The sequence below is a fragment of the Plantimonas leprariae genome, assembly GCF_008802405.1.
Taxonomy (GTDB): domain Bacteria; phylum Pseudomonadota; class Alphaproteobacteria; order Rhizobiales; family Rhizobiaceae; genus Plantimonas; species Plantimonas leprariae.
On record NZ_VZDO01000015.1, the window covers coordinates 1 to 57671 of the forward strand.

General features: G+C 67.8%; 48 protein-coding genes (1 of these 48 running past the window's edge). 27 read left to right on the forward strand and 21 right to left on the reverse strand.

Features of this window, described 5'->3' with window-relative positions; all coding sequences use genetic code 11:
* Positions 1-72: 72 nt before the first annotated feature.
* From F6X38_RS17005 to F6X38_RS17025, 5 genes are read left to right on the forward strand one after another with little or no spacing between them, the layout of a single operon-like run.
* Positions 73-1044 (forward strand): Gfo/Idh/MocA family oxidoreductase, encoded by a 972-nt coding sequence (locus F6X38_RS17005; RefSeq protein WP_150971719.1) that lies wholly within the window; start codon positions 73-75, stop codon positions 1042-1044.
* On the forward strand, positions 1041-1646 hold the full coding sequence (locus F6X38_RS17010; RefSeq protein WP_281353077.1) for an acyltransferase: 606 nt from the start codon (positions 1041-1043) through the stop codon (positions 1644-1646). The genes F6X38_RS17005 and F6X38_RS17010 overlap by 4 nt, the downstream gene beginning before the upstream one ends.
* Positions 1646-2797: a DegT/DnrJ/EryC1/StrS family aminotransferase gene (locus F6X38_RS17015; protein WP_150971721.1), complete on the forward strand. Its 1152-nt coding sequence runs from the start codon at positions 1646-1648 to the stop codon at positions 2795-2797. Before F6X38_RS17010 ends, F6X38_RS17015 begins: the two co-directional genes overlap by 1 nt.
* Entirely contained in the window at positions 2794-3912 is a 1119-nt protein-coding gene (locus F6X38_RS17020; protein WP_161992808.1) for a glycosyltransferase family 4 protein, read from the forward strand. Before F6X38_RS17015 ends, F6X38_RS17020 begins: the two co-directional genes overlap by 4 nt.
* The gene (locus tag F6X38_RS17025) at positions 3899-5116 is read left to right on the forward strand and encodes a glycosyltransferase (protein WP_161992809.1); all 1218 of its coding nucleotides are present in this window, start codon (positions 3899-3901) and stop codon (positions 5114-5116) included. The genes F6X38_RS17020 and F6X38_RS17025 overlap by 14 nt, the downstream gene beginning before the upstream one ends.
* A 7-nt stretch (positions 5117-5123) precedes the next feature.
* Here F6X38_RS17025 and F6X38_RS17030 read toward each other — a convergent pair whose 3' ends face one another.
* The 8 genes from F6X38_RS17030 to F6X38_RS17065 all read right to left on the reverse strand — a co-directional run bounded on the left by F6X38_RS17030 (position 5124) and on the right by F6X38_RS17065 (position 16460).
* On the reverse strand, positions 5124-6725 hold the full coding sequence (locus F6X38_RS17030) for an ABC transporter ATP-binding protein (RefSeq protein ID WP_150971727.1): 1602 nt from the start codon (positions 6723-6725) through the stop codon (positions 5124-5126).
* 11 nt (positions 6726-6736) lie between these two features.
* Positions 6737-7924, reverse strand: a complete 1188-nt coding sequence (locus tag F6X38_RS17035; protein ID WP_150971729.1) for an ABC transporter permease — start codon at positions 7922-7924, stop codon at positions 6737-6739.
* The gene (locus F6X38_RS17040; RefSeq protein WP_150971731.1) at positions 7924-8931 is read right to left on the reverse strand and encodes an ABC transporter permease; all 1008 of its coding nucleotides are present in this window, start codon (positions 8929-8931) and stop codon (positions 7924-7926) included. Before F6X38_RS17040 ends, F6X38_RS17035 begins: the two co-directional genes overlap by 1 nt.
* Positions 8932-9001: 70 nt before the next feature.
* Positions 9002-11056 carry an ABC transporter substrate-binding protein gene (locus F6X38_RS17045; protein WP_150971733.1) on the reverse strand — a complete coding sequence of 685 codons (2055 nt, stop codon included), beginning with the start codon at positions 11054-11056 and terminating at the stop codon, positions 9002-9004.
* A gap of 76 nt (positions 11057-11132) precedes the next feature.
* Positions 11133-12620, reverse strand: a complete 1488-nt coding sequence (melA, locus tag F6X38_RS17050; protein WP_150971734.1) for an alpha-glucosidase/alpha-galactosidase — start codon at positions 12618-12620, stop codon at positions 11133-11135.
* Between the two features lie 159 nt (positions 12621-12779).
* Positions 12780-13685 carry a helix-turn-helix transcriptional regulator gene (locus tag F6X38_RS17055; protein ID WP_150971736.1) on the reverse strand — a complete coding sequence of 302 codons (906 nt, stop codon included), beginning with the start codon at positions 13683-13685 and terminating at the stop codon, positions 12780-12782.
* Positions 13686-13703: 18 nt separating this feature from the next.
* Positions 13704-15074, reverse strand: coding sequence for an alpha-glucosidase/alpha-galactosidase (gene melA, locus F6X38_RS17060; RefSeq protein ID WP_150971738.1), 1371 nt, complete (start codon positions 15072-15074; stop codon positions 13704-13706).
* A 141-nt stretch (positions 15075-15215) separates the two neighbouring features.
* Positions 15216-16460, reverse strand: a complete 1245-nt coding sequence (locus F6X38_RS17065) for an NAD(P)/FAD-dependent oxidoreductase (protein ID WP_150971740.1) — start codon at positions 16458-16460, stop codon at positions 15216-15218.
* A 255-nt stretch (positions 16461-16715) separates the two neighbouring features.
* Between F6X38_RS17065 and F6X38_RS17070 the strand changes: the two genes are divergently transcribed.
* Complete coding sequence (locus F6X38_RS17070) at positions 16716-17738, forward strand: polysaccharide pyruvyl transferase family protein (RefSeq protein ID WP_150971742.1); 1023 nt, start codon at positions 16716-16718, stop codon at positions 17736-17738.
* A 108-nt stretch (positions 17739-17846) separates the two neighbouring features.
* On the opposite strand, the gene F6X38_RS17075 is transcribed toward F6X38_RS17070, so the two are convergent.
* The gene (locus tag F6X38_RS17075; RefSeq protein ID WP_150971744.1) at positions 17847-19355 is read right to left on the reverse strand and encodes a lipopolysaccharide biosynthesis protein; all 1509 of its coding nucleotides are present in this window, start codon (positions 19353-19355) and stop codon (positions 17847-17849) included.
* A gap of 604 nt (positions 19356-19959) precedes the next feature.
* Between F6X38_RS17075 and F6X38_RS17080 the strand changes: the two genes are divergently transcribed.
* From F6X38_RS17080 to fhuB, 9 genes are all read left to right on the forward strand, one after another.
* Positions 19960-21732 (forward strand): type I secretion system permease/ATPase, encoded by a 1773-nt coding sequence (locus F6X38_RS17080; RefSeq protein ID WP_150971746.1) that lies wholly within the window; start codon positions 19960-19962, stop codon positions 21730-21732.
* A complete protein-coding gene (locus tag F6X38_RS17085) occupies positions 21732-23042 on the forward strand; it encodes an HlyD family type I secretion periplasmic adaptor subunit (RefSeq protein WP_150971748.1) in 1311 nt (436 codons plus the stop codon). The genes F6X38_RS17080 and F6X38_RS17085 overlap by 1 nt, the downstream gene beginning before the upstream one ends.
* A 459-nt stretch (positions 23043-23501) precedes the next feature.
* Positions 23502-24392, forward strand: a complete 891-nt coding sequence (locus tag F6X38_RS17090; protein ID WP_150971750.1) for a rhizobiocin — start codon at positions 23502-23504, stop codon at positions 24390-24392.
* A gap of 322 nt (positions 24393-24714) precedes the next feature.
* Positions 24715-26466 (forward strand): type I secretion system permease/ATPase, encoded by a 1752-nt coding sequence (locus F6X38_RS17095; RefSeq protein ID WP_246191402.1) that lies wholly within the window; start codon positions 24715-24717, stop codon positions 26464-26466.
* Complete coding sequence (locus F6X38_RS17100) at positions 26463-27809, forward strand: HlyD family type I secretion periplasmic adaptor subunit (protein ID WP_150971752.1); 1347 nt, start codon at positions 26463-26465, stop codon at positions 27807-27809. Before F6X38_RS17095 ends, F6X38_RS17100 begins: the two co-directional genes overlap by 4 nt.
* Positions 27810-28032: 223 nt before the next feature.
* Positions 28033-30231, forward strand: coding sequence for a TonB-dependent siderophore receptor (locus tag F6X38_RS17105; RefSeq protein ID WP_150971754.1), 2199 nt, complete (start codon positions 28033-28035; stop codon positions 30229-30231).
* The gene (locus F6X38_RS17110; RefSeq protein ID WP_246191403.1) at positions 30228-31034 is read left to right on the forward strand and encodes an ABC transporter ATP-binding protein; all 807 of its coding nucleotides are present in this window, start codon (positions 30228-30230) and stop codon (positions 31032-31034) included. Before F6X38_RS17105 ends, F6X38_RS17110 begins: the two co-directional genes overlap by 4 nt.
* Positions 31031-31915 carry an ABC transporter substrate-binding protein gene (locus F6X38_RS17115; RefSeq protein ID WP_150971756.1) on the forward strand — a complete coding sequence of 295 codons (885 nt, stop codon included), beginning with the start codon at positions 31031-31033 and terminating at the stop codon, positions 31913-31915. The genes F6X38_RS17110 and F6X38_RS17115 overlap by 4 nt, the downstream gene beginning before the upstream one ends.
* The gene (fhuB, locus tag F6X38_RS17120; RefSeq protein ID WP_150971758.1) at positions 31912-33873 is read left to right on the forward strand and encodes a Fe(3+)-hydroxamate ABC transporter permease FhuB; all 1962 of its coding nucleotides are present in this window, start codon (positions 31912-31914) and stop codon (positions 33871-33873) included. Before F6X38_RS17115 ends, fhuB begins: the two co-directional genes overlap by 4 nt.
* A gap of 7 nt (positions 33874-33880) precedes the next feature.
* On the opposite strand, the gene F6X38_RS17125 is transcribed toward fhuB, so the two are convergent.
* The gene (locus tag F6X38_RS17125; protein WP_150971760.1) at positions 33881-35017 is read right to left on the reverse strand and encodes a glycoside hydrolase 5 family protein; all 1137 of its coding nucleotides are present in this window, start codon (positions 35015-35017) and stop codon (positions 33881-33883) included.
* Positions 35018-35208: 191 nt separating this feature from the next.
* On the opposite strand from F6X38_RS17125, the gene arfA reads away from it, so the two are divergent.
* The 6 genes from arfA (at position 35209) to F6X38_RS17155 (ending at position 41699) form a co-directional block, all read left to right on the forward strand.
* The gene (gene arfA, locus F6X38_RS17130; RefSeq protein ID WP_150971762.1) at positions 35209-36729 is read left to right on the forward strand and encodes an arabinosylfuranosidase ArfA; all 1521 of its coding nucleotides are present in this window, start codon (positions 35209-35211) and stop codon (positions 36727-36729) included.
* Positions 36726-37850, forward strand: a complete 1125-nt coding sequence (locus tag F6X38_RS17135) for an ABC transporter ATP-binding protein (RefSeq protein WP_150971764.1) — start codon at positions 36726-36728, stop codon at positions 37848-37850. The genes arfA and F6X38_RS17135 overlap by 4 nt, the downstream gene beginning before the upstream one ends.
* Positions 37851-37888: 38 nt before the next feature.
* The gene (locus F6X38_RS17140) at positions 37889-39172 is read left to right on the forward strand and encodes an ABC transporter substrate-binding protein (RefSeq protein WP_150971766.1); all 1284 of its coding nucleotides are present in this window, start codon (positions 37889-37891) and stop codon (positions 39170-39172) included.
* Positions 39173-39254: 82 nt separating this feature from the next.
* The gene (locus F6X38_RS17145) at positions 39255-40136 is read left to right on the forward strand and encodes a carbohydrate ABC transporter permease (protein WP_150971768.1); all 882 of its coding nucleotides are present in this window, start codon (positions 39255-39257) and stop codon (positions 40134-40136) included.
* Positions 40133-40960: a carbohydrate ABC transporter permease gene (locus F6X38_RS17150; protein ID WP_150971770.1), complete on the forward strand. Its 828-nt coding sequence runs from the start codon at positions 40133-40135 to the stop codon at positions 40958-40960. The genes F6X38_RS17145 and F6X38_RS17150 overlap by 4 nt, the downstream gene beginning before the upstream one ends.
* A 4-nt stretch (positions 40961-40964) precedes the next feature.
* Entirely contained in the window at positions 40965-41699 is a 735-nt protein-coding gene (locus F6X38_RS17155; protein WP_150971771.1) for a FadR/GntR family transcriptional regulator, read from the forward strand.
* On the opposite strand, the gene F6X38_RS17160 is transcribed toward F6X38_RS17155, so the two are convergent.
* The 6 genes from F6X38_RS17160 to F6X38_RS17185 all read right to left on the reverse strand — a co-directional run bounded on the left by F6X38_RS17160 (position 41684) and on the right by F6X38_RS17185 (position 47072).
* On the reverse strand, positions 41684-42409 hold the full coding sequence (locus F6X38_RS17160; RefSeq protein ID WP_150971773.1) for an SDR family oxidoreductase: 726 nt from the start codon (positions 42407-42409) through the stop codon (positions 41684-41686). The two genes, F6X38_RS17155 and F6X38_RS17160, sit on opposite strands and share 16 nt — an antisense overlap.
* Positions 42410-42437: 28 nt before the next feature.
* Positions 42438-43502, reverse strand: a complete 1065-nt coding sequence (locus tag F6X38_RS17165; protein ID WP_150971775.1) for an ABC transporter ATP-binding protein — start codon at positions 43500-43502, stop codon at positions 42438-42440.
* A 40-nt stretch (positions 43503-43542) separates the two neighbouring features.
* Positions 43543-43785, reverse strand: coding sequence for a DUF2160 family membrane protein (locus F6X38_RS17170; protein ID WP_150971777.1), 243 nt, complete (start codon positions 43783-43785; stop codon positions 43543-43545).
* Between the two features lie 4 nt (positions 43786-43789).
* Positions 43790-44626, reverse strand: a complete 837-nt coding sequence (locus F6X38_RS17175) for a carbohydrate ABC transporter permease (protein ID WP_150971779.1) — start codon at positions 44624-44626, stop codon at positions 43790-43792.
* Positions 44626-45507 (reverse strand): carbohydrate ABC transporter permease, encoded by an 882-nt coding sequence (locus F6X38_RS17180; RefSeq protein WP_150971781.1) that lies wholly within the window; start codon positions 45505-45507, stop codon positions 44626-44628. The genes F6X38_RS17175 and F6X38_RS17180 overlap by 1 nt, the downstream gene beginning before the upstream one ends.
* Before the next feature lie 131 nt (positions 45508-45638).
* Complete coding sequence (locus F6X38_RS17185) at positions 45639-47072, reverse strand: extracellular solute-binding protein (protein ID WP_150971783.1); 1434 nt, start codon at positions 47070-47072, stop codon at positions 45639-45641.
* 368 nt (positions 47073-47440) lie between these two features.
* Between F6X38_RS17185 and F6X38_RS17190 the strand changes: the two genes are divergently transcribed.
* The 5 genes from F6X38_RS17190 (at position 47441) to F6X38_RS17210 (ending at position 52353) form a co-directional block, all read left to right on the forward strand.
* On the forward strand, positions 47441-48325 hold the full coding sequence (locus F6X38_RS17190) for a sugar phosphate isomerase/epimerase family protein (RefSeq protein WP_150971785.1): 885 nt from the start codon (positions 47441-47443) through the stop codon (positions 48323-48325).
* A gap of 17 nt (positions 48326-48342) precedes the next feature.
* A complete protein-coding gene (locus F6X38_RS17195) occupies positions 48343-49605 on the forward strand; it encodes an ROK family transcriptional regulator (protein ID WP_150971787.1) in 1263 nt (420 codons plus the stop codon).
* Positions 49606-49772: 167 nt separating this feature from the next.
* On the forward strand, positions 49773-50756 hold the full coding sequence (locus F6X38_RS17200; protein WP_202618011.1) for a tagatose kinase: 984 nt from the start codon (positions 49773-49775) through the stop codon (positions 50754-50756).
* A 49-nt stretch (positions 50757-50805) separates the two neighbouring features.
* The gene (locus tag F6X38_RS17205; RefSeq protein ID WP_150971789.1) at positions 50806-51534 is read left to right on the forward strand and encodes an SDR family oxidoreductase; all 729 of its coding nucleotides are present in this window, start codon (positions 50806-50808) and stop codon (positions 51532-51534) included.
* Positions 51535-51579: 45 nt separating this feature from the next.
* Complete coding sequence (locus tag F6X38_RS17210) at positions 51580-52353, forward strand: SDR family NAD(P)-dependent oxidoreductase (protein ID WP_150971791.1); 774 nt, start codon at positions 51580-51582, stop codon at positions 52351-52353.
* Positions 52354-52364: 11 nt separating this feature from the next.
* On the opposite strand, the gene F6X38_RS17215 is transcribed toward F6X38_RS17210, so the two are convergent.
* The 5 genes from F6X38_RS17215 to F6X38_RS17235 all read right to left on the reverse strand — a co-directional run bounded on the left by F6X38_RS17215 (position 52365) and on the right by F6X38_RS17235 (position 57487).
* Positions 52365-53102 carry an ABC transporter ATP-binding protein gene (locus F6X38_RS17215; RefSeq protein ID WP_150971793.1) on the reverse strand — a complete coding sequence of 246 codons (738 nt, stop codon included), beginning with the start codon at positions 53100-53102 and terminating at the stop codon, positions 52365-52367.
* Positions 53099-53941 carry an ABC transporter ATP-binding protein gene (locus F6X38_RS17220; RefSeq protein WP_150971795.1) on the reverse strand — a complete coding sequence of 281 codons (843 nt, stop codon included), beginning with the start codon at positions 53939-53941 and terminating at the stop codon, positions 53099-53101. Before F6X38_RS17220 ends, F6X38_RS17215 begins: the two co-directional genes overlap by 4 nt.
* Complete coding sequence (locus F6X38_RS17225) at positions 53928-54752, reverse strand: ABC transporter permease (protein ID WP_161992811.1); 825 nt, start codon at positions 54750-54752, stop codon at positions 53928-53930. The genes F6X38_RS17220 and F6X38_RS17225 overlap by 14 nt, the downstream gene beginning before the upstream one ends.
* 77 nt (positions 54753-54829) lie before the next feature.
* Positions 54830-55858, reverse strand: a complete 1029-nt coding sequence (locus F6X38_RS17230) for an ABC transporter permease (RefSeq protein WP_150971799.1) — start codon at positions 55856-55858, stop codon at positions 54830-54832.
* Between the two features lie 15 nt (positions 55859-55873).
* A complete protein-coding gene (locus F6X38_RS17235) occupies positions 55874-57487 on the reverse strand; it encodes an ABC transporter substrate-binding protein (RefSeq protein ID WP_150971801.1) in 1614 nt (537 codons plus the stop codon).
* Positions 57488-57588: 101 nt separating this feature from the next.
* On the opposite strand from F6X38_RS17235, the gene F6X38_RS17240 reads away from it, so the two are divergent.
* Positions 57589-57671, forward strand: partial view of a FadR/GntR family transcriptional regulator gene (locus F6X38_RS17240; protein WP_425482879.1) — the 5' end (the start) only. 649 nt of this gene lie beyond the right edge of the window; the window shows 83 of its 732 coding nt (coding positions 1-83); its start codon is at positions 57589-57591; its stop codon lies off the right edge, out of view.

The window sequence follows — 57671 nt, forward strand, 5'->3', positions numbered from 1 at the left end:
GGCGAAGCTGGTGATCGATACGCGCAATGCCTGCGAGCGGGCCGGCGTCGCGGCCGAGAACGTGGTGAAGGCATGAGCGAGACGACCCGGACGACCAGCGCGAACCCTTCGGCTTTCGCGCTTATCGGCGCAGCCGGCTACATCGCCCCGCGGCATATGAAGGCGATCAAGGCCGTGGGCGGCGATCTCAAGGTGGCCTTCGACCCGAACGATTCCGTTGGCGTCATCGACAGCCATTTCCCGATGGCGCATTTCTTCACCGAGTTCGAGCGCTTCGACCGTCACGTCGACAAGTTGCGCCGCCGCGGGCAGACGATCGACTACGTCAGCATCTGCTCGCCGAACTATCTGCACGACGCGCATATCCGCTTCGGGCTGCGGGCCGGATCCGACGTGATCTGCGAGAAGCCGCTCGTCCTCAACCCCTGGAACATCGACGGTCTGGCGGAGATCGAGCGGGACACGGGCCGTCGCATCAACACGATCCTGCAGCTGCGGCTGCATCCGGCCATCCGCGCGCTGAAGGAGAAGGTCGCCGCCAGCGACAAGCGCCATGCGGTGGATCTCACCTACATCACCTCGCGCGGCCGCTGGTACCATGCCTCCTGGAAGGGCGAGGAGCAGAAGTCGGGCGGGGTCGCCACCAACATCGGCGTCCACTTCTTCGACATGCTCGCCTATGTCTTCGGGCCGCTGCAGTCGCAGTCCGCCCATCTGCGCGAGCCGGAGCGCGCCGGCGGCTACCTGAGCTACGAGAAGGCCGACATCCGGTGGTTCCTGTCGGTGGATCGGGAGGATTTGCCGGAGAGCGTCAGCGGACAGAAGACCACCTACCGTTCGATCACGATGGACGGGGAGGAAGTCGAGTTCTCGGAAGGTTTCACCGACCTTCACAGCGATTCCTACAGCCAGATCCTCAAAGGCGAAGGGTACGGTCTCGACGACGTCCGCTTCTCGATCGAGGTCGTGTCCGCGTTCCGCAACATGTCCATCACGCGTTCGGGCGAGATCCATCCCGTCGTCGCCGCGCGACTTTCGCGGTGACGGACACGCGTTCGCAGATGCGCGAGGATGCGCGCTTTCCCGGCGCGCTCATTCATGAAAGCGCCTACGTGGACGAGGGTGCCGAACTCGGCGAGGGAACGCGGGTCTGGCATTTCGCGCATGTCCTCGCCGATACCCGCATCGGTCGCGACTGCATTCTCGGCCAGAACGTGATGGCCGGGCCGCGCGTCGTGATCGGCGACGCCTGCAAGATCCAGAACAACGTCGCGCTCTACGAAGGCGTCGTGCTGGAGGACGGCGTGTTCTGCGGCCCGTCCTGCGTGTTCACGAACGTCAACAACCCTCGCGCCTTCGTCAGTCGCAAGAGTGAGTTCCGTTGGACGCGCGTGAAGATCGGCGCGACCATCGGCGCCAACGCGACGATCGTCTGCGGTCACACGCTCGGCGCCTACTGTTTCATCGCGGCGGGCGCCGTGGTCACCGGCGACGTGCCCGACCATGCATTGATGGCCGGCGTGCCCGCGCGGCGCATCGGCTGGATGAGCAAGGCAGGCGAAAAACTCGGGACCGATCTCGTCTGCCCCCGCACGCGTGAGCGCTACCGGGAAACGGACGGCCGCCTGGAGGAGATCTTCCCATAATGCGCCCCCCCATCGAATTCATCGATCTGAAGGCGCAGCAGCACCGGCTTGCTGGCGCGGTCCAGAAAGCGGCGCTGGCTGCGATCGAGAGCGCTCAGTACATCCTCGGCCCACAGGTAACGGAGTTCGAAGAAAAGCTCGCTGCGTTCTGCGGCGCCCGGCATGTCATCGGCACGGCCAACGGCACGGACGCGATCGGCATCTGCCTGATGACGCTCGGCGTGCGGCCGGGCGACGCGATCATTTGTCCCGCCTTCACCTTCGCCGCGACGGCAGAGGCGGTCGCTTGGCTCGGCGCGACGCCGATCTTCGTCGATATCGACGAGGACAGCTTCAACCTCGATCCGGCGCAATTGCCGATCGCCCTGGATACCGCGAAGCGCGCCGGCCTGAAACCGCGCGCGGTGATCGCGGTAGATCTCTTCGGTCAGCCGGCCGACTACGACGCGATCGAGAACTTTTGCCGGAACGAGAAACTCGCCCTGATCTGCGATTCCGCCCAAGGATTCGGCGCGACATACAAGGGCCGCCGTACGGGGCAGATCGGCGACTTCACCACTGCGAGCTTCTTTCCCGCCAAACCCCTCGGCTGTTACGGCGACGGCGGCGCGATCGTGACGAACAGCGATGAGAGTGCCGAGATCATTCGATCGCTCCGCTTCCACGGCAAAGGCGACGACAAGTACGAGCACGTGCGGATCGGCATGAATTCGCGCCTCGACACGATCCAGGCCGCGATCCTCATCGAGAAACTGGCGATCTTCGAGGACGAGATCGCGGCACGCCAAGCAGTCGCGAACCGCTACGATGCCGGCCTGCACGACGTGGTGAAAACCCCGTCCGTGATGCCCGATTGCCGCTCGGTCTGGGCGCAGTACACGCTGCGGGTGGACCCCCGGCGTCGGAGTGCGCTGATGGCCGAACTGAAGAGCAAGGGGATTCCGACGGCCGTCTACTATCCCAAGCCGCTGAACGAGCAGGAGGCCTACCGCCGCTTCCCGGTCGCCGGCAACGGGCTCCCCACCTCGACGCAGGCGGCGAGCGAGGTGTTGTCGCTACCAATGCACCCTTACCTGGACGCCGATACGCAGGACTACATCATCGAGAGCGTCCGCGAGGCGCTCCTCGGCCGGCAATCCATCGCGGTGTGAGCGCTGGGCGCCGCATCGCCTATCTGTCGCTGGAAACACCGAAGCCGGGACAGGCGTCCGACACGCATGTCGGCGAGATCGCCGGAGAGCTTCGGCGGCTCGGATACGCGGTCGAGCTTTTCGCGACCCGGCGCGGCGGCGCGAGCGGAAGTTCCAGCTACGCGGCGCGTCTCGCCGACTATGCCCGCGTCCAGATCGCTCTTGCCCGCCGCCTGCCGCGTTTCGATGTCGTCTACGTCCGTTCGCACTTCGCGGCCCTGCCGACCGCGATGATGGCTTCCCTGCGCGGCGTTCCCGTCGTGCACGAGGTCAACGGCAAGCCCAACGACGTCGAAGTGACCTATCCCGCCCTTCGGCGGTTCGCCCCGTTGTTTCGCCGCTTGTACCGGCTGCAGTACCGGCGCGCGGCCGCGCTCGTCGCGGTGACCGAAGGATTGATGGATTGGGCGCGGACCTTCGCCGGGCATGATCGCGTCCTGCTGGTGACGAACGGCGCCAACACCGATCTCTTCCGTCCCGACGGCCCGGCAGCTTCGATGGAGCGGCACGTCGTCGTCTTCGTCGGGGGCCTCGTCGCTTGGCATGGCATCGATACGATGCTCGCGGCGTTGGGGGAGGACGACTGGCCGGACGAGGTGGACCTCCTCGTGGTGGGGGATGGAGTGGAGCGTGACAAGATCGAACGTTGTGCCAGCACCAAGCTCCGCTGGCTCGGCCGCCGGCCATACGACGAGATTCCGTCGCTCCTGCGGGCTGCGACGGCAGCGCTCTGCGTCATCGAGAATCCGGGCGGGCGATCGTCGTCCGGCGTCGCGCCCCTGAAGCTGTTCGAGGCGATGGCCTGCGGCGTCCCGGTCATCGTCAGCGACCTGCCGTTCCAGGCGGACATCGTACGGGCACGCGAAACCGGTCTGGTCGTGCCGCCGGGTGACCCGAAAGCGCTGGCACGGGCGGTGGCTTCCCTCGTCGGACGGCCCGAGGAAGCCGCGCGCCTGGGGCGGAACGGTGCGGACTACGTCGCGCGGAAAGCGAGTTGGCGCATGCGCGCGGAGCAACTCGACGCGCTCTTCGAGGGGCTGCCGCAGGCGCGGGGCCGGTGGAGTGGATCATCGTGAGCGGGATGCGCTGCTTGCGGCTGACCCCGATTCCGCCTTGCCGTTGAAGGTCGCGGTTCTCTCGTTCAGCCCGATCGCCCGCGACGGGCGAGTGTTGCGCACCATAGGAGCGCTGCGCTCGCAAGGACACGATGTCACCGCACTCGGCTTCGGCTCCCGGCCTCCGCTCGACTGCGCCTTCATCGAACTTCCGGCGCCGGGCGGTCCCATGCGCCATCGCGCCGGAATCGTCGCGACGCAGCTTCCTGCCAACGTCGCCCCCGATCTATCGGGCCGCTTGCACTTCATGCTGCACTCGCACCGCGCGGCTCGCGATGCGCTGGTACACCTCCGGCCGCAGGTCGTGCATGCGAACGACTGGAAGGCGCTGCCTTCGGCGACCGCTCTGCAAGCGGTGAACGGTGCGGCGATCATCTATGACAGCCACGAATTCGCCGTCGAGGAACATGCCGACAATCGAGCGTGGCGCTTGGTATCGCAACGCCATACGAAGGCGATCGAGGCGCGTTTCATTGGCCGGGCGAGGATCGTCACGACAGTCAGCGACGGCATCGCCGACGCGCTGCAGGCACTATACGATCTGGCGGAGCGGCCTTCGGTCATTCGCAATACGCCGTCGTTCGAGCGGGTCGATCCGGCGCCGGTGGACGCCCCGCTGCGTCTGCTGTTCCATGGGGTTCTCAAGCCCGGTCGCGGTATCGAAGCCTCGATTGGGGCGATGCGGCTTCTGCCAAACCACCATCTGATCCTGCGGGGCGAGGGGGCGCCGGCGTATCTGCGGCATCTCCGCGCGCTGGCGGGCTCTGTCGGGCTGGAAGAGCGGATCAGCTTCGAGCCTGCCGTCGAGCCCGCCGAAGTCGTCCGAGCCGCGAGCCGAAGCCATGTCGGGCTCTTCTGCGCACCGCTCGATACCCGGCACAACCGCTTCGCGATGCCGAACAAGGCGTTCGAATACATGATGGCGGGACTTGCGGTCGTCGCGACAGCCAATACCGAACTCGCGCATTTCCTGGACCGACATGGCTGCGGAGTCGTCGCCGACGCTTGTGCGCCGGAGGCGATCGCGAACGCCGTCGGTGATCTAGATGCAGTACGGCTTTCCCGCCTGCGTATGGGAGCCCTCCACGCCGCGGCTGAGAACTCCTGGGACCGGGAGCAGGAAAAGCTGGTGCGGATCATCGATCGCCTCCCGCATCCTTCGTAGCGCGACCCTAGGCCCGGAAGGCCGCCTCGATCAGGCGCTGCGTGTACGGGTGTTCGGGGCGGGAGAGGACGGCTTCGGTGGGCCCGCGCTCGCGGACTTCGCCGTTCTGTATCACCACGACGTTGTGGCAGAGCGCCTTCACAACCTTCAGGTCATGGCTGATGAACAGGTAGGTGAGGCCGTAGCGCCGCTGGAGATCGCGCAGGAGTTCGATGATCTGCGCCTGCACCGAGAGATCGAGGGCGGAGGTCGGCTCGTCGAGGAGGACGAATTCCGGTCGTAGCACCACCGCGCGGGCGATTGCGATGCGCTGGCGCTGGCCGCCGGAGAATTCGTGCGGGAAGCGGTTCAGGCAGTTCGGGTCGAGGTCGACGGCGGCGAGCGCCTCGCGCACCATCGTCTCGCGTTCGCGGCGGTCGCGCCCCATGCCGTTGACGATCAGCCCTTCCTCCACGAGGTCGCGCACCGACATGCGGGGGTTCAGCGAGGCGAAGGGGTCCTGGAACACGACCTGCAGCTTGGGCCTGAGCGGTCGCATCGCCGCCCTGTCTTTCCCTTCCAGATGCTCGCCCTGCCAAAGGATCTCGCCGCCGCGGGCGTTCAGGAGGCGCAGCATCGCCTTGCCGAGCGTCGACTTGCCGGAACCGGATTCGCCGACGATGCCGAGCGTCTCGCCGCGCCGCACGTCGAGCGTGAGGTCGTTGACGGCGCGCAGCGAATGGGATTTCGAGCTGAACAGCCCGCCGGAGCGGATCTCGAAGAAGACGTCGAGGTTCCTCGCCTGCATCACGACAGGGGCGGCCTCGGTCAGCGGCTCCGGCACCCCGCGCGGCTCGGAGGCGAGAAGCTTCCTCGTATAGGCGTGGCGCGGGGCGGCGAACACGTCCTTCGTCGCGCCGCGCTCGACGATCTCGCCGCGCCGCATGACGCAGACCCGGTCCGAATGCCGCTCGACGATCCCGAGATCGTGGGTGATGAGGATCATCCCCATGTTCCGCGACTTCTGGAGTTGCGAGAGGAGCGCCAGAATTTCCGCCTGAACCGTGACGTCGAGGGCAGTGGTCGGCTCGTCGGCGATGAGGAGGTCGGGCCCGTTGGCGATCGCCATCGCGATCATCACCCGCTGCCGCTGCCCGCCGGAGAGCTGGTGCGGATACTGCTGGAGGCGCATCTCGGGCTCCGGGATGCGCACCTGCTTCAGAAGCTCGAGCGCCTCGGCGAGCGCCGCCTGCTTCTTCATCGGCCGGTGGGTGACGATCGCCTCGACGATCTGGTCGCCGATCCGGTAGAGCGGATTGAGCGAGCTCATCGGCTCCTGGAAGATCATCGCGATCCGCCCGCCGCGCACGGTCCGCATCTGCCGGTCCGACAGCTTGCCGAGATCGTGGCCGTCGAAACGGATCGCGCTCTCTTTCGAAAGCTTCGCGTTGGCGGCGAGGAGCCGCATGATCGCCCGCGAGGTGACGGACTTGCCGGAGCCCGATTCTCCGACGATCGCCAGCGTCTCGCCGCGCGAAACGTAGAAGCTCGCGTCCCGTACCGCCGCCACCGCGCCGTCGTCGTGGGCGAAGGAAACGGAGAGGGCTTCGACCTCGAGGAGATGGGCCATCGCTTGCGTCCTCAGGTCGAGTAGGGGTCGATCGCGTCGCGCAGCGCGTCGCCCAGCATGTTGAAGCCGAGCACGGCGACGAGGATCGCGCCGATCGGCACCAGGACCCACGGATAGGAGCCGAGCGTCTGGAGGTCGCTCGCGGCGTTGAGCAGCATGCCCCAGCTCACCAGGGGCGGGCGCACGCCGACGCCGAGGAAGGACAGGAAGCTTTCGAGAAGCACGATCGTCGGGATCATCAGGGTCGTCGAGACGATGACGTGGCCGAGGACGTTCGGCAAGATGTGCTTCAGGAGGATGCGCGGCGTCGAGGCGCCGATCGCCTCGGCCGCCGCGATGTAGTCGAGCCGGCTGACGAGCAGCGTCTTGCCGCGCACCTCGCGCGCGAGCTGCGCCCAGCGCAGCGCCGAAAGGATCAGCCCGAGCCCGAAGAACACCACCAGCGCGTCGGTGTTGCGCGGGATCACCACGACGAGCGCGAAGTAGAGAGGGAGCTCCGGCAAAGCGAGCACGAACTCGACGACGCGCTGGATCCATTCGTCGCCGCGCCCGCCGAGATAGCCGGAGAGGATGCCGACCAGCGTTCCGACCGTGACCGAGATCGTCACCACCAGCGCCGCCATCAGCAGCGTCAGCCGCGAGCCGACGAGGAGGCGCGAGAGCATGTCGCGGCCGTCGCGGTCGGTGCCGAGGACGTGGAAGGAGCAGCCCTCCGGCGCGGCGAGGAGATGGCGCTCGAAGGAAAGGCCGAAGAAGGAGTAGCTCCAGCCCTTGCCGAGGAAGGCCGGCTGGCAGCGCGTCGCGGTGTCCACCGTCGGCACGAGCTGGAACGTGTTCGGATCGAGGTCGAAGGTGATCGGGTGGGTGAAGGGAATGATGTGGAAGCCGTCCTCGGCGCGGAAGTTCAGGTCCTGCGGCGGCAGGTAGATCGCGTCGGCGTTCCGGGCGTTCGGGGCGTAGGGGCTGAGGAAGTCGGCGAAGAGCGCCGTCAGTATCAGGAGGGCGACGAGCGCCAGGCCGATCAGTCCCAGCGGATTGCGCCGGAACCTGCGCCAGACCAGCCCGGCATAGCTCCGCGAACGCACATTGGCCGCCGGCGCGGCGGCGTCGGCGAGGAGCGTATCCTCCTCGACGAGTTCCTTGGGGTGCAGGACCGCGTGGGCGTCGGTAAGCGTCGTCTTCGCGTCGAGCAGGGTCATCAGGCGAAGGCTCCCTGCCGGATGCGGGGATCGAGGATGGCCAGCGCCACGTCGGCGAGGAAGTTGCCGATCACCAGGATCACCGACAGGATCATGAAGATCGAGGCGGTGACGTAGACGTCTTCGACGAGGAGCGACTGAAGCATCAGGGGGCCGATCGTCGGGATGGCGAGGACGATCGCGGCTTCCAGCTCGCCTGAGACCATGTAGGGCATGATGAGGCCCTGGTTCATCACCAGCGGGTGGATGGCGTTCGGCACGGCGTGCTTCATCACCACCTTGCGCTCGGGCAGGCCCTTGGCGCGGGCCGCCTCGATGAAGGGCTGGCGGAGCACGTCGAGAAGGTTGCCGCGCATGACGCGCAGGTTGTAGGCGAGGCCGCCGAAGGCGGCGATGAACACGATCGGCCAGACATGCCGCACGAGGTCCCAGAACTTTGCGAACGACCACGGCGCGAAGATGTACTGTGCCGAGAACAGGGAGCCGATCGTCGCCGAGCGCCAGACGAAGGCGAGGAGGTAGAGGATCACCAGCGCCATGAAGAAGCGCGGGATCGTCATGCCGAGAAAGGCGAGCACGGTCGCGGCGCGGTCGCCCCAGCGGTGCTGGTTGACGGCGGCGACGATGCCGAGGCCGCAGCCGATGACGGTGGCGAGGAGGTGGCAGGCGAGGGCGATGCCGAGCGTCCACCAGATGCGCTCGCCGATGACGCTCATCGCCGGGCGGTTCTGCAGGAATGAAGGGCCGAAGTCGCCGCGCATGACGATGCCGCCGACCCAGTTGGCGTATTGCACGGGTAGGGACGCATCGAGATGGAGGCGCTCGCGCGTCTGCTGCGCCAGCTTCTCGGCGTCCGCCTCGCCCATGCCGCCGCGGCTCATCGCCGTCGCCTTCACCGTGTCGGCGTAGTCGCCGGGCGGCGCCTGGATCAGCATGAACGACACGAGGCTCACCACGAAGACGAGGCCGAGCGCCGAGACGAAACGTCGGAACACGAAGGCGAGCATCGGGCGAGGCTCCCGGTTCGATGGGACCGGCGCCGCCCAAGGGGAGGGGGCGGCGCCGGCGGTGGCGCGGCTAGCGGATGCCGGGCAGCGTACCGGCGGCCAGCTCGGGCACCTTTCCTTGCTCGGCTCTGGGCACGAACAGGCGTTCGCGCATCGAGCCGTCCTCCCCCCAGCCGTAGGCGACGACCGGCGTGCCGGGCGGCACGTTGCGGAAGCGCTTGTTGACGAGGATCGCGGCCGGCACGGAAACCAGGCCGAACTGGTAGACGTTCTCGGTCTGCTTCCGGTTGAAGGCGCGCAGCAGCTCGTTGCGCTTGCCCGAGTCCGGCTCCGACTGGATCTGCCGCATGATCGCGACCAGCTCGGTCTCGAAGGGTAGGAGCTCCTGCGGCTTCTCCGGCGTGCCGCGATGCCATTCCGGCCGGTTGAAGGCCAGCGGCGCGAGGGCGTCGAGGTTCATGATCGGCGCCTGGACGAAGCGGTCGCCGCGCCGGATCACCCAGTCCCACTGGCAACTGTCGATGAGGTTCACCAGCTCGGTGCTGTTCGGCTGGAGGACGACGTTGATGCCGACCTCGCGCAGCATCGTCACCAGCGACTGGGCGAGGCTCGTGTCGGTCGGATAAAGCGTGTTGTAGGCGAGGTTGACGTCGAGGTTCTGCCCCGCGAGCGGGCCGCCCGCCGGCCAGTTGACGATGCCGTCGCCGTTCGTGTCGGCGAAGCCGAGCCTGGCGAGCGCGGCCTTCGCGCCCGGAAGGTCGTAAGGGTAGAACACCGTCATGTCGGGCGAGCCGAAATCGCTTTCGGGGTGGAGCCCGCCGGCGAAGGGGATCGCGAAGGGCCCGCGCACCAGCGACTGACCGAGCGCCTGTTTGTCGATCGCCTGCGTCACCACGCGGCGGAAGGTGCCGTCGCGGTTCAGCTTGCGGATCGCCATGTCTCGGTCCGAGCGCACGCCGCAAACGGTGGAGTAGTTCGGCAGCACGCTCCAATCGATCGAGCGCGGGCCCCAGATGACCTTGGTCGGGAAGTCCGGCGTCTGCGCCTGGCGCATGGATTCGAGGTAGAGGCTCGGATCCTCCAGATTGGCGTAGTCGGCCGACCCCGCGACGGTCTGGATCGTGCGGTCCTCCCAGGTGGAGAGCTTGTACTGCACCTCGTCGAGATAGGGGAGCTGGTTGCCCTTGTCGTCGACCTCGTAGAAGTACGGGTTGCGGCGCATCACCATGATCTGATTCGGCCGGTAGTCCGTCACGGTCCACGGCCCCATCGTCACCCAGGGCGTCTTGTCGGGCGAAAGCGCGTCGGCGTAGCTCTGGTAGGTGGCGTCCTTGTTGTATTTCGGATGAAGGGGCTTCAGGACGTGCGCCGGGCCGGGGCACATCTTCTGGAAGCCCATCTGGTAGAGGGTGGTGACCGGAAAGGCCTGGCTGAACGTCCAGCGGATCGTGGCCTCGTCCACCTTCTCGAGCTTCGTGCCCTCGCCGTAGGCGCCGGGCCGGCCCCAGGTGGCGACGTTCGGATCGTTCATGTTGTCCTCCCAGAGGAACATGACGTCGTCCGCCGAGAACGGCTGCCCGTCCGACCATTTCGCGCCCTTCAGGAGGTGCATGGTCAGCGAACGGCCGTCCTCGGACCATTCCCAGCCCGTCGCGAGCTGCGGCAGCGGCTCGGTGTCGCCGGGGTTGAGCATCCAGACCGGCGCGGTGCGCACGAGGCACTGGCTGACGATCTCCTCGACGCCGCCCCAGGCCATGACGTTGCCGGCGACCCAGTTCCAGCCCTGCGGCCTCGCGCCCGAAACGTGGCGGATGACGCCGCCGTACTCGCCGGCGCCCTCGACGCTGGACGTGTCGATCACGAGCGGCGTTTCGGGCAGGCGGTCCTTCAAGGGCGGCAGCTTGCCGGCCTCGGCCAGCTTCGCGACCCATTCCGGCTCCCTGTAGGCCGACAGCTTTTCCGGGCGCGCCAGCCGGGCGCGGTCGATCTTCACGCCCTTTTCGGTCTGGAGGCTCTTGCCGACCGGCGCGGGCTCGGGGCCCTTCAGTTCCTGTGCGCCGCTGCCCGCCGTCAGCGCCGCCAGCGACAGGGCCGCGAAGGCGCAGGTCGAAAGCCATCTCGTCATCGTCGCATTCCTCCCGTCACGCCAAGCCGACGACGCCCGTTCTCCCGAAAGCGCCGTCGCCCGTTCTACCGATCGTTCAGGCGCCCGGACGCTGCCCGAGCGCGCCCATCGTCCGCTTCGCCGCCGTCGCCTCGCGCACCTCGTCCACCGAGCGTACCTCGCGCCGCGCCGCGCCGGCCCATTCCCGGGTCTTCACCGTGCCCTTCGCCAGCCGCTCGCGCGCGGCGGGGATCGCGTCGGCATATTGCGGCAGCCATTCGCCTTGCGCCACCAGCATCTCGTCCACCATCTGCCAGACTTCGTCCGGCGAGCAGATCGCGCCGACCAGCGGGTCGTGCAGGACCGCGAGCTTCAGGAGTTCCACGTCGCCGGTGACCGCGGCGTTCATCGCCATGCGCTGGACGTCGACGGAGGCTTGGCAGGTCGCGGCGCAAGCCGGCGATAGCGTCAGGCCCGCCACCATGTTCAAGCCGAACCGGTCGACGAAGCCGGTCGACTCGACGATGCAGTCGGCGGGCAAGTTGGTGATCAGCCCCCGGTTCTTGACGTTGAAGTGGCCGCGATAGACGCGCCCCGTTTCTAGCGCCTCGATGATGTGGCTCGCGTGCTCGTCGGTGCGCTTGGCGGGATCCAGCGGCCGGCCCGCCTCTTCGAGAAAGGCCGGGAAATCCGTCTCGAACCAGTTCCGGCTTTCGGTGGAATAGCGGAGATACCCGCCGGTCTCGCCGTGGATCCAGTCCGACATGTCGATCCAGCGCGAGATTTCGTCCGGCCGCTTGCGGTACCACGGCAGGTACTCGGACAGATGCCCGTTCGATTCGGTGGAATAGAAGCCGAAGCGCTTCAGGACGTCGATCCGCACCTTTTCCTGGTTGGCGAAGACCGGATGGCGCTCGAAGGCGGCGACCAGCTCGTCCTTTCCGATCCGCCGGCCGTTGTGGCGCAGATCCACGTACCAGGTCTGGTGGTTGATGCCGGTGCAGATGAAGTCGAGCTCGTTCCGGTCGACGCCGAGCGCGCTCGCGATCTGCCGCCAGCCGTTCTGGACGCCGTGGCAGAGGCCGATCGTATCCACCTTGCCGTGGTCGATCGCCGCCCAGGTGTTGATCGCCATCGGGTTGGCGTAGTTGAGCAGCCGCGCGCCGGGCTCGGCCACCTCGCTTATGTCGCGGCAGAAGTCGAGGATCGCCGGCACGTTGCGCTGGCCGTAGAGGATGCCGCCGGCGCAGATCGTGTCGCCGACGCACTGGTCGACGCCGTATTTCAGCGGGATGCGGATGTCGCTCGCATAGGCCTCCAGCCCGCCGATGCGCGAGCAGTTCATCACGTAGCGCGCGCCCTCCAGTGCCCGGCGGCGTTCCGTCGTGGCGCTGACCGTCGTCGGCAGCTCGTTCGCCTCGACGATGCGGCGGACGATCCGCTCCGCCATGGAGAGGTTCTGCGCGCTGATGTCGGTGAGGGCGATATGCGCGTCGCGGAGTTCCGGTACCGAGAGGATGTCCGACACGAGCTTCTTGGTGAAGCCGACGGACCCGGCGCCGATGATGGCGATCTTCACGGACATCGCAGTTCCTCCATGCCGGCCGGCCTTCGCGCCGGCCGCGCGGGCGATGGGGCAAATCCGCTCGCCGCACGATCTCTCATTGGCAGGTTATCGCGACGGCTTCCGCGCCCGATAGACGCAAAACGTGCGAACAGGGGTAAAATCGTGCTCGGCGTGCCGCTACCGGGATGGAGCGGCGGAACCCGCATACATGCCGCTGGTGCGGAAGTCCGTCGGGCTTGTGCCGTAGGCGCGGCGGAATGCCTTGGCGAAGTAGTTCGGGTCCTCGAAGCCGCAGTCGTGCGCGATGGCCTTCACCGCCATGTCGCCGCTTTCGAGCAGGCGCGCGGCGCGCCGCATCCGTTCGTTCAGGACGAATTCGCCGGGCGAGATGCCTTCGGCCGCGGAGAAGAGGCGGGTGAAATGTGCGCGGCTGAAGCCGGCGATCTGCGCCAGTTCCTCCACCGGCAGCGCGTCCGCCAGATGCGAGCGCACGTGGCTCTTCACGGCTTCGAGCGCGTTGCCGACCGGGGAGGGCGCTCCCATGTCCCGGTTCGGTCCGAGGATGTCGTCGTAGAGCGCCATCTGCGCCGCATAGGCATGGGCTGAGGCCTCGCCCGGCGTCGTGCCGCCGCCGTCCATCAGCTTCAGGCATTCGGCGGCGATGGCATCGACCGTGCGCGACGCCAGGCGGAAGACCGGACCGGCCTGCTCCTGCACGGCGCGGTGGATGCGCAGCGCCTCCTGACCGTACATCGAGATCCAGAAGAACTCCCAGCGCCCGCCGTCCGGCACGGTATAGACGTGGTCGGAAGGGATGATCACCAGCATGGTCTCGCCGGGACCGACCGCAAGGCTGCGGCCGCCGAGCGCGAGGCGCCCGGTCCCCGAGATCGTGTGCTGGAGCACGGTGAAGGGCGTCGAGCCGCGCCGGCGACCATCCCATCGATAGCCGGCGGGATCGGTGACGACGTCGTAGCCGGTCGAGGTCGGCATGGTGTGGAGCCGGTGGCGGCTCCGCGCCAGCGTCACGATCCGCATCGCCGAGCCGTGCGCCCGGAACCGCCGCAGGATCTCCCCGTCCATGCTCCCTTCGCCGCCGCGTCAGGCGGCGCGGCGATTCCCCGCCGGCCGCGCCCATTCGGGCACGAAATCGCCGTGCGCGGCGAGGAGGTCGGTGACGAGGTTCCAGATCTGGTCGAGGTCGAGCTCGGCCGCCGTATGCGGGTCGAGCATCGCGGCGTGGTAGATGTGCTCGGGCTTCTCCTGCACCAGCGCCGCGACGGTCAGTTCCTGCACGTTGATGTTGGTGCGCATCAGGGCGGTGAGTTGCGGCGGCAGCTCGCCGACCACCGTCGGCCGGATGCCGGACGCGTCGACGAGGCAGGCGACCTCGGCGGCGCAGTTCGCCGGCAGCGAGGCGATCGCGCCGTTGTTGCGCAGGTTGCCGTAGATCACCGAGGGCTCGCCGGTCCAGACCGAGTTGACGATCGACGAGGCGTATTCCTTCGAGGGCTTCACCTCGATCCGTGTCGCCGAGCGGTACTCGTCGGCTTGGGTTCGCCAGCGCGCGATCTGCTCGATGCAGCGCTTCGGATATTCGTCGAGCGGGATGCCGAACTTCTCGATGAGGTCCTCGCGCCCTTCCTTGATGAAGTAGGGCGTGTATTCGGCGAAATGCTCCGAGCTCTCGGTGACGAAATAGCCGAGCCGCGCCATCATCTCGTAGCGTACCTTGTTCGGGCAGCGCGGATTCCAGCTCGAAGGCTTCGGGAAACGCCCCTCGCGATAGCCTTTCAGCAGCGCCGGGTAGAGGTTCTCGTAGGAGCCGTCCGGCTGGCGGTGCTCGAATTCGAGGAAGAAGGCCATGTGGTTGATGCCGGCCGCCCGGTAGCGGATGTCGTCGACGGGAATGTCGAGATCGCGCGCGAGCTCCGCGGCGGTGCCCTGTACCGAATGGCAGAGGCCGACCTGCCGGATCGCCGGGAACTTCTCGGCGATCGCCCAGGTGTTGATCGCCATCGGGTTGACGTATTGGAGCAGGATCGCCTCCGGGCAGACTTCCAGCATGTCGGCGCAGATCGCCCAGAGATGCGGCACGGTGCGAAGCCCGCGCATGATGCCGCCGACACCCAGCGTGTCGGCGATGGTGTGGCGCAAGCCGTAGCGCTTCGGTACCTCGAAGTCGGTGACGGTCGCCGGCTCGTAGCCGCCGATCTGGAAGGCGACGACCACGAAGTTCGCGCCGTCCAGCGCCGCGCGGCGGTCGGTGAAGGTCTTGACGCTCGCCTCGACGCCGAGCGTCGCGATCAGCTTGCGCACGACGATCTCGCTCTCCTCCAGCCGGTGCGGATCGATGTCCATCAGCCGTATTTCGGTGCCGCCGAGCGCCGGCCGCTGCAGCACGTCGCCGATGATGTTCTTCATGAACACCGTCGAGCCCGCGCCGATGAAGGTGAGTTTCGGTCCGGCCATGGTCGTTCCCCGTGGAAGCCCGGCCTCGGATATCGGCCGGGCATCGGTGATTTTGTATCCTCGGGCACGCACTATAGCCGCGCTCGCGCTCTCAGGCCTACCCGGCTTTTCGTGCGAACAGCGGTAAAATCGTGCGCTCGCCTATCCGGCGACCGCGGGACGGATGAAGCCGAACGGTCCGGGGGACACGTGCGGCGCTTCGCCCGACATCAACTCGGCGAGGAGCCGGCCGCTCGCCGGCCCGAGCGTCAGGCCCTGGTGGCCGTGTCCGAAGTTGAACCAGAGCCCACTGTGACGCGGGGCCGGCCCGACCACCGGCAGCATGTCTGGCATGCAGGGCCGCGTGCCGAACCAGGGCTCCTTCTCGACCGGACCGCCCAGTTCGAGGAGTTCCGCCGCCGCAGCTTCGGCCCGCTGCAGTTGCGCGAGGGCAACCGGCGCGTCGCGCCCGGTCAGTTCCGCGCCGGTGGTGATCCTCAAGCCCTGCCGCATCTGCGCGAGGACGCAGCCGTTCGCCGCGTCCATCAGCGGGCGGCGAAGCGTCCGCTCGACCGTCCAGTGGCGATGGTAGCCGCGTTTCAGCACCATCGGCACGGAGTAGCCGAGCGGTTTCAGCACCTCCGGCGACCAGGGCCCGAGCGCAACGACCGCCGCCTCGGCTCCGACGGCGCCGTCGCTCGTCCGGACGCTCCAGCCGGTCCGCGGCTTCGCCAGTGTCGAGGCGTCGCCGATCGCGACCGTGCCGCCGAGGCGGCGGAACAGCGCGGCGTAGCTCTCGACCAGCGCCCCCGGATCGCTTGACACCCAAGCGTCCGGCCAGAGGATCGCGCCGGCGCCCGCCGCCTTCAGCGCCGGCTCGGCGAGGCGAAGCTCATCCGGCGATTCGGTGACGAAGGCCACGCCGTAGTCCGAGCGCAGCCGCTCGGCCTCGCGAAGCGCCGCGTCCATCGCGGCAGCCGTGCGATGGAGCACGCGGTATCCGCCGGTCCGGACCAGCGCGCCGGCGCCGGCCGCCTCGATCAGGTCGCCGTGCTCGGCCGTCGCGCTCCGGATCAGCGTCGCGTAGGCGCTGGCGATCCGCCGGTGACGGCTTGGCGCGGAATGCCACCAGTAGCGCAGCAGCGCCCCGGCATGCAGCGGCAGGGCACGCGGATCGTAGCGCACGTCGTTCGTGCGCCCGGCGACGATCGCGAGGAGTGCCGGCCAGCTTCGCGGCATGGCGTAGGGCTCGACCGCCTCGCTCTGGACGATGCCGGCATTGCCGTAGCTGGTGGCGCGGCCGGGCGCCTGCCGGTCGACAAGCGCGACCTGCCAGCCGCGCCGCTGCAGGTGGAGGGCGCTCGACACGCCGACGGCGCCGGCGCCGAGAACAAGTGCGGTTCGCATCGATCAGCTCGTAGCGCCAAGCATGGAGGGCCGCCAAGGGGAGAACCGCTTCAAGCGAAGCGCGTCCGCACCGTCGGCAGGAAGCGGAGCGGCACGCGACGAGCTAAGGCTGGACGGAGGCGTTTCGACATCGCGGCGGCAAAGGCATCCATCTTGTTCCCCGGTTAGGCAACGGCTCTTCCTCACGCCTTGTCGCTGTTGTCCGCAGGCTTTATTGAGACGGGGCTCAGCGTTGAACGGCAGGAGTTCCGGAAGATGAAGCATCTCGGCGAAGCGGTCATCGAAGCCCAACGCTCGCTGATCCTGTCCGTCGTCGAGAAGCATGTCGGCAAGGGACAGTCCTACGTGCTGATGGACTTTCCGAACTACCAGAACATCGGCGACAGTGCGATCTGGCTCGGCATGGCGAAGGCGCTGCGGCAGGTGACCGGCAAGCTCCCGAGCTGGGTCGGATATACGCCGCGCGACGTCGAGATCGTGCGCGAGCGCTATCCGGGGCAGCCCGTCTTCATCTGCGGCGGCGGCAATTTCGGCGACGTCTGGCGCGGCAAGGACGACCTGCGCTACCGGCTGCTGGAAGCGCTGCCCGACCAGCGGATCGTGCAGATGCCGCAGGCCATCCAGTTCCGCGACCCCGAATTCATCGAATACGCCAAGCGGCTCATCGGGGCTCACAAGGATTTCCATCTTCTGGTCAGGGACCATCGAAGCCTCGACTTCGCGAAAACCAATTTCGATTGCTCGGTCGGCCTGGCGCCGGACACCGCCTTCTTCATAGGCAAGATCGAACCGCTGCCGACGGAGCGCGTCGAGACGCTGTACCTGTTACGCGACGACCGCGAGGCCGGCATCGAGATCCCGGAAGCGAAGAAAGCCGTTCCCGGGCCGGTGCGGGACTGGATGGACTGCCCGACCACCGTAACCAGGAAGAGCGCCTCGTCGGTGCTGAAGGCGGTCGCGCACGGCGACTTCTCGTCGGCCGCTTGGCGGTCCCAGCATTACGAGGACGTTGCGAACCGCCGCGTCCAGTACGGCGTGAAGCTGCTGTCCGCCGGAAAACGCATCGTCACGAACCGCCTGCACATCCACATCGTTTCGACGCTGATGAACATCCCCCACGTCGCGCTCGACAATAACTACGGCAAGATCCACGGCTATATCGATGCCTGGACAGCCGCGAGCCCGCTTGTGCGGAAGGCGAAGAACGACCAGGAAGTGCTGACCGGCCTGTCGGAGCTGCCCTACGTGGCGAACGGCGACTGGCGGAACGCCGCCTGACGCTCGGGTCGGCGAACCGATCCGAGCCGACGCCCACCCCGTTGAAGCGAGATCGCTGCCGCAGCGAATACGAAGCCGCGGAGACGGCGGCCGCTTCGCCGCGAACGCTCAGGCGACCGGGCTCGCCGCCGGCGGCCGGCGCCGCAGCTTCGAGGTGAGCTTGGCGAGGATGCGCTGGATCTCGGTCTCCGGCCCCTGCGGCCGCTTCGCCGCTGCCCAGAGCGCGACGTTCGCCGCGACGTAGGCGACGGCCCCGACCAGCACCAGGAACGCCAGCTCCAGTCCGAGTTCCGGTCGGCTTTCCAGCTTGCCGAACAGGGTGGAGGTCGCGAGAACCACCGCCGCCATCAGCGCGACGCTGACCAGCGCCCGGAAGTTGGCGGCAAGCTGCCGGCGGAGGCCGACCGCGATCAGCCGCTTCACGAGCAGCATGTTGACGAGCGTGGACAGGAGGCCGGTCAGGACGCGCGCGTAGACGAGGCCGGGCAGGCCGCCGAAATACAGGCCGGCGATGATGATCGGCATGCGCACGCACAGCATCTGCGTGTCGCGCATGAACAGGAGCTTCGTCCGGCCGAGCGCCATGCCGAGCGGCTGGACGAGGCTGCCCAGCGTCTGCAGCGCGAAGATGGAGGCCAGCGCCTGCACGATGAAGATGATCGGCACCCACTTCTCGCCGAGGACGCCGCGCACCAGCGGGTCGGCGACGACCGCCATGCCGATGCCGGCGGGGAGCGCCACGAATGTGACGAGCGCCTGTGCCCGCTGGTAGGCGTTGGCGAGCCGCTCGGGCGCGTGCCGCACGCTGGCGAAGCCCGGATAGATCGTCGCCGTCAGCGGCGCCGTCGCTTCGCGGGTGGGCAAGGTCGAGAAGGTGTTGCCGACCGTGTAGTGGCCGAGCGCCGTCGCGTCGACGAGCTTGCCGAGGACGAGGTATTCGAACCGCCAGTTCAGCGTGTTGACGATCTGGCCGAGCGTCAGCCAGATCGAGAAGGAGAACAGGTCCTTCAGGTGGCGGAAGGTGATCTTCGGCAGGAAGGGCAGGATCGAGTAGGAAACGACGACGTTGGTGATCTGGTAGGACAGGAGCCCCAGAACCAGCGCCCAGTAGCTGTGGTAGACGGCAGCGACGAACAGCGTCACGAGGAAGCCGACAAGCTTCTGCGAGACCGTCAGCACGAAGTCCTGCCAGAAGATGAGCTGGCGCTGCAGCATCACGCATCGCGGATTGGCGATGCCGCTGAGCACGAGGCTGAAGCTTAGCGCCAGCAGCACGTTGAAGAGGCGCGGATCGCCGTAATAGGCCGAAACGGGATAGGCGCTCGCGGCGAAGCCGCCGCCGAGCAGGAGACCGCGCAGCGTTCCGATGGTCCAGGCGGCACTGAAATGCTCTTCGGACAGGTTCTCCTGCCGGATGAGCGCCTGGTTGAGCGACAGTTCGGTGACGGAATTCACGATCGTGATCAGGGTCGTGCCGATCGCGACGAGGCCGAAGTCGGCCGGCACGAGATACCAGGCGAGGATGATCGTGTTGAGGGCGGTCAGCGCGTTGACGATGGCGCGCGAGACGCTCAGCCAGACGCTGCCCTTGATGAGCCGTTGCGTGACGTTGCTCATGACGTCGTCGCTCCGGTCGCGCGAGGGGCCGCCGCAGCCGACAGCTCGCTTCGTCCCGCGGCGCGAGCGTCAGGAATGGCGGCTGTCTCGGTCATGGCCATGTCGGTGTTCGAGGAAGCGGGGGAAAACGAACGGGAAGCGCCGACTGCCGGGTTCAAGAATTCGGATCTGAACACGACGAGCCCATGGCGGCATCGGGTCTTGAGCCGGATCGATGCCGCGTGCCGAAAGCGGGAACGTGCCGGAAACTGGCGAAGGAGCGATCATACCGTTCTTCGGTCGGTTGGAGGTCGCTCATTCCGCCCGACCCGTCAAGCGATAGTTTTGCACTGCACCAATGCGCTCGCGGCAGAGTGGACGGCGGGCTGACCGCTGGCTGGCGCCGGCCGCCTCCGAAGCGTGACCGCAGGCCGTGACCGGATCGGTCCCGCTCCACGCCCGCACTCCGCAGTGCCGGACGAAACCTGCGGCATCGCGCGCATAACAGCCTGTTTTTGCGCTTATTTAAGGCCTTGCCCCTACAACCGAAGCGCGCCGAGACACCGCTCGCCCGCGTTTCGCGGTTCCGAACGGCATGACGGCAGGAAGGCATAAGGGTGCCGGCATGAGCGGTTTGGTCACGTCCCCGGAAGGCGAAGCTCAAAGCGAGCTCCGCACCGCCCTGAAGCGCTGCACCTCCGCTCTTGTCGGCGTCGGATTGCTCAGCGGCATGCTGAACGTGCTCTATCTCACCGGCTCGTTCTTCATGCTGGAGGTCTACGACCGCGTCCTGCCGAGCCGCAGCGTGCCGACGCTCGTCGGCCTCATCGTGATCGCGGGCATCCTCTACGCCTTTCAAGGCGTGATCGATGTCATCCGCGGGCGCATCCTCAGCCGGATCGGCGGGGCGATCGACGAGGCGATCAGCCCGCGCGCCTTTCAGGCGATCACCCGGCTGCCGCTTCAAACGGCCAATGTCGATTCGACGCAAGGCTCGCGCGACCTCGATTCCGTTCGCGGCTTCATGTCGGGACTCGGCCCGACCGCCTTCTTCGATCTGCCCTGGATGCCGCTCTATCTCGGCATCTGCTTCGCCTTCCACCCGGCGATCGGCTGGGCCGCCTTTCTCGGCGGCGTCGTCCTCATCGCCCTCACCATATTGACCGAGCGACTGACGAAGAACCTCGTCAAGCGTTCCACCGGCTTCGGCAGCCAGCGAAACAGCCTGTCGGAGGTCTACCGCCGCAACGCCGAGGTTCTGCGCGCGATGGGCATGGAAGGCCGCATGGGGCAGGCGTGGGGAAGCGTCAACTCGGCCTACAACGACGCCCAGCTCCGCGCCGCCGACGTCACGACCCTGCTCGGCTCGATCTCGAAGACCTTCCGCATGGTGCTGCAGTCAGCCGTTCTCGCGGTGGGCGCCTATCTCGTCATCAACCAGGAAGCGACGGGCGGCATCATCATCGCGAGCTCGATCCTCAGCTCGCGGGCGCTCGCGCCGATCGAGCTGGTGATCGGGCAATGGAAGAGCTTCGTCGGTGCGCGCCAGAGCTGGGCGAGGCTGGAGAGCATCCTCGCGGCGGTGCCGGCGGAAACGCAGACGCTCGACCTGCCCGAGCCGAAGCGCAGCCTGATCGTCGAGGACGTGACCATCGTCCCGCCCGGCAGCCGCACGATCTCGGTGCAGGACGTGACGCTGCAGCTCACCGCCGGCCAGGGGCTCGGCGTGATCGGCCCGAGCGCTTCCGGCAAGTCCTCGCTGATCCGGGCCATCGTCGGGGCCTGGACCCCGGTGCGCGGCGCCGTCCGGCTCGATGGAGCCGCGCTGCAGCAGTGGAGCCCCGAACGGCTCGGCGTCCATCTCGGCTATCTGCCGCAGGACGTGCAGCTCTTCGGCGGCACTATCGCGCAGAACATCGCGCGCTTCGACCCGGAGGCCACCGACCAGGCGGTGATCGCGGCGGCGCGGGCGGCCGGCGTCCACGACATGATCGTCCGGCTTCCTGAAGGCTACGCGACCAATGTCGGCGACGGCGGTCAGGCGCTTTCCGCCGGGCAGCGCCAGCGCGTCGGCCTCGCCCGCGCGCTCTACGGCGATCCCTTCCTCGTGGTCCTCGACGAGCCGAACTCCAATCTCGACGGCGAGGGCGAGGAAGCCCTGACGCAGGCGATCCTTTCCGTCCGCAAGCGCCAAGGCATCGTGGTGGTGGTGGCGCATCGCCCGACCGCCCTGGCCTCGCTCAATCTCGTGCTCGTCATGCGGGAAGGTCGCGCGCAGGCCTTCGGCCCGAAGGACGAGGTGCTCGGCAACGTCCTGCGCCCGGTGGCGAACGCCTCGCGCGAGCCGGCCGTGCCGGAACTGCCGGCCATGCAGCAGCAGCAGATGGGAGTCGCCTGATGTCGTCGAACCAATCCGCCGGCTCGCTGGCCTCGATCAGCCGCCACCTGCGCTTCGGCCTGACGACCTCGATCGTCGTCGCCTTCGCCTTCGGGGCCTGGGCCTCGACCGCCAAGCTTTCCGGCGCGGTGATCGCGCATGGCACACTTGTGGTCGCCTCCAGCCTGAAGAAGATCCAGCATCCGACCGGCGGCGTCGTCGGCGAGCTTCTGGTGCGCGAGGGCGACAGCGTCCGCGCCGGTGACGTGCTCCTCAGACTCGACCCGACGCAGGCGAAGGCCAGCCTGCAGATCGTGTCGAAGGAGATCGACGAACTCACCGCCCGGCAGGCGCGGGAGGAAGCCGAGCAGAGCGAGGCCGACGACGTGGCGTTTCCGGCCGACCTCGTCGCGAGGCAGGCCGAGCCGGCGGTCGGCCGGCTTCTCGCCGACGAACGCCGGCTCTTCCTGATCCGTCTCGAGGCGAGGGAGGGCGAGAAGGCCCAGCTCCGCCAGAAGGCCGAGGAGTCCCGGAAGGAGATCGACGGGCTGAACGAGCAGATCGCCGCGAAGGACCAGCAGCTCATCTATATAGACAAGGAGTTGGCGGGCGTCCGCGAGCTCCTCGAGAAGCGGCTCGTTCAGTTCACCCGGGTCGCCGCGCTGGAGCGCGACAAGGCGGCGCTCCGCGGCGAGCGAGGCCAGTATAGCGCGGGCGTCGCGAGCGCGAACGGCCGGATCGCGGAAACCGAACTCGCGGTCCTGCAGGTCGACCACGCGCTGCGGACGGAAGTGGCGAAGGACCTCGCCGAAATCCGCGGACGGCTCGGCGAACTCCGCGAGCGACAGGTCGCCGCCGAGGACCAGCTCGCGCGGATCGATGTTCGCGCGCCGCAGGACGGCGTCGTCCACGAACTCGCGGTCCATACGGTCGGCGGCGTCGTCAGGGCCGGGGACACGATGATGGAGATCGTGCCGCAGGGCGACCAGCTGATCGTCGAGGCGAAGATCGCCCCGCAGGACGTCAACGACGTCCATATCGGTCAGGAGGCGGCGCTGCGGTTTTCCGGCCTGAACGCCCGCACGACCGCGGAGCTTCTCGGCAGCGTCAGCCGCGTTTCCCCTGACGTGGCGCAGGACGCGCGCACCGGTGCCAGCTACTACACGATCGACGTGACGCTCGCGCCGGAACAGCTCGCGCGGCTCGACGGCGTCAAACCGGTGCCGGGTATGCCGGTGGAGGCTTTCGTCAAGACGCACGACCGCACGGCGCTGGCCTATCTGACGCAACCCCTGGTCGAGCAGATCAACCGGGCGTTTCGCGAAAAATAGCCCTGGATCAATCGAGGCTTAATCCCGGGCAATGTGCCCGTTCGAACGGCGCCGCAACGTAATGCGCTGTCGTTCGACAACATTCCCGAGCGATTTCGCGATGGATCGACGAGGTTGAACGCTCACTAAGCTATTGAGATGCTTATTCTGTAATCAGCAAAGAAAATTGTTGCGGTTTGTTATTTAAAGCGGGTTGTCTTTACTCCGCTTCGCTCCATGCTGCTTATTCCGTAAACATTCGCACACATTTTATTTCAATCGTTACGCGTCAGAAACAGTTTTTTACCGTTGACAAAGCGTTAAGTTGACGTTTAGAGAGCACTGGCTTCGGCGCAGTCTTCCGATAAAGCCGACGTGAAGTCGACGAAGCAGTGCGGATCGATTGGGTCGCGCAGCGCCGCAATGCGTCGCGCGGCCGTGAGTTCAGAAACGTCAACAACGGCTTCATGGAGAAGAGAGATGGCTCTCACAGTTTCTTTCGGTAACGGCGGCAACTCGAAGGCGACCAACCTGACGGAGGCGAACCAGCTCTCCGGCGGCCAGGCGCTCAACGGCCAGACCGTGACCACCACCGAAGGTCCCAACGGCACGAATCTTCCGGCTGGCACGGCCTCGGCCGGCGTCGCGCAGGTTTCGGGTCCGGGCAGCCTCTCGGGCACCGGCGGCTCGGTCGCTTACGAGCACAACGCGGACGGCGCCTGGGACTTCGACGTCGTCGGCAAGTGGAACTCGGTCAAGAACGCCCAGGCGTCGCTGACCGGCGACGCGCACGGCGAGGACGTGACCTTCACGGACTTCGTGCATGTCGACATCAACTTCGGCAACGCGACCACCGCTTCCGAGATCAACATCTTCGACGTCAAGCGCGCCAACGTCACGACCGGCGTCGGCAACGACACCGTCAACATCACTCTGGCGACGAACAGCCAGGGCTGGGAGAACGTCGCCAACGTCAACGCGGGTGACGGCAACGACACGATCAAGATCAGCGCCGGTTCGGTTTCGGACAGCGCCAAGATCACCGACGGTCACTTCACGACCGCGATGATCGACGGCGGTGCCGGCAACGACACGATCGATCTTTCGGGTGTGAACCTGCTGGCGGCCACCGTCACGGGCGGCACGGGCAACAACACCGTCACCCTGGGTGCGGGCGCCGAGAAGGTCGTCTACACCGACGGCGAGTTCCTGACGGTGAACGGCTACGGCGCTGGCGACAGCCTGGACCTCGGCGGCAAGGTTGCCGGCGTCGACTACGACATCCACATCGCCCGCAACGGCGACACTGTGTACGAGTTCGACAACGGCAAGATCACCTTCCACAACGGTTCGCCGATCATCGCCGCCTAACTTCGGCGACGAGTGCAGCATGGAAGGGCCGCCCTCGGGCGGCCCTTTCTTTTTGGTGAAGTATTTCCGGTCTTGGCGGCCGCGTGACGAAACCAGGCCTCGACCGGGTCGGCGGAAACCGGATGATCTTTACCTAATCGAAAGAAATCGTGTGCGCGGCCTGTTGTGCTCTGCACACAAAAGCCGGAATCTTCGGTTGTTAGGCGTCAGCATCGTTGCGCAATCGGGATGCCTGTCGGGCTGACGCCTTCGACATGCCATCCATTTGCCGCGACGCGTCGATCTGCTTCGGCGCGCAGCGTGCGCGAACAAAGGTTCGTCCGTGAGTCATCCCCAGGTTCAAAGGGCGCGAGCCAAGACGAACGAAGTCCGGCATGCGCTGTTCGCCTGCATGCCCTGGTTCGCCAGCGTCGCCGTCTTCTCGGCTGTCGTGAACATCCTCTACCTGACGAGTTCGGTCTATATGCTGCAGGTCTACGACCGCGTGCTGTCGAGCCGTTCCGTCTCGACGCTGGTCGGCCTGTCGCTGCTGGCGCTTGCCGCCTACCTCCTGCAGGGCCAACTCGACGGGTTGCGCATGCGCATGCTGGCGCGGGTCGGCGCCAAGTTCGACGAGGCGTTGTCCCGCCGCGTCTTTCAACTCGTCGCCCGCCTGCCACTGATCGGCGCTCAGGGACCGGAGACCGCGGCGCCGTTGCGCGACCTCGATCAGGTGCGTGGTTTCCTCGGCAGCCTCGGCCCGACGGCGTTCTTCGACATGCCGTTCTTGCCGATCTTCCTCGCCGCGACCTTCTTTCTGCACCCCTACCTCGGCTGGCTGACGCTGTTCGGCGCCGTGTGCATCGTCACTTTGACGCTGCTTGCCGAGTCGCGCAGCAAGGAGCCGGTCAAGACCGCCGGGGAAACCGGCGCGCGGCGCCAGGCGCTGCTCGAATCCAGCCGCCGCAATGCCGAAGCCCTCGCCGCGCTCGGCATGCAGCCGACCTTCATGCAACGCTTCCTCGACATCAACCGGTCCTTCGTCGCCGACTCGCTGCGCACGAGCGATGTTCTCGGCTCGCTCAACGCCTTCGCCAAGACCTTCCGTTTCATCCTGCAGTCGGCCTCGCTCGGGCTCGGCGCCTATCTGGCGGTGAACAACGAGATTTCCGGCGGCACGATCATCGCGGCGTCGATCCTGACATCGCGGGCGCTGGCGCCGATCGAGGTTGCGGTCGGCAACTGGAAGGGCTTCGTCGCCGCGCGGCTCGGCTACAGGAGGTTGTGCAACAATCTGGCGCTGGTGCCGGAGCCGGAAGCGCAGTTGAGCCTGCCGGCCGCGCACAAGCATGTCGAGGCCGAGCAACTCGTCGTCGCCGCCCCCGGCACGTCGCGCCCGCTGGTGGAAGGCGCGATGCTGCGGCTCGTCGCCGGCGACGGGCTCGGGCTCGTCGGCCCAACGGGTTCGGGCAAGTCGTCCCTCGCCCGCGCGCTCGTCGGCGTCTGGAGGCCGACGCACGGCACCGTGCGCATCGACGGCGCGACGCTCGACCAATGGGGCGAGAAACTCGGCCGGCAGGTCGGCTACCTGCCGCAGGATGTCGAACTGTTCGAGGGCACGATCGCGCAGAACATCGCCCGCTTCCTGCCGGAGGCCACCGACGAGGCGGTGATCAAGGCGGCACAGGCGGCCGAAGCGCACGACATGATCCTGCAGACGCCGCTCGGCTACGCGACGAAGCTCGGGGAAGGGGGAGCGTCGCTGTCCGGCGGCCAGCGCCAGCGGATCGGGCTCGCCCGTGCCCTGTTCGGCAATCCCTTTCTCGTCGTCCTCGACGAGCCCAATGCCAATCTCGACGGACGCGGCGACGAGGCGCTGGCGGCGGCGATCCTCGCCGTGCGCGATCGCGGCGGTATCGTGGTCGTGATCACGCACCGGCCGTCCGGCCTCGCTTCCGTCAATAAGGTCGCGGTGATGAAGGACGGGCGCATCGTGATGAGCGGCCTGCGCGACGAAGTCATGCGGGCGATGTCGACGACCGGCATCCAGAACACCCCTGCTCCTCAACCCATCAGCGGCGAGCGCGCGGCATGAGCATCACCCAGCAGATCGCCGGACCGGTCCCGGCGCAGCCGCTCCGCGTGCCGGACCTGAACCGTTCGCTCTGGCGCCTCCAGCTCCGCGGGTTGATGACGATCGGCGTGTTCTTCGTCGGCTTCGGGCTCTGGTCGGTGAAGACCATCCTCATGGGCGCTGTCGCCGCGCCGGGGCAGTTCGTCGTCGCGAACGACGTGAAGAAGGTGCAGCACATGTCGGGCGGCGTCGTCAGCGAACTGCTCGTGCACGAGGGCAGCCATGTCGAGGCCGGACAGGTCGTGCTGCGACTCGATCCGACCGTCGCCCAGGCCAACCGCCAGATCGTCTCGAAGCAGATCGACGAAGCCGCCATCCGGCGAGCGCGCCTCGAAGCGGAACGCGACGGCAAGACCGCGCTCGTCGTTCCCGATACCCTCGCCTCGCGGGGCGGCGATCCGGGCGTCGCGAAGCTCGTCGCCTCCGAAGCGCATCTTCTCGACGTGCGCGAACAGGCGCTGGCCGGACGTCGCGGCCAGTTCCAAGAGCGGATCGAGCAGTCGCAGGACGAGATCACCGGCCTGAAGGCGCAGCTCGACAGCCGGCGCTACGAAGCCGAGATCCTGAAGCGCGAGGTGGAGACCGTCCGCGGCCTCTACGCCAAGAAGCTCGTCCAGTTCGCGCGGTTGAGCCAGGTGGAGCGCGACGCCGCGCGCACCGATGGTCAGATCGGAGCTCTCATCTCGCAGATCGCCGAGACCGAGGGCAAGATTTCCGAAACGAAGCTCCAGCTCATCCAGATCGGCGACGATCAGCGCGAATCGGCGATGACGGAGCTGCGCGAGATTCAGGCGAAGGAAGGAGAACTGACCGAGCGCCTGGTCGCGGCGGAGGATCAGTTGAAGCGCGTCGACCTGCAGGCGCCGGTTTCCGGCACGGTGCACGAGCTGGCGGTTCACACGGTGGGCGGTGTTCTCAGCCCAGGCCAGACGGCGATGGAGATCGTGCCGGTCGACGACGACCTGGAAGTCGAGGCGCGCATCGCGCCGACCGACATCGACCAGATCACGCAGGGGCAGCTGGCGCGGGTCAAGCTGCGCGCCGGCAACCAGCGCATGACGCCGGAACTGACCGGCCACGTCCAGCGGATCGCGGCAGACACCTCGAAGGACGAGCGCACCGGGGTCCAATTCTACACGATCCGCGTCGACGTCAGCCCAGAGGAACTGGCCAAGGCGGCGCCGCTGAAGGTCGTCGCCGGCATGCAGTCGGAAGTCTTCGTGGAGACCAGCGCCCGCACGCCGCTCGACTTCCTCCTGAAGCCGCTGAAGGATCAGCTCGACCGCACGTTCCGCGAACGCTGAACGACCCTAGCCCCCGGCAATCCGGTCGCCTCGATCATGGAGGCGACCGGTCGTCCGCGTGAGCGGGAAGGCCAAGCTTCAAGCCTCAATCGTCACCTGGAGCGAGATGTTGTTGCAGGAAAGGAACATGGGTGGCTGCGCAGTCCCGGCCGCGTAAATATGACTACGAAAATCATGTTATTGGCTCTATGCGTCCTTCGACACGAGTTCGAGGGGCGTTCCGATGGCTGCAAGTCCGTTCTTTCCACCACGTAGGAGCGTCTTCCTGTGCTGCGTGCTCGGTCTGGTTCCGGCCTCGGCGGGCGCGCAGGATGTCATCGATCTCGATACGGTGAACGTCAGGACCGACGGACCGGCGACAGCGGCGGCGGCGGCGGCGAACGGGCGGCAGGACACCAACGCCGCCGCCCGCTCCGGCGCGACGGAAGGCAACGGCACCGGGCCGGTGAACGGCTACGTCGCGAAGGTCACGACGACCGGCTCGAAGACCTCGACGCCGATCATCGAGATCCCTCAGACGATCTCGGTGGTGACGCAGGACCAGCTCGAGGACCGCGCCGTGCAGAACCTCGGCGAGGCGCTGAGCTACACGCCCGGCATCGTCACCCAGCCGTTCGGCAACGACCCGCGCTTCTTCGCGCCGATCATCCGCGGCTTCAATTCGACCTACAGCATCTACCTCAACAACTTCCGCTTCAGCCGCGATTTCGGTGCGATCGCCTTCGAGCCCTACGGACAGGAGCGCATCGAGGTCATCAAGGGGCCCGCCTCGGTACTCTATGGGCAAGACGAGCCGGGCGGCATCGTCAACCTCGTCCAGAAGCGCCCGACGGGCACGCAGTTCGGCGAGGTCGGCGGCGAGATCGGCACGGACGACCGCTACGTCGCGAAGTTCGACCTTGGCGGCGTCCTCAGCGATGTCGTCTCCTACCGCCTGACCGGCCTCGGCCGTCTCGCGGACGAGCAGCAGGACTTCACCGACGACAAGCGCTTCTACATCGCTCCGACGCTGACGATCTCGCCCGACGCCGATACGTCGCTGACCATCCTGTCCAGCGTCCAGTACGACGCCGGCACTTCGCCGCTCGGTCTGCCGCAGCTCGGCACTCTCGACGACAACCCGCTCGGCGAGATTCCGCGCAGCCGCTATGTCGGCGACCCGGACTTCAACGGCAACGACTCGACGCTCGGCACCGTTGGGTACGAGTTCCGTCACCGCTTCAACGATACGTTCGAATTCCGGCAGAACGTCCAGTACGTTTCGTACGACTCGGACTACAACAACTTCTTCTTCCTCGGCCTTCTCGCCGACAACCGGACGGCGACGCGCCTCTATAACGTCCAGTCGGAGAAGTACGACGGCCTCGGCATCGACAATCAGTTCGAATCGAAATTCGAGACCGGGCCGCTTGAGCATACGACGCTGATCGGCCTCGACTATCGCAACAACGAGCAGTGGCGCTCGTCCAACTTCAGCGGCAGCCTGACGACGATCGACGTGTTCGATCCGGTCTATGGCGGCTTCGACTACGATCCGGGTCCGGCGAGCGTCACCGATACAAGGCTGCAACAGCTCGGCGTCTACGCGCAGGACCAGATCAAGCTCGGCGGTCTCGTCACGACGCTGAGCCTCAGGCAGGATTTCGCCGAGAACGAGAACGAGCGGACCAGCGACAGCCGGAATTACGACAAGCTCACCGGCCGCGTCGGCGCACTCTACCTCTTCGATAGCGGCATCGCGCCTTATGTCAGCTACTCCACCTCGTTCAACCCGACCGCCGGCGCGAACGATTCGCAGGAACTCCTGAAGCCGACCGAGGGCGAGCAGGTCGAAGGCGGCGTGAAGTATCAGCCGCCGGGCTCGAACGCCCTCGTCACGGCCAGCGTCTTCGAGGTGACGAAGACCAACATCGTCAATACCGAATTCACCGCTGCCGGCCCGGTGATCACCCAGGTGGGCGAGGCTCGCTCGCGCGGGTTCGAACTCGAGGCCAATGCCAGCCTGGTGGAAGGCTTGGATCTGGTCGCGGCCTACACCTATACCGACACCGAGGTCCGGGACAGCATCCGGCCGGAACTGATCGGACGGAACCTGATCAACGTGCCGAACAACGCCGCTTCGCTCTGGTTGAACTACACGGTGCAGCCGAACGCGCTGGGGCCGAACCTCGCGTGGCTGGAGGGCGTCTCGCTCGGCGGCGGCGTGCGCTACCTCGGCGATCGCTATGCTAACGACATCAACACGATCGAGCTCTCGGACACGACGGTCTTCGACGCCGCGCTTCGCTACGAGAAGAACAACTTCAAGGCGGCGCTGAACGTCAGCAACCTGACCGACAAGCGTTACGTTTCGAGCTGCAGCTTCGGCTGCTTCTTCGGCGACGGCCGCAAGGTGATCGGGAGCCTTTCCTACAAGTGGTGAGCAGCATCCCGGCGGGGACGGGCGACGGCCTGCCCCTGTTCGAGCTTCGCGGCGTCTCGTTCCAGGCGGCGGGGCGTACCATCCTCCATCCGGTGGACCTGACGCTGGAAACCGGGCGCATCACCGGGTTGATCGGTCCGAACGGCTCCGGCAAGTCGACGCTGGTGAAGCTCCTGGCGCGGCAGGCGGTGCCGGCTGCGGGAACCATCCGCTTCGGCGGCCGCGATATCGGGGAGGGCTCGGCGCGCGACTTCGTCCGCCGGCTCGCCTACCTGCCGCAGTTCCTGCCCGCCGCCGACGGGATGACGGTCGAGGAGTTCGTCCGGCTGGGGCGCTTCCCGTGGCACGGCACCTTCGGCCGGTTCTCGGACGAGGATCGCGCCAAGGTCGCGGCGGCGATGGATGCCTGCGCCGTGACCGGGTTCCGCGAGCGGCTGGTCGACACCCTGTCCGGCGGCGAGCGCCAGCGCGTCGCGCTCGCCACGATGCTGGCGCAGGACGCGTGCTGCCTCGTCCTCGACGAGCCGACTTCGGCGCTCGACATCGCCCATCAGGCCGAGATGCTGGCCATGCTCGGAACGATCGCGCGGGAGCGTGCCTTGAGCGTCGTCATCGTGCTCCACGACATCAACATGGCCGCACGCCTGTGCGACCGTCTGGTCGCGCTCGGGGGAGGGCGCGTCGTCGCCGACGCCGAACCGGCAGGGATCATGCGGCCGGACGTCCTCATGAAGATCTACGGCATCGGCATGCGCATCTTCACGCCGCCGGAAGGCGGCGCGCCGATCGGGTACGTGACTTGAGCGGAGGCCGCGGCATCACGCGACGCGGCTTCGTCGCGGGCGCGGCCGCCGCGTTGGCGGCTCCCGACCCTTCCGCGGCCGCAGCGACGGTTTCCCGTGCGGCGGTCGTCGACTGGGCGCTCGTCGAAACCAGCCTCGCGCTCGAGGTCGCGCCGCTGGCGGCGGTGGAACTCGTGCTCTACCGCCGTCTTGTCGTCGAGCCGGCCGTGCCGGCGGGCGTGATCGACCTCGGCCTGCGCGGCTCCATCGATTTCGAACTCCTGGCGTCGACGCGGCCGGACCGCATCTACCGCTCCAACTTCAGCGCCTGGGCCGCAGCCCAGCTCGAACGGATCGCGCCGGTCCGCGACCTCACCATCTTCCGGCGCGGCGAGAAGCCGTTCGCCCGGGCGGAGGAAGCGATGCGCGCGATGGCGGCCGATTACGGCGTGCCGGCCCGCGCCGAGGCCTACATCGCCGCGACCGCCACGGAACTGCTGCGCCTGTCCCGCGCGCTCGAGCGCTGGACGGATCGGCCGGTGCTGATCGCCAATCTCGGCGACGCCCGCCATTTCCGGACCTTCGGCGAAGACTCGATGTTCGGCGAGGTGGCAGCGCGGCTCGGATTCCGCAACGCCTGGGGGCCGCGCACCAGCTACAGTGCGACGGCACCGGTCGGCATCGAAGCCCTGGCGGGTATGCCCGAAGCGATCGTCGTGCTCGTCGGGCCGATCCCGCCGGAAGCGCGGCAGGCCTTGCCGGCGAGCGCGCTCTGGCAGGCCATGCCGCAGGTCGCCGCCGGCCGCGTGCTCACCATCGATCCGGTGAATGCCTTCGGCGGATTGCCGGCCGGCCGCCGCTTCGCCCGGCTCTTCGCCGAAGCGCTGGAACGCCGCGCTTGATCGCATCGCATCCCCGACGTCCCCCGGTTCTGGCCTTCGGGGCCGCAGCGCTGCTCGCCGTCGCCCTGTTCGGGTTCCAGGTCGGGTCGCATTGGCCGGCGGAAGGCGACACGCTCGCCCGCATCGTCCTTCTCGACAGCGTCCTGCCGCGGGGCGCGGTCGCGCTTCTTGCCGGGGCTGCGCTCGGCCTCGCGGGCGCGCTGCTGCAGCGGGTGCTGCGCAATCCCATCGCCGATTCATCGACGCTCGGCGTGGCGGCGGGGGCGCAGCTCGCCATGGTGCTGGCGACGGTCTACGCGCCAGTGCTGATGGAGCGGGCGCGCGAGCCGACCGCCTTCGCCGGAGGTGCCGCCGCGCTTCTCCTCATTCTCGCGCTGTCGCGTCGGCGCGACTTCGAGCCGGTGACGGTGGCGCTCTGTGGCATGCTCGTGTCGCTCGTCGCCGCCTCGCTGTCGGCGACGGTGATCCTCGCGAACGGCGACTACATGATGTCGCTGTTCATCTGGGGCGGTGGTTCGCTGGAACAGCTCGGCTGGGACGTCTCCTTCACGCTCGGCCTTCGCCTTCTCGCCGGCGGCCTCGTCGCCGCCGCGCTCATCCGCCCGTTGACGCTGCTCGGCTTCGAGGACGAGCGGGCGCGCTCGCTCGGGCTCGGCGTCGCCGGCATGCGGCTGCTGCTCCTCGGTCTCGCCGTGGTCCTGTCGACCAGCGTCGTCGCTTATGTCGGGGTCATCGGCTTCGTTGGGCTCGCGGCTCCGAACCTCGCGCGTCTTGCCGGCGCGCGGACTCCTAAGGCGGTGCTCCTCGCCGCGCCGCTCGTCGGCGCGCTGCTGCTGCTCCTCACCGACGGCGCGGTGCAGGCGCTGTCCTTCGGCGGCACGGAAATTCTGCCGACCGGCGCGGCGACGGCGCTGATTGGCGGCCCGATCCTCTTGTGGATGCTGCCCCGGCTCCACGCGGTTTCGCGCGCGCCGACCGCGCCCGCCGCTTCGCCTCGCCGGCAACGCGCTCCGCGGCTGGTGCTGGCCGGGCTCGCTCTCGCGTTGCTGCTCGTCTCCACGTTGGCGCTGCTGTTCGGGCCCGGCCCGGACGCTTGGCAGCTCGCCACCGGTGCCGCGTTCGATCTCGTCGCCCCGTGGCGCTGGCCGCGCATCCTCGCCGCCGCCTCGGCCGGGGTTATGCTGTCCGCCGCGGGCTTCGCGCTGCAGCGGGTCAGCGGCAACCCGCTGGCGAGTCCGGAAGTGCTCGGCGTCTCGTCCGGCTCCGGCCTCGGCCTCGCCGCGGTGCTGCTGCTTCTCCCTGATGCGGGCATCGAAGCCCGCACGCTCGGCGCGGCGGCCGGGGCTGGGGTGGCGCTCGCCGTGGTGCTCGGGCTTGCCGCGCGGCGCAACTTCGGTCCCGAGCGCCTGCTGCTCGGCGGCATCGCCATCGGCTCGCTGAGCGGCGCCGCCGTCACCACGGTGATCGCACGGGGCGGGCCCGAAGGCGCCGAACTCCTGAATTGGCTGAGCGGCTCGACGCAGCGCCTCGGCCCGGCGGATGCGCTCACGGCGGCGGCGCTCGCCGTCCTCCTCGCGGCGCCCCTGCCGTTCCTGTCGCGCTGGCTGGCCCTCCTGCCGCTCGGACCCCCCTTCGCGGGCGGGCTCGGCCTGTCGCCGCGCCTCGCCGGCGGCACGCTGGCACTGCTCGCGGCGCTTCTGTCCGCCGTCGCCTCGCTGACGGTCGGCCCCCTGTCCTTCGTCGGGCTGATGGCGCCGCACATGGCGCGGCTCGCCGGCTTCGCGCGGCCCGCCGGGCAGTTCGCCGCCAGCGTCCTGATCGGGGCGCTCCTGATGGTCTTCGCCGACTGGATGGCGCGGACGCTGACCGCGCCCTACCAACTGCCGCTCGGGCTTTTCGCCTCGCTCGTCGGCGGTCCCTACATGGTCTGGCTGCTCGGCCGCGCGCCGCGCCGCTAGCGGCCGCTCATCGAGCTGCTTCGTCGCGCATCCGGCGGAAGAGGGCCGCCTCCGCTTGCGCGTAGGGCGTGCCGTCGGTTTGGAGGAGGTCGTGGAACCAGACCGGCGGCTCCTCCCGGTCGTAGGGGCGCTTCCAGCTATTCCAGGGAAACCTCGTCTGCGTCGCCCCGTCGACGAGGCCCCAGTTGATCATGCCGACCCGCTCGCGTTGCCCAATCGGCAGGATCGCCTCCGGCGTCGAGCCCTCCGTGCGCGCCATCCACTCGGTGCAGAGAATCGGCCGCCCGTAGGGCCGCAGCTCCGCGATCCGCTTCTCGAAGGAGGCCGGCTTCTCGTAGTTGTGGAAGCTGACGATGTCGGATTCGGCGAGCTGCGTCCGCTGCATCGGCGTCAGCGCGGGCGAGTCCGGATGCCAGTCCGGTCCCTGCCAAAGCGCGCTCGTCAGCGGCTGGATCGGCTTCTGCCCGCGCGCCCAGGCAAAGGCCTTCGGTAGCAGCGCCTCGATCCGCGCCGCTTCGCCGGGCAACTGCTTGTCGTTGTAGGAGCCGCCGCCCGGATTGTCCGGCTCGTTCCAGACGTCCCAGGCGAGGACGCGGCGATCGTTCGCGAAGGCGCCGACGATGCCCTCGACATAGGCCCGGAGATGCGCTTCGCGCGCGGGATTCACAAGATCCTGGCGGCCGGGGCTCTGTACCCAGCCGGAATTGTGGACGCCGGGCACCGGCTTGCGCTGGTACCCAAGCACCGGATCGGGATCCCAGCAACTGTCGAAGAGGACGAGGATCGGCCGGATGCCGTGGCGCTCGGCGATGCCGAGAAACCGGTCGACCCGCCCGGTGAAGCCGGCCGCGTCCTGTTCCCACAGGAGGTCGTGCAGATAGACGCGCACCGTGTTCATGCCGAACTTGTCGTGCGCCCAGCCGAGTTCTCGGTCGATCAGGTCCGGATCGAACGTGTCGGCCTGGAACATCGCGAGCTGATTGATCGCATTCGAGGCGATGTAGTTCGCGCCGCTCGTCCAAGGCTGCGCGTCGTACCATTCGGCCGCCTTCGCCGCGCTCCAGCGCTGCGCTGCGGGTGCCACCGCTCCCGTCGCTGCAAGGGCGAGGACAGCGAGAAAGGGGAGGGCCAGACGGTGCAACATGACGCCTTTCGGATGCGCGACGAGGCCAAGGGGTAGCGCCCGTCGCCGGCTCGGCAAGGGGCGAGAGCCGGCACTTGCCTCATGTTGCGGCGCGATATGCAATTGTTGCGCGAGACGCGAATTTCGCGTTGACGGCATCCGCCATAGCCGGTCTATTACTCTGACAAATACGGGATCGGGAGGCCTCGTTCGTGCGCATATCAGTGACCGTCCACCGCGACCTCGCGGTGAGCCGGATCGACGACCGTCTGTATTCCGCCTTCATCGAGCATATGGGCCGGGCCATCTACTCCGGCATCTACGAGCCCGGCCACCCCCAAGCCGACGCGAACGGCTTCCGGCAGGACGTCATGCGCTTCGTGCGCGAGCTGAAGATCCCGGCGATCCGCTATCCCGGCGGCAATTTCGTTTCCGCCTACAATTGGGAGGACGGCATCGGGCCGAAGGAGAGCCGCCCGGTGCGCCTCGACCTCGCCTGGCGCTCGAAGGAAACCAATCAGGTCGGCATCAACGAGTTCGCGATCTGGGCGAAGGACGCAGGCATCGACATGATGCTCGCCGTCAATCTCGGTACGCGGGGCCTCGCCGACGCGCGCAACTTCGTCGAATACGTCAACCATCCGGGCGGCACCTACTGGTCGGACCTCCGGCGCGAGCACGGCGTTTCCGAGCCCTACGATGTCGGCATGTGGTGCCTCGGCAACGAGATGGACGGGCCTTGGCAGACGGGCCACAAGGAGGCGAAGGAATACGGCCGCCTCGCCGACGAGACGGCGAAGGCGCTGCGCATCCTGGCGCCGAAGGCCGACCTCATCGTCTGCGGCTCCTCCAACGACCAGATGCCGACCTATCCCGCCTGGGAGCGGGAGGTGCTGGAGGAGTGCTACGACAACGTCGACTACATCTCGCTGCATAAGTATTTCGGCAATTCGAGCCGCGACACGCTGAACTATTTCGCTAAGGTCGAGGAGACCGGGCGCTACATCCAGGCCATCGCCGGCACGATCGACTACGTGAAGGCGAAGAAGCGCTCGAAGAAGGACGTCTATATCTGCTTCGACGAATGGAACGTCTGGTACCACAACCGCGAGGAGGACTCGAAGCGCTGGCGGACCTGGGACTGGCCGGAAGCACCGCACCTTCTGGAAGAGGACTACAACTTCGAGGACGCGCTCTTCGTCGCCTGCCTCCTGAACGAGTTCATCAGGCGTTCCGACCGGGTGCGCATCGCCTGCATCGCCCAGCTCGTCAACGTCATCGCGCCGATCCGGGCGGAACGGGGCGGACCGGCCTGGCGGCAGACGATCTACTGGCCCTACCAGCTCGCCTCGCTCCACGGGCGCGGCCAGGCGCTCCGGGTCGGCGTCGACGGGCCGACTTATGACAGCCTCGTCGCCGACGACGTGTCCTATCTCGACGTCTCGGCCGTGCACGACGACAAGGAGGATGTCGTCACGCTCTTCGTGGTCAATCGCCACCTGACGGAGAGCGCCGAGCTCGACATCCATCTCGGCGGCTTCGGCGACGTCAGGCTGGTCGACCATCGGGTCATGGCCGGCCACGATCTGCGCGCCACCAACGGCCCGGACAAACCGGACGCGATCACGCCGCAACCGGGCTCGGGCGTCGGCGTCGAGGACGGGCGCGTGCGCGGCTCGCTCGCCGCTCTGTCCTACCACGTCGTCCGCGTCGCGGTGGCCTCCGCTCGATGAGCACCGCGGCGGCGGCGAAGGCGACGCGGGCCGCAGCGGGCGGCGTGAAACTCGCTGACGCCCGCAAGAGCTTCGGCGACCACGAGGTGATCCACGGCGTGTCGCTCGGCATCGAGCCGGGCGAGTTCTGCGTCTTCGTCGGGCCGTCCGGCTGCGGCAAGTCCACGCTGCTCCGGATGATCGCGGGGCTGGAGACGATGTCGGCCGGCCGGGTCGAGATCGCCGGGCGCGACGTCACCGAGGTCGAGCCGGCGCAGCGCGGCGTCGCGATGGTGTTCCAGAGCTACGCGCTCTACCCGCACCTCACCGTCTTCGACAACATGGCCTTCTCGCTGCAGATCGCCCGCCGGCCGAAGGTCGAGATCCGCACGAAGGTCGCGGAAGCCGCGCGCATCCTGCGCCTCACCGATCATCTGACGAAACGTCCCAGCCAGCTTTCCGGCGGCCAGCGCCAGCGCGTCGCGATCGGCCGCGCCATCGTGCGCGAGCCGAAGGTCTTCCTGTTCGATGAGCCACTCTCGAACCTCGACGCCGAGCTCCGCGTCCAGATGCGCCTCGAACTCGCCCGGCTCCACAAGGAGATCGGCGCGACGATGATCTACGTCACCCACGATCAGGTAGAGGCCATGACCATGGCCGACCGCATCGTCGTGCTGGAAGCGGGCGTCGTGCGGCAGGTCGGGCGGCCGCTCGAACTCTACGAGAACCCGGACGACCGCTTCGTCGCCGGCTTCATCGGTTCGCCCGCCATGAACTTCTTCGCCGGCACGGTGGAGTCCACCGACGCATCCGGCGTGCTCGTGCGGATGGAAGCCGCGCCCGAGCACCCGGTGCCCGTGCCGCTCGCCGAAAGCCGGCCGGTGGCCGGGACGCAAGTTCTCGTCGGCATCCGCCCAGAACACGTCGAGGTTGTCGCGGGCGAGGGGCTGCCGGCGCGCGAGGAACTGACGGAAGCGCTCGGCAGCGTGTCCTTCGTCCACGCGAGGTTTGCGAACGGCCATCCGGTCCTCGTCGAACGGCGCGGCGAAGCACCGCTCGGGACCGCCGACGCGACCTTCAACCTCGCCTTCCGGCGGGACAAGACGCTGCTCTTCGACGCCGCCGGGAAACGGCTTCGCTGAAAACGGGCGCATCGCCCGCCTGTCATGGGAGGATCGACATGAAACACATTCTGAAGACCCTGGCCGTCGCGTCCGGGCTTCTCGTCGGGGCCGCGACCGCGAGCTTCGCCGCGACCGAGATCACCTGGTGGGACTTCCTGTCGGGCGGCGACGGCGTGCGCATGAAGGCGCTGATCGCCGACTTCAACAAGGAGCACCCGGACATCCACATCAACGCGACGACCTCGGAATGGGGCGAGCCCTTCTACACGAAGGTGCGCACCTCCGCCGCGGTCGGCCAGCAGCCGGACGTGATGACCTTCCACCTGTCGCGCGTGCCGCTCGCGGTGAAGGAGGGCGTCCTGTCCGACATCACGGACGAGGACCTGGCGAATGCCGGCCTCTCCAAGAGCGATTACTTCCCCCGCGCGCTGGAATCGGCGACCGAGGGCGGCAAGCTGAAGGCCGTGCCCTTCGACGTCCACGCGCTCGTCCTCTACTACAACAAGGACCTCCTCTCGAAGGCGGGCCTGCTCGGGCCCGACGGCAAGCCGCAGGGCATCGGCACGATCGACGAGTTCAACGCCGCGCTCGCCAAATTGAAGGAGCAGGGCGTCGAGACCCCGGTCTCGTTCCAGACCGGCGGCGAGGGCGGCACCTGGCGCGTGTTCTACACGCTGCTCGCGCAGCAGGGCGGCAAGTTCATGGACGGCAACAAGGTGCTCGACGGCGACAACGCCGCGAAGGCGCAGAAGGCGCTTGCCGTGATGACCGACTGGGTGTCGAAGGGCTTCGCCCCGCAGCAGGCCGAGTACGAGGCCTCCGTCGCGCTGTTCAGCTCGGGCAAGTCCGCCTTCCAGCTTAACGGCGTCTGGGAAGTGCCGACCTATACCGATCTCGCCGAGAAGAAGCAGCTCGGCTTCGAATGGGGCGCGATCCAGGTTCCGGCCTGGATGGGGCAACAGGCGACCTGGGCCGACTCGCACTCCTTCGCCATCCCGCAGAGCCCGCAGGGCTCGATCACCGGCGAGAAGCGGAAAGCCGTGATGACCGTCATCGGCTGGATGAATAAGCACTCGATCCGCTGGGCGAACGCCGGCCACATCCCGGCCTACAAGCCGGTCGCCGACAGCGACGAGTTCAAGAAGATGGAGCCGAACGCCACCTATTCGGTGCTGGCCGAAACCGCGGTCTACGATCCGCGCTCCAACATCGCCGGGGTCGGCGGCCCGATCTACGACGCGGCGCTGAACATCATGTCGCCGGCGATCAACGGCTTCATGACGCCGGAAGAGGCGGTGACGCAGATGCAGGAGTCGCTCGGCCAGCTCGCCGCGAACTGAGCCTTCGACGCTTCCCGGCCGCCCCCTCCGCGGGGCGGCCGGTCTCGCCGCCGCCCCGACGAACGTTGCCGAGTTCCCGCCCATGCGAACCTTCTCGCGGCGAAGGCAGACGCTGATCGCCTACAGCCTCGTCCTGCCGTTCCTCGCCTGCTTCGTGGTGTTCTTCCTCTACCCGGCGGCGTCCGTGGTCGAGCTGTCGTTCCAGAACGCCGCGATGGTCGGCGAGCGGACCTTCGCCGGGCTCGACAACTACCGCCGCCTCTTCGCCGACAAGCTGTTCTTCACCGCGCTTTGGAACAACGGCTACTTCATCCTGCTGACGGTGATCCCGACGACGCTGATCGCGCTCGGTATCGCGTTGATGGTCAGCCGCCTGTCGGGCTGGGTGCAGAGCGCCGTGCTCGTCGTGTTCTTCCTCCCCTACGTCCTACCGGTCTCGGTCGTCACCGAAATCTGGGCCTGGATGCTCGACTTCCAGTTCGGCATCCTCCAGCCGGTGATCGCCTTCTTCACCGGTAAATCGGTGGCGGTGTTCAAGAACCCGTACTGGGCGCTCCCGACGGTGGCCGTCGTCACGATCTGGTGGACCAACGGCTTTAACGTGCTCCTCCTCATCGCGGGCCTCCGCAACATTCCGAAGGAGCTCTACGAGTCCGCCGCGCTCGACGGGGCCTCGTCCTGGCAGCGCTTCCGGCGCGTGACCTGGCCGCTGCTCTGGCCGGTGACGGCGCTCGTCCTGACCCTGCAGCTCATCCTGCAGCTCAAGCTCTTCGACCAGGTCTTCCTTCTCACCAAGGGCGGGCCGTTCAACTCCTCCTACGTGCTGATCCTCCTGATCTACCGCGAGGCCTTCCAGCTCAACCATATCGGTTACGCCGCCGCGATCTCGGTCGTGCTCGTCCTCGTGATCGCGGTCGCCTCGGTCTTCCAGTTCCAGCTTCTGCGTCTGGGAGGCCGCCGATGAACATCGCCTCGCGCCGCGAACGCATCCTCCTCACCGCGATCACGGTGATCGCGGCGGCGATCTGGTTCTTTCCGCTCTACTGGGCGCTGATCACCTCGTTCCGCTCGGAGCACAACGTCGTCGGCAATTCGGGCCTGTTCCTTACGGAGTTCAACCCGGCCGCCTATGTCAGCGCCTTCCTGAACACCAAGATCCTGACTTGGTACGTGAACTCGATCGTGACGGCGCTCGCGATCACGGTGATCGTCATCACCTTCGGCATGATGTGCGCCTATGCGCTGTCGCAACTCCGCTTTCCCGGCCGCCGCCTGCTCTACGGCGCGATCCTCGTCTCGTTCATGGTGCCGATCCAGGCCGTGGTGGTGTCGCAGTTCATCCTGATGAACGATCTCGGCTTCATCAACACCTGGGCCGGCGTCATCCTCGGCCAGCTCATCGTTCCGGTCGTGGTGATCGTGTTCAAGCAGTTCTTCGACGCCGTGCCGAAGGAGATGCGCGAGGCCGTGGTGCTGGACGGCGGCGGCGAGTACACGCTGCTGTTCCGCCTCTACCTGCCCTTGAACAAGGGCATCGCGGTGGCGCTGGCGATCATCACCTTCATTCAGGCGTGGAACAGCTTCCTCTGGCCATTCCTCGTCACGACCTCCGACGAGGTGATGACGATCCCCGTCGGCATCACGCAGGTCCACGACGCCTTCGGCGTGCAGTATGCGCGGCTGATGGCCGTGGCGCTCCTCGGCGCGCTGCCGGTGGTCGCCGCCTATCTCCTGTTCCAGCGCCGCGTCACCGACGCCGTGATGCTGAGCTCCGGCATCAAGGGCTGAGGGTTTGGGCGAAGGGCGGCGGATCAGCGGCGGCGTCGCGCACCGGCTCGGCACCGCGATCGTCACCGGCCGCCTCTCGCCGGGCACGCTGCTCGACGGCGAGATCGAGGCGAGCAACAAGCTCGCCGTGTCGCGCGGCGCCTATCGCGAAGCGTTGCGCGTGCTCGCCGCCAAGGGCCTCGTCGAAAGCCGTACCAAGACCGGCACGCGGGTGACGCCCCGCAGCCGCTGGCGGCTGCTCGACCCGGACGTGCTCGGCTGGTTCTTCGAGACCGCGGAGCCGGACATCGCGTTCATCCGCGCCCTGTTCGAACTCCGGCAGATCGTCGAGCCGAGCGCCGCCGCGCTCGCAGCCGAACGGCGCGGGGCTCAGGATCTAGCCCGGCTGAAGGCCGCCGTCGATGCGATGGAGCGTTTCACCTTCGCCGACGAGCGCGGCCGACAGGCCGACCGGACCTTCCACGACGCGATCCTCCGGGCGACCGGCAACGAGATCCTCGCCAATCTCGGCGACGGCATCGGCGCGGCGGTGCGCTGGACGACGCTGTTCAAGGCCCGCTTCGCCCTCGCGCCGCGCGATCCGGTGCCGGAGCATCGCGGCGTGTTCGATGCGATCGCGGCGGGCGACGGCGCGGAAGCACGGGCGCGGATGGCGGCGCTGGTCGACGCGGCGCAGGCCGACATCGAGGCCGCCTTCGCCGCCGCGCCGGCGGCGGGGGTCGCTCAGGCGATCATGTAGCCGCCATCGATCGGCATCGAAAGGCCGTTCACCATCGCCGCCTCGTCGCTGAGGAGGAACAGGATCACCTCCGCGACGTCGTCCGGGTCGGCGAAGCGGCCGACCGGGATGCGGCCCATCATGCCGGCCGCCTTCACCGGATCGCTCCAGGCCTTCACCGCCATCGGCGTCAGCGTCACGGTCGGATGGACGCCGTTGACGCGGATGCCCTTCGGCGCAAGCTCCTTCGCCATCACGCGGGTCAGGCCGTCGAGCCCGGCCTTCGAGGCGCAGTAGGCCGCATGGTCCGGAATGCCGACAAAGGCGGCGACGCTCGAGACGTTGACGATCGCGCCCTTCGCGCCTCGTCCCAGCGTCTCGCGCGCGTATTCCTGCGCGACGATCATCGGAGCCCTGGTGTTGACGGCGTGGAGGAGGTCGAAGGCCTCGACCGTCACGTCGAGGAAGGACTGGAGTTCGGTCGTGCCGGCGCAGTTGACGAGAAGGTCGGCAGGGAGCGCCCGGCGCGCGGCCTCGCGCGTCGCCTCCGCGTCGGCGAGGTCGACCGCGATCCCCTCGCAGCCGGCTTCCGCCTTCAGCGTATCGAGGTCGGCTTGCGAGCGCGTCAGCGCGACCACCGTTGCGCCGCGCTTCGCCAGCATCAGCGCCGTCGCGCGGCCGATGCCCTTGCCGGCGCCGGTGACCACGACCCGCTTGCCCGTGAAATCCATGCTCGTTCCCTTTTCTCGTGCACCGCCTCTAGAGCCGCGCCGCGCTCTTGCCGTCGAAGATGTGGGCGCGGCGCGGATCGATGCGGAACAGCACTTCCTCGCCCGGCCGGACCGCGAGGCGGTCCTTCACCACCGCGTCGATCGTGTCGTCGCCGAGCTTGGCGAAGACCTGCGTTTCCGAGCCGGTCGGCTCCAGCACCGAGACGCGCACCGGCACGCCGCCGTCGCCGATGTCGATGTGCTCCGGCCGGATGCCGTAGATCACCGGCTGGCCGTTCTCGCTGACGCTGGCGTCGCCCACGGGAAGCCGCGCGCCGCTGGAGGAGACGAAGCTCCGCCGGCCGTCCGCCGCCTCGATCCGCCCCTTGATGAAGTTCATCGCCGGCGAGCCGATGAAGCCGGCGACGAAGGTGTTGGCCGGATTGTCGTAGAGGTCGAGCGGCGCGCCGATCTGCTCGACCCGGCCGTCCTTCATCACGACGATCTTGTCGGCCATGGTCATCGCCTCGATCTGATCGTGCGTGACGTAGACGATCGTCGTCTTCAGCCGCTGGTGCAGTTCCTTGATCTCGACCCGCATGGCGACGCGCAGCTTCGCGTCGAGGTTCGACAAGGGCTCGTCGAACAGGAAGACCTTCGGTTCCCGCACGATGGCGCGGCCCATCGCGACGCGCTGGCGCTGGCCGCCGGAAAGCTGCTTCGGGAAGCGGTCGAGCAGCTTCTTCAAGTCGAGGATCTCGGCGGCCCGGCCGACCTTCTCGTCGATCTCCGCTTTCGGCCGCCCCTTGATCTTCAGCGAGAAACCCATGTTGTCGCGCACCGTCTTATGCGGGTAGAGCGCGTAGGACTGGAACACCATCGCGATGTCGCGTTCCTTCGGCGGCACGTCGTTGACGACGCGCCCGCCGATCTCGATCTTGCCGCCGGAGATCGCCTCCAGCCCGGCGATCATCCGGAGCAGCGTCGACTTCCCGCAGCCGGACGGGCCGACCAGCACGACGAACTCGCCGTCGCGGATGTCGATGTCGACGCCGTGGATGACCTGTGCGCCGCCATAGGCCTTGACGACGTTCCTGACGCTGACCTCAGCCATCGCGGTTCTCTCCTCCTGCGGCAGTTCCGCCCATCGCTCGCTACCCCTTCCAGACGATCAGCACGAGAAGGAGCAGCGAGAGCAGGTGCGCGCCGGTGAGCGGGATCGCCTTCTCCAGGAAGCGCATCCAGAGAAGCTCGATCGCGACGAACAGGTAGATGCCGATGAACAGGCGATCGAACCAGTTCGTGACGATCGGCAGGAAGCCCTGCCGGACGGGCCGCGCCTCGACGAGGCGGGCCTCCTCGTCGGCGGCGTCGAGATCGACGAGCTGGTCCGCCATCGCGCTACTCCTTGACCGCGCCGAAGGTGAGGCCGGCCACGATGTGCCGCTGCACCACGGCGAAGATCACGAGCGCCGGGATGAGGGTGATGATGGCGATCGAGGCCATCGTGCCCCATTCGGTGCCGGTCGTGGTGACGTATTCGGAGAGACCCGTGGTGATGGTGCGGGCGTTGAAGCTTGTCAGCGTCGCGGCGAGCAGGAACTCGTTCCAGGCGAAGACCCAGGTGAGGATCAGCGTGACGGCGAGGCCCGGCCGCGCCAGGGGGAAGATCACTTCCGCGATGACCTGCCAGGTCGAGGAGCCGTCCACCGTCGCCGCCTCGTCGAGCTCCTTCGGAATGCCCTCGATGGTCGGCCGGAGCGTCCAGATCGCGAAGGGCAGGTTGAAGGTGCAATAGAGCAGGATCATGCCGATCCGCGTGTCGTAGAGCTTCCACTCGCCGATCGTGAAGACCTGCGTGAACAGGAGGAAGAACGGCAGCAGGAACACCGCGGCCGGGGCCATGCGGTTGGTGATCGTCCAGAAGAAGATGTTCTCCTTGCCGCCGAGATCGTAGCGGGAGAGGGCGTAGCAGGCCATGAAGGCGAGGGTCGTCACCAGGACGGCGTTGCCGGTCGAGATGATGATCGAGTTCATCATGTAGCGCCGCAGCGTCTCGTTGGTCAGCACCTTGGCGTAGTTGTCCCAGTAGACGGTGTCGAGGAACAGGCTCGGCGTCGTGAAGAGGTCGACGGCCGGTTTCACCGAGACGACGAACAGCCAGTAGATCGGAAAGAGGGTCGCGAGGCTGAGGAGGATCCACAGGCCGATCGCGAGGAGCGGACGGTCGCGGCGCATCACGCTTCTCCCTTTCGGGCCCGCGGGGCGACGAGCCCGACATAGAGCGCCCAGCACATCACGAGGGTCAGGTAGAGGACGATGATCGAGATCGCCGAGCCGTAGCCGTAGTCGGTCTTCGGGAAGACCACTTTCCAGATATGGAGGCCGACATAGCGGGTGGCGGCGCCCGGGCCGCCGCCGGTCAGCATCCAGACCTCGTCGACGGTGCGCAGCGCGTCCATCATGCGGATGAAGACGGTGGCAAGGATCGCCGGACGGATCATCGGCAGCGTGATGTGCCAGAAGATTTGCCAGCGGCTCGCGCCGTCGATCTCGGCCTGCTCGAACGGCTCCTTCGGCAGCGAGACGAGGGCGGCGAGCAGCGTCAGCGTCACGAGCGGCGTCCAGTGCCAGACGTCCATGACGACGGTGAGCAGGAAGGCCGCGTTCGGGTCGCGGCCGATGTTCATGTCGTAGCCGAACCAGTTGTTCAGGTAATAGGGGATGATGCCGATCGAGGGCGTCGTCATCAGCCGCCAGACCGAGCCGACGACGATGGGCGCCACGATCAGCGGCAGCGTGTGGATGGTGCGGAAGAAGCCCTTGCCCGGGAACTCGCGCATGAAGAGCTGCGCCAGGAAATAGCCGAGCACCACCTCGCTGAACACGGCGAAGAGCGCGAACTCCAGCGTGTACCGGATCGAATTCAGGAACTCCCCGTCGAAGACGAGACGGCGGAAGTTCCGCGCCCCGCGGAACATCATGTCCGGACTCGCGCCGAACGGGTTCCACTGGTGGAACGAGACGTAGAGCACGTAGAGGAACGGCAGGATGCCGAAGACGCCGAGGATCAGGATCGTCGGGGCGAGCAGCAGCCACCCCACCTTGTTGGAACGCATGTGAACCGCCCTCGACGAGACTTCGGTCGCGGCCTGGAAGCCGCGGGCGTTCGCGGGACGAGCCTGACGCCTTCCCCGCGAACGGCGGTCCGGACCGCCCGCGACGCGGGCGATCCGGCCGGGCGCCGACGTTACTGGCGGTAGCCGAGGTTGGTCAGTTCGTCTTCCGCCGCGGCTGCCATCTTGTCGAGCCCCTCGTCCGGCGCGACCTCGCCGGTGAGGATCTGGTAGAAGATCGGGGCGGTTGCCTCGCGCACCTGGGCGTGGAACGGGTAGGGCGGGGCGCCGGCGAACAGCTTCCCGTCGTCCTTCAGCATGGTGTAGTAGCCGCCGAGTTCCTGATCCATCTTCTTGACGCCGGGATCGTCGTAGGTCGCGGTATTGGTGATGCGGGGCGCCGCGACGGCCCAGCCGCTCTGCACCGAATCCTGCCCGATATACTGCAGGAAGAGCAGCGCGGCCTCCTTGTTCTTGGAGGTGACGGGCAGGCCGAAGGCACCGCCGTCGTAGTAGCCGATGTAACCCTTGCCGTTTTCGGCATCCTCCATCACGCCGGGTTCCACCGGCGGCAGTGCGACGCCCACCTTGCCGACCACTTTCGACTTCGAGGGGTCGGAGGCGATCCAGGCGGCGTTCTCGCCATAGACGAGGCCTTGTGCGGCGCGGCCGGCGGCGAAGGTGGTCGCGACCTCCGTCCAGGTCGAGGACGCGGATTCCGGCGGCGCGATGTCGCGCAGGTGCAGCCAGTATTTCAGCGCGGCCTTGGCCTTGTCCGAGTTCATCTGGCCGCCGTTCGCGACGGAAGCAGCGTAGTTGTTGTTGGCGTCGATGCCCCAGTTGTAGACGCCGAAGGTCGGCGCGACGGACTCGAAGAACTCGTACCAGGAGGCCGGGTGGCCGGTATGGGCCTGCGCCGTCGTGCCCCAGAGGTCGCCGCCGTGGTCCTTACCCCACTTGGTGAAGAACTCCGCGATCTGCGTGTAGTCCTCGTGGGTCTTCGCCGGGGCGAGATCCTTGCCGGTTTCCTTCTTGAACGCTTCCTTCGCCGCCGCGTCGTCGAACAGGTCTTTCCGATAGAGGTAGACCTTGATGAAGGCCTCCATTGGCACGCCGAAGAGGTCGCCGTCCTTGTTCTTGAAGTAGTTGGCGAAGGTCGTGAAATGCGACTCGTCGAAATCCGGGGCCTTCAGCGACGCATCGTCCTTCAGCGACTTGGTGACGTCGACCAGGAAGTTGCGGGCGAGATAGGCGTAGATGATGTCTTGCTCGATATAGACCATGTCGTAGATGCCGGTCTTGGCCTCCATGTCCTTGATGGCCTTGTCGTACATCTGGTCCCAGGACGTGGTCTCGATCTCGACCTTGATGCCGGTCTTCTTCTCGAACTCCGGCGCCAGCACGTCCTTGATGTAGTTGGACGGCGGCGTGCTCTCCGTCACGCCGTGCAGGGTCACGCCCTTGTATTTCGCGCCCGCGTCCGACCAGAAGTCGGCCCGCGCCGGCGCGGCGCTCGCCATGAGGCCCACCACGAGGGCAGCCAGACTCAACCCAATCGCTCGTCTCATGCTCTTTCCTCCCCTGATCCCCCGATCCTGCCGGAGCGGGCCATGATCCTTCACCGGTTTCACCGCCGGCACGCGGCGGCGAAAGCTCCTCCTCCAAGGAGCCCGGAACGGCGCTGCCCGTCGAGCGACGGCAGGCCTCGTGCGATTCGTGTAACCCGGATTGAGAATGGAAACAACATTTGTTGCTCGACCACTCAAATTGTGCGGCGCGGGATAGTTCGCGGCGGGATGTCGGACACCTTCAACCGATCGAACCCACGGTCTCCGCGGCGCGCGCGTTCTTCAGTGGCATCTCCACTTGACAGCCGAACGGTTCGAGGACCTTTGTTGGCGCAACCAACAATAACGAGAATCGGGGGGTCCGCATCATGCGCCGGCTCGGCATTCATTCGTTCGTCTGGACGGGCGGCAGCACGCAAGGCGAACTCGAACGGGCGATGGAAAGCTCGGCCGAGTGCGGCTTCAAGCTGATCGAACTCGCCTATCTCCGCCCCGACAAGTTCGATCTGGACAGCCTCGCCCGGCGCGCGAAGTCGCTCGACCTCGACATCGCGGTGACGATGGGCTTGACGCCCGATGCCGACGTCTCCAGCGAGGACGCGGCCGCGGTGAAGCGCGGCGAGGACCTGCTCGCCGGCGTGGTGAAGGCCGTGCGCGACATCGGCGGCGTGACGCTCGGCGGCATCCTCTATTCCGCCCACGGCAAGTACGCCGCGCTGCCGACCGAAGGCGGGCGGCGCAACAGCGTCCAGGCGATCGCCAAGACAGCCGAACTCGCGAAGGCCGCCGGGATCGACCTCGTTCTGGAGGTGGTGAACCGGTTCGAGACCAATCTCCTGAACACCACCGCGCAAGGGCTCGCCTTCATCGAGGCGACAGGATCGGATGCGGTGCGGCTCCATCTCGACACGTTCCACATGAACATCGAGGAGGCGAACCCGGCCGCCGCTATCCGGCTCGCCGGCGACAGGATCGGCTATTTCCATATCGGCGAGAGCAATCGCGGCTATCTCGGCGACGGCACGATCGGCTTCGACGCGATCTTCGATGCGCTGCTCGACATCGACTACCGCCGCGACATCACCTTCGAGTCCTTCTCCGGCGCGGTGGTGGACGAATCGCTGTCGCTCGCCTGCGCCATCTGGCGCGACACCTGGACGGACAGCCTGCCGCTGGCCCGCCACGCCAAGGCGTTCATCGAGCTGAAGCGGGACGAAGCCGCGCGTCGCCAGGCGACCGTCGCGCGGCCTTAAGTCTTCGGAGCGTCGGCATGAGCGACCTCGCGTCGATCGCGAGTTCCCCACGGCGGGTGCGGCAGTCGAACGAGGTGGCGGCGCTCCGGGCGCTGCTGCAGTTCGGATCGCTCAGCCGCGCCGAGCTTGCCCGCAAGCTGCGGCTCAACCGCTCCTCGTCCGGCCATATCATCGCGGGCCTCACCGCCGACGGCCTCGTGCGCGAAGTCGCCGCCGACGCGTCGCCGGAGCGGCCGGGGCGGCTGCGCGCCGGGCGACCGGGCATCCTCTTGCAGCTCGTCCCGGAAGCGAGCTTCTTTCTCGGCGTCGAGATCGGCGTCGAGCATATCAGCGTGGTGGAACTCGACCTCGCGGCGGTCGCGGTCTCGACCAGCGTCGAGCCGCTGGACGGCCCGTCGATCGGCGTCGAGGCGGCGGTGGAGCGTGCCGTGCGCCAGGCGTTCCAGGCCATACCGGAGGAGCGCTGGCACCGCTGCGAGGGCGTCGGCGTCTCGGTTCCGGCGCAGATGAACCGGCACGGCTTCGTCACCGTCGCGCCGCTGCTCGGCTGGCGCGAACTCTACCCGGCCGAGATCGTCCGGCAGGCGCTGCCGATCCGGGTGCCGGTGCTCGCCGAGAACGACGCCAACGCCTTCGCCATCGGCGCCGGCTACGGCCGTCCGTCCAGCGAAACGGGCGTCACCCTGTTCATCGTGCTCGAAAGCGGCGTCGGCGGCGGCATCATCGTCGACGGGACCCTCCTGCGCGGCGCGCACGGACTAGCGGGCGAGATCGGTCATCTGAACATCGGCGATGGATCGTGGCGCTCGCTCGAACAGGCGATCGGCCTGGAGGCCATCGTGCGCGCCTGTCGCGAGGGCGGCGGCTCGGGGCGCTTCGGCGATTTCGTCGCGGACGTCCGCGACCGCGTGCCGAGCGCCGTCGCCATCGCGGAAAGCTGGGCGCGGGCGCTCGCCTTCGGTCTCGCGCAGACCTGCCGCGTCGTCGATCCGGACCGGGTCGTGCTCGGCGGCTCCGTCGCGGCGCTCTATCCGCTGGTCGCGGCGCGGGTCACGGCGCATATGCAGGAGTTCCAGGCCTCGACCTTCCCGACGCCGCGGATCACCGTCAACGAGGATGCCGCGTCCGGCGCCGCCTTCGGCGCGGCCTGCATGATGCACCGCCGCTACTTCTCGCTCGAAAGCCAGCGCTTTGCGGAAGGAGGCGCCGACGAGGATGACGAAGGATCGGCAGGGGTGGGCGGGGGCCGAGACCAGCCCTATCCTGCTTCGGCCGCGTAATATGTTGTCGGTCCATACAATGGCGGTTAGCTTCCGCCCGGGACCGTGGGCGATTCGTCGCCGGCCGCACGTCGCATGCGGCGGAAGAGGCGCCGCGGCGGGATCGCGAACCGGCGAGGGAGGACGAGCGGGAATGGATATGCTTGCCGTTGCCGGGGAGGCGGGCCGTGACTGAGCGGCCACCTATCGCGCCGGATGCGCTCGGCCCGACCGTGGTGATCGGCGAGATCCTCGTCGAGATCATGGCGACGACGCGGGGCGAGGGCTTCCGCCAGCCGATCGGGCTCGTCGGCCCGTTCCCGAGCGGCGCGCCGGCGATCTTCGTCGACCAGTGCGCGCGGATCGGCGGTTCGGTCGGGATGGTCGCATGCGTCGGCGACGACGATTTCGGCCGTCTCAACGTCGAGCGGCTGCGTGCGGCCGGCGCGGACGTATCCGCCGTCGCAGTCAGCCCGGACTATCCGACCGGCAGCGCCTTCGTGCGCTATCGCACGGATGGATCGCGAGACTTCGTCTACAACATCGCGAAGTCGGCGGCGGCGCTGATCGCGGCGACCCCGGCGGCCGAGGCGCTCTTCGCCCGGGCCGGCCACTTGCACGTGATGGGCACGGCCTTCGCCATTCCGGGCGCGTGGGAGATCACCGAAGAGGCCTTAAGGGCGGTGCGGGCGCGGGGCGGCAGCGTCTCGTTCGATCCGAACCTGCGCAAGGAACTCCTCGCGCAGGGGCAGACGGCGGCGCGCTTCGCGCAACTGATCGACAGCGCCGACTTGCTTCTCCCCTCCGGCGACGAGCTGTTCGTCGCGGCCGGCGTCGACCGCGAGGCGGAGGCCGTCGCGGCGCTGTTCCGGCGCGGCGTCGCCGAGATCGTGCTGAAGCGCGGCGCAGAGGGCTCCAGCGTCTTCCAGGCCGGCGGCGGGCGCTTCGACGCGCCCGCCTTCGCGGTGGAGGAGGTCGATCCGACCGGGGCCGGCGACTGCTTCGGCGGCGCCTACGTCGCCTGTCGCCGCCTCGGCCTCCAGCCGGCGCAAGCGCTCGAATACGCCAACGCCGCCGGGGCACGGAACGTCTCGGTGCTGGGCCCGATGGAAGGCACGGGCACCCGCTCCGAACTGGACGACTTCATCGCGCGAACGCCGCGCGTCGCCTGAGTCCGGCCGAGCCGGGGCGGGACGTGATCATTCGAAACGGGAGGACTCCATGAGCGGCAAACTTTCGGGCAAGGTCGTGGCGATCACCGGCGCGGCGTCCGGCATCGGCCTCGCCTGCGCCAGGGAATGCCTGGAAGCCGGCGCGCGCGTCGTCCTGGTGGACCGCGCCGCGGGTGAACTCGAGAAGCTGCGTGCCGAACTCGGGCAGAACGCCATTCCGGTCGTGGTCGACCTCCTCGACCCGGCGAGCGTCGCGACGATGATGCCGCAGATCCTGGAGAAGGCCGGGCAGCTCGACGTCTTCCACGCCAATGCCGGCTCCTATATCGGCGGCGACCTCCTCGACAGCCATCCGGACGACTGGGACCGGATGCTCCAGCTCAACGTCAACGCCGTGTTCCGCACCGTCCACGCCGTCCTGCCGCACATGGTCGAGCGCCGCACCGGCGACGTCGTCGTCACCAGCTCGGTCGCCGGACACGAGCCGATCCACTGGGAGCCGATCTACACGGCCTCGAAGAACGCGGTCTACGCCTTCGTCCACGCCACTCGCCGCCAGTTCGCCAAGCACGGCGTCCGCGTCGGCATGGTGTCGCCCGGCCCGGTGATGACCGCGCTCGTGCAGGACTGGCCGAAGGAAAACCTCGACCGGGCGATCGCCGCCGGCAACCTGATGGACGCGAAGGAGGTGGCCGAGGCGGTGCTGTTCATGCTGACGCGCACGCGCAACGTCACCATCCGCGACGTCGTGATCCTGCCGGCGGGCTTCGACGTCTGAGGGCTGCCGCGACTTGCGGGAATGAACATGGAACGGGAGGATCATATGCCGACGAAACGGTTTCAGGTGGACGGGCAGGTGGCGGTGGTGACCGGCGGCGGTCGGGGCATCGGCCTCGCGAGCGCGGAGGCGCTGGCGGAGGCGGGCGCACGCCTCGTCCTGATCGAGCCGCAGGCGGACGCCGGCGAGGCGGGGCGCGCGGCGCTGGAGGCGAAGGGCTTCGAGGCGGAGGCGCTTGTCGGCGACGTCACGTCCTCGGCGCGGATGACCGAGATCGCCGACATGCTTGCCGCGCGCGGCACGCCGGCGACGATCCTCGTCAACAATGCGGGAATCGGCGAGACCGGCTTCTCCTCGCAGGACGTCGAGGACGCGCATTGGCTGCGGACGATGAACGTCAACGTCAACGGCGTGTTCTGGTGCTCGCGCGCCTTCGGCCGTCACATGCTGGCGGCGAAACGCGGCGCGATCGTCAATCTCGGCTCGATGTCCGGCACGATCTGCAACCGGCCGCAGCCGCAGACGCCCTACAACGTCTCGAAGGCGGCCGTGCACCACATGACGCGCTCGATGGCGGCGGAATGGGCGCCGCACGGCGTGCGCGTCAACGCCGTCGCGCCGACCTATATCGAGACGCCGATGGTGCTGGCGAACCCGGCCAATGCCGACCGCATCCCGATCTGGCTGAACGATACGCCGATGGGGCGCATGGGGCAGGCAGAGGAGGTGGCGAACGCCGTCCTGTTCCTCGCCTCCGACGCCGCGAGCCTGATCACCGGCGCGATCGTGCCCGTCGACGGCGGCTTCACCTGCTGGTGAGCCGGTAGCCCCTAGAGGAGGCTCGCCTCGACGAGCGTCCTCGAATAGTCGGCATGGGTGCGCCCGGCGCGAAGATCGTCCCGGGTCAGCTCGTCGACGAAGACGCCGTCCCGCATGACGAGGGCGCGGTCGCACATGTGCGCGATCACCGCGAGGTCGTGACTGACGAGTACGCAGGTGAGCTCCCGCTCGTCGCGAAGGTCGGCAAGGACGTTCAGCACCTCCGCCTGCACCGACACGTCGAGCGCCGAGGTCGGCTCGTCGAGAAGGAGGATCGGCGGCTCCAGCATCAGCGCCCGCGCGATCGCGACGCGCTGGCGCTGGCCGCCGGAGAGCTCGTGCGGAAAGCGCTCGGCGAAACCGGCCGGCAAGCCGACCTGGGTCAGCGCCGGTCCGACGCGGTCCCAGCCCGGCCCACGCCCCATCGCCCGGATCGGCTCGGCGAGGACGCGCCCGATGCGGTGGCGCGGATGGATCGAGCCGTAGGGATCCTGGAACACCATCTGCGCCAGCGCGAGCTCGTCGCGGGCGCGCTCCCGGCCGACCGGCCGGCCGTCGAACGCGATGCCGCCCTCCCAGTGCCGGTCGAGCCCGGCGAGCGAGCGCAGCACCGTGGACTTGCCGCAGCCGGACTCGCCGACGATGCCGAGCGTCTCGCCTTTCGCCACCGCGAAGGATACGCCCTTCACCACGTCCCGCCGCGCGACGCCCGTGCCGAAGGCGACGCGGAGGTCCCGGACCTCGATCATGCGTCCTCCATCGCGGCCGCGATCGCCTGCCGGTCGAGCGTCTGCAGCCGGCGCACCGGCCGGCGGGGATCCGGCATCGCCGCGATGAGGCCGCGCGTATAGGGGTGGCGGGCGTCTTCGAGCCGCGTCAGCTCCTCGACCGCCCGGCCGCCGTACATCACGATGATCCGCTGGCAGAAGGCCGCCACCATGCGGATGTCGTGGCTGATCAGGATCAGCCCGGCTTCCTGCTCGCGCACCAGCTCGTCGAGGAGCTTCAGGACGTCGCCGCGCACCGAGACGTCGAGCGCCGAGGTCGGCTCGTCGGCGATGACGAGGCGCGGGCGGGCGAGCAGCATCATCGCGATCATCACGCGCTGGCCCATCCCCCCGGAAATCTGGTGCGGGTAGAGCGCCATCGTGCGCCGGACGTCGGCGATGCGCACGCGCTCCAGCATCGCGGCCGCGCGCTCGCGGGCCTCGCGCGGGTTCGCCTTCCCGTGCAGGCGTGCTGCTTCCGCGACCTGCGCGCCGACGGTCACGACCGGGTTCAGCGAATAGCGCGGGTCCTGCATGATCAGCGACATGCGCCCGCCGCGAAGGCCGCGCATCCGCCGCTCGCTTTGCCCGAGCAGCGGCTCGCCCTCGAAGTCGAGCGTGCCGGCCTCGACGCGCGCGGAGGCGGGAAGGAGGCGCATCACGGCGCGGCCGAGCGTCGACTTGCCGGAGCCGGATTCCCCGACGATGCCGAGCCGCTCGGCCCCGAGATCGAAGCCGACTCCCCTCACCGCCGGGACGCCGGCCCGGCCGAAGCGCACCGTCAGGTCGCGAACGCGAAGGATCGGTTCAGCCGCGGGCATGGCGGGGGTCCAGGATGTCGCGCATGGCGTCGCCGGCGAGATTGAAGGCGAGGCTGGTGACGAGGATCGCGACGCCCGGCATCACCGCGATCCACCAGGAATCCAGCATGAACTTGCGCCCGTTCGAGATCATCGCGCCCCATTCGGGGGCGGGCGGCTGCGCGCCGAGGCCGAGGAAGCCGAGCGCCGCGGCGGTGAGGATGATGCCCGCCATGTTCAGCGTCAGCCGCACCACGACGGAGGGCACGCACATCGGCGCGATGTAGCGCACGAGGAGCCGCCAGGGCGACGCGCCGTAGAGCCGGGCGGCCGCGACATAGTCGGCGTTCCGCACGATCAGCGTCTCGGCCCGCGCCAGGCGGGCGATCGGCGGCCAGCCGGTCAGCGAGATCGCAACGATCGCGGTCTCGAGCCCCGCGCCCAGCGCCGCCGCGAAGGCGAGCGCCAGGATCAGCGACGGGAAGGACAGGACGATGTCGGTGAAGCGCATCAGGATCGCGTCCGTCCAGCCGCCGACGAAGCCGGCGACGATGCCGATCAGCAGCCCGACCGGGCCGACGATCAGCGAGACGGCGAGCACGGTCTGGATGGTGATCCGCGTGCCGTAGATCAGCCGGGACAGGATATCGCGGCCGAACTCGTCCGTGCCAGCCCAGTGCTGCCAGCCCGGCGGCTGCTGCGCGCCGGCGAGATTCTGCGCGACCGGGTCGTAGGGCGCGATCAGCGGCGCCAGGATCGCGACCACGACGAGGAGCGCGAGGATGGCGAAGCCGAACAGGCCGAGCGGCTCGGCGGCGAGCTTGGCGAGCATGCCCTTCAAGCTGCCGGCGAGGCGAGGCGCGCTCGTCGCCGGCTCGGCCGCGTGCGCGGGGAGGGTGTCCTCGACGGTCATGCCCGCACCTCGCGGGTGCGTGGGTCGAGAACGAGGTAGGCGAGGTCGGACAGGAAGTTGAGAGCCATGAAGATGACGCCGATCACGAGGGTTCCGGCGAGGATCGCGTTCATGTCGCCGATCATCAGCGCGTTGGTCATGTACTGGCCGATGCCGGGCCAGGAGAACACGATCTCGGTGACGACCGCGCCTTCGAGCAGCGCGCCGTAGGAGATGGCGAGGACGGTGACGAGCTGCACGGCGATGTTCGGCGCGAGATGCCGGAGAATGATGCGCCCGTTCGAGGCCCCCTTGGCCCGCGCCGCGACGACGTAGTCCTGGTTGAGCTGTTCCAGCGTGAAGGCGCGCGTCATCCGCGTGATGTAGGCCATCGCCGAATAGGCGAGGATCGAGGCCGGCAGGATGATGTGGTGGACGGCGTTCCAGAAGGTCTCCGTGTCGCCGGCGAGCAGGCTGTCGACGAGGAGGAGGCCCGTCCGCGGCTCGACGAGGCCTTCGAGATAGACGTCGACCCGGCCGGGGCCGCCGACCCAGTTCAGCGTCGCGTAGAAGATCACGAGGCCGACGATGCCGAACCAGAAGACCGGGATCGAGTGGCCGACGAGGGCGACGACACGCGCCGTCCGGTCGATCCAGGTGTCGCGGAAGAAGGCGGCAAGCATGCCGAGCGGCACGCCGATCAGCGTCGACAGGATGATCGCGAGCGTCGCGACCTCCAGCGTCGCCGGGAAGGCCTCGCCGAGGTCCTTCGTCACCGGGTTGCCGGTCAGGATCGCGGTGCCGAGGTCGCCGTGAAGGAGCGAGGTCAGGTAGATCCAGAACTGCTGCAGGAGCGGCAGGTCGAGCCCGAGGCGCGCCCGCATCGCCGCGTAGGCGGCGGGGTCGGCGAGTTCTCCCACCACCGCGCCCACCGGATCGGCCGGCAGGACTCGGCCGATCACGAAGGTGAAGACGAGGAGCACGAACAGGCTGACCAGAAGCTGGCCGATCCGCTTGGCGAGCTCCGCGCCGGTGAACTCACGCATGACGGGCCGCCGGGCTCACTCGGCCGCCTTCGTGACCTTGTCGAGCCGCGTCAACTGCTGCGGATCGCCGACATAGCCTGCGACGCGGGCACTGACGACGATCGGCTCGAAGCGCTCGAAAAGCGGCAGGACCGCCGGCTTCGAGGCGACGAACTTCTCCTGCAGCTCCTTCGTCATCGCGGCGCGCTTCGCGTCGTCGCGCTCGCGGTTCGCGGCTTCGCGCAGACTGTTCAGCTCCGGGATGTCCCAGGCCGAGCGCCAGACAAAGTTGCCGGCGTTGTTGGCTTCCAGGCGGTTGTCCGGGTTGTTGGTGAAGTTGTCGAGCGCGCCGAGCGCGGTCGGCGTCAGCGGGCTCGCCTGCGGGATCAGGAGATCGAAGTTGCGGGCGCGGTGCGCCGCGACGATGTCGGAGCCGTTGCCCTGCTGGATCGAGACCTTGATGCCGATCTGGGCAAGGTTCGCTTGGATCGCCGTCGCCATGTCGACGCGCGGGTTCTGCGCGATGGTCTTCAACGTCAGCGAGAAGCCGCCCGGATAGCCGGCGTCGGCCAGGAGCTTCTTCGCCTTCTCCGGCTGGAACGACCAGTCCGGGTTCGGGATCGCGCCCTGCCAGTCCTCCGGCACCGGCACGTTGCGGGCGCGACCGTAGGGCCCGACGATCGAATCCGCGATACCCTTGTAGTCGATGCCGTAGGCGATCGCCTCGCGCACTTCCGGCTTCGACAGGGGTTCCTTGCCGGCGTTCATCGACAGAACGTAGAAGCCGCCGGTCTTGACCTCCTCGATCCGGAAGCCCGGCTTGTTCTCGAAGGTCTTCACGTCGGAAGCGGTCAGCGCGTTGGCGATGTCGATGTCGCCGCGCTCCAGCATCAGGCGGGCCGCCTGGCTTTCCGGCGCGTGCCGCATGATGATGCGGCGCATCGCCGGCTTACCGCCCCAGTAGTCGCCGTTCGCCTCCATCAGGATGATGTCGTTCGGCCGCCAGCGCGCCAGCGTATAGGGGCCGGAGCCGGCGGCGTTGGTGCGCAGCCAGGCGTTGCCGTAGTCGTCGCCGGTGGCGTTGCCCTTCACCTCTTCGCTGTCGACCACGCTCGCGACGCCGTAGGCCAGCCGGTAGAGCAGGGCGTCGGGCACCACCTTGTCCGTCATCTCGATGCGGAAGGTCCGGTCGTCCGGGGCGGACACCATCTTCTCGATATTGTCGGCGTCGTAGCCGGCGCTCTTCATGTAGGCCGAGGAGGACTGGTTCAGCTTCATCAGCCGGACGAGCGAGTAGACGACGTCCTTCGCCGTCACCGGATTGCCGGAGGCGAACGTCGCCTCGCGCAGGCGGAAGGTGATGCCCTTGTCGTCGACCTGCCAGCTTTCCGCGAGTTGCGGCTTGATCTTGTTGCCGTCGGCGGTATCGACGGTGACGAGCCGGTCGTAGAGGTTGGCGATCACCTCCTGCGATTTCGGCTCGGTCGCCTGCTGCGGATCGAGCGACAGGACCTGCGCCAGCGAGGTGCCGATCACCAACTGGTCGGCGGGCGTTTCGGCGAGCGCGGGCGCGCCGGCACCGAGCGGCATCGCGGCTGCGAATCCGGCTGCGATGCCGGCCGCGGCCAGGCGCGAACGAAAGCTCTTCATGCAACCTCCCGAAGCGTGTAAGCTGTCGTTGTGTGACGACACTCGTACGTCATATTATGTTTGCGCCAAATCCGTGCCTTTGCAAGAGGGGCGTCGAATTGCTGGACGGAACGAACGATGGAGAAGCTGGAGGCAGCGGCCCGAAACGGCGGCCGCGCCTGTCGCAGACGCTGGTGGACGACCT

Bases quoted from the DNA above. Each gene is read 5' to 3' on its own strand.
- F6X38_RS17005 (WP_150971719.1), top strand. From the start codon at position 73: ATGAGCGAGACGACCCGGACGACCAGCGCGAACCCTTCGGCTTTCGCG.
- F6X38_RS17015 (WP_150971721.1), top strand. From the start codon at position 1,646: ATGCGCCCCCCCATCGAATTCATCGATCTGAAGGCGCAGCAGCACCGG.
- F6X38_RS17030 (WP_150971727.1), bottom strand. From the start codon at position 6,725: ATGGCCCATCTCCTCGAGGTCGAAGCCCTCTCCGTTTCCTTCGCCCAC.
- F6X38_RS17035 (WP_150971729.1), bottom strand. From the start codon at position 7,924: ATGACCCTGCTCGACGCGAAGACGACGCTTACCGACGCCCACGCGGTC.
- F6X38_RS17040 (WP_150971731.1), bottom strand. From the start codon at position 8,931: ATGCTCGCCTTCGTGTTCCGACGTTTCGTCTCGGCGCTCGGCCTCGTC.
- F6X38_RS17045 (WP_150971733.1), bottom strand. From the start codon at position 11,056: ATGACGAGATGGCTTTCGACCTGCGCCTTCGCGGCCCTGTCGCTGGCG.
- melA (WP_150971734.1), bottom strand. From the start codon at position 12,620: ATGTCCGTGAAGATCGCCATCATCGGCGCCGGGTCCGTCGGCTTCACC.
- F6X38_RS17055 (WP_150971736.1), bottom strand. From the start codon at position 13,685: ATGGACGGGGAGATCCTGCGGCGGTTCCGGGCGCACGGCTCGGCGATG.
- melA (WP_150971738.1), bottom strand. From the start codon at position 15,074: ATGGCCGGACCGAAACTCACCTTCATCGGCGCGGGCTCGACGGTGTTC.
- F6X38_RS17065 (WP_150971740.1), bottom strand. From the start codon at position 16,460: ATGCGAACCGCACTTGTTCTCGGCGCCGGCGCCGTCGGCGTGTCGAGC.
- F6X38_RS17070 (WP_150971742.1), top strand. From the start codon at position 16,716: ATGAAGCATCTCGGCGAAGCGGTCATCGAAGCCCAACGCTCGCTGATC.
- F6X38_RS17075 (WP_150971744.1), bottom strand. From the start codon at position 19,355: ATGAGCAACGTCACGCAACGGCTCATCAAGGGCAGCGTCTGGCTGAGC.
- F6X38_RS17080 (WP_150971746.1), top strand. From the start codon at position 19,960: ATGAGCGGTTTGGTCACGTCCCCGGAAGGCGAAGCTCAAAGCGAGCTC.
- F6X38_RS17085 (WP_150971748.1), top strand. From the start codon at position 21,732: ATGTCGTCGAACCAATCCGCCGGCTCGCTGGCCTCGATCAGCCGCCAC.
- F6X38_RS17090 (WP_150971750.1), top strand. From the start codon at position 23,502: ATGGCTCTCACAGTTTCTTTCGGTAACGGCGGCAACTCGAAGGCGACC.
- F6X38_RS17100 (WP_150971752.1), top strand. From the start codon at position 26,463: ATGAGCATCACCCAGCAGATCGCCGGACCGGTCCCGGCGCAGCCGCTC.
- F6X38_RS17105 (WP_150971754.1), top strand. From the start codon at position 28,033: ATGGCTGCAAGTCCGTTCTTTCCACCACGTAGGAGCGTCTTCCTGTGC.
- F6X38_RS17125 (WP_150971760.1), bottom strand. From the start codon at position 35,017: ATGTTGCACCGTCTGGCCCTCCCCTTTCTCGCTGTCCTCGCCCTTGCA.
- F6X38_RS17135 (WP_150971764.1), top strand. From the start codon at position 36,726: ATGAGCACCGCGGCGGCGGCGAAGGCGACGCGGGCCGCAGCGGGCGGC.
- F6X38_RS17140 (WP_150971766.1), top strand. From the start codon at position 37,889: ATGAAACACATTCTGAAGACCCTGGCCGTCGCGTCCGGGCTTCTCGTC.
- F6X38_RS17145 (WP_150971768.1), top strand. From the start codon at position 39,255: ATGCGAACCTTCTCGCGGCGAAGGCAGACGCTGATCGCCTACAGCCTC.
- F6X38_RS17150 (WP_150971770.1), top strand. From the start codon at position 40,133: ATGAACATCGCCTCGCGCCGCGAACGCATCCTCCTCACCGCGATCACG.
- F6X38_RS17160 (WP_150971773.1), bottom strand. From the start codon at position 42,409: ATGGATTTCACGGGCAAGCGGGTCGTGGTCACCGGCGCCGGCAAGGGC.
- F6X38_RS17165 (WP_150971775.1), bottom strand. From the start codon at position 43,502: ATGGCTGAGGTCAGCGTCAGGAACGTCGTCAAGGCCTATGGCGGCGCA.
- F6X38_RS17170 (WP_150971777.1), bottom strand. From the start codon at position 43,785: ATGGCGGACCAGCTCGTCGATCTCGACGCCGCCGACGAGGAGGCCCGC.
- F6X38_RS17175 (WP_150971779.1), bottom strand. From the start codon at position 44,626: ATGCGCCGCGACCGTCCGCTCCTCGCGATCGGCCTGTGGATCCTCCTC.
- F6X38_RS17180 (WP_150971781.1), bottom strand. From the start codon at position 45,507: ATGCGTTCCAACAAGGTGGGGTGGCTGCTGCTCGCCCCGACGATCCTG.
- F6X38_RS17185 (WP_150971783.1), bottom strand. From the start codon at position 47,072: ATGAGACGAGCGATTGGGTTGAGTCTGGCTGCCCTCGTGGTGGGCCTC.
- F6X38_RS17190 (WP_150971785.1), top strand. From the start codon at position 47,441: ATGCGCCGGCTCGGCATTCATTCGTTCGTCTGGACGGGCGGCAGCACG.
- F6X38_RS17195 (WP_150971787.1), top strand. From the start codon at position 48,343: ATGAGCGACCTCGCGTCGATCGCGAGTTCCCCACGGCGGGTGCGGCAG.
- F6X38_RS17205 (WP_150971789.1), top strand. From the start codon at position 50,806: ATGAGCGGCAAACTTTCGGGCAAGGTCGTGGCGATCACCGGCGCGGCG.
- F6X38_RS17210 (WP_150971791.1), top strand. From the start codon at position 51,580: ATGCCGACGAAACGGTTTCAGGTGGACGGGCAGGTGGCGGTGGTGACC.
- F6X38_RS17215 (WP_150971793.1), bottom strand. From the start codon at position 53,102: ATGATCGAGGTCCGGGACCTCCGCGTCGCCTTCGGCACGGGCGTCGCG.
- F6X38_RS17220 (WP_150971795.1), bottom strand. From the start codon at position 53,941: ATGCCCGCGGCTGAACCGATCCTTCGCGTTCGCGACCTGACGGTGCGC.
- F6X38_RS17225 (WP_161992811.1), bottom strand. From the start codon at position 54,752: ATGCTCGCCAAGCTCGCCGCCGAGCCGCTCGGCCTGTTCGGCTTCGCC.
- F6X38_RS17230 (WP_150971799.1), bottom strand. From the start codon at position 55,858: ATGCGTGAGTTCACCGGCGCGGAGCTCGCCAAGCGGATCGGCCAGCTT.
- F6X38_RS17235 (WP_150971801.1), bottom strand. From the start codon at position 57,487: ATGAAGAGCTTTCGTTCGCGCCTGGCCGCGGCCGGCATCGCAGCCGGA.